A 57,011-nucleotide genomic window follows, 5' to 3' on the forward strand; every position below is an offset into this window, starting at 1 on the left:
AAAGACTCCCTCGAAGCTGAAGCCGTAGCGTGCTGCCGTCGTCTTGCTCGCCTCGTTGTTATTGTCGCATTTCCATTCGTAGCGGCGGTAGCCGAGCTCCTCGAACACATGCTTGGCCATCAGATAATGCACTTCGGTCGACAGCGGCGATCGCTTCATGTCGGCGCCATGCGCCACCCCGCCGATCTCGACGACGCCGTTTGCCGGATCGGCGCGCATATAGTTCGCCATGCCGACAATCTTGCCGGTGGCATTGTCGCGAAAGATATGGGTGAGCCAGCCGGACTTGGTGTAGACGGCCTCAAGCCAGTTGGCGAAATCCTCGATCCCGGAAAAATCGTCCTGCGCGAAATAGAGCAGCAGCGGGTTGATGGCCATGCCGCCAAGCCCGTCCCACAGCGCCTCGAGATGTTCGGCGCGCCGATAAGGTTCGACGGTGACGAAACGGCCCTTCAGCGTCACCGGCTTCGGCGCCGGGCAGCCCTTGAAATTTGCAAGATCGCGCATGTTCACACCTCTTTTCTGAGGAGTGGATAGGCCAGCCGCCCGACAAAGGCAACCGACCGAGATGTTACTGTGACCCAATCAGTGGGACAAGGTAACTTTGGCTGAGGACACCGTCGCCTCGATATGGTCGACCAGCTGGTCGGCAAGGCCGAGCCTGCCGGCGAGCAGATCGAGATAGCCGCGCTCGGCGCGCGAATCCGGCTCGATGGTAAGCCGCGAGGCGGTATAGAGTTCGACGCGCTGTTCTTCCGTCACCGCCGCAGCGACGAGCGCATCGATATCCGTCGGCGAAGCGAGTTCGCCCTCGATGAAGGCCGCAGCTTCTCCGCTGACATCGGCAGCCTTGACCTTGTCCATGATCAGGGCCCGTTCCGCATCGTCGATATGGCCGTCGGCCTTGGCGGCGGCGATCATCGCGCGGATCAGCACCAGCACGAATTCATTGCTGCCGGCAGGCGACGCCGGCCCGAAGCCGGATTCGACCGGCGGCGGCAGGAGAACCGGATTGTTTGCCGAGGGCGCATCTGAGGGAGCTGCGGGCGCTTGCCCCGCCTGGTAATTCTTGTAGGCTTGGTAGCCGAGGCCGGCGATGGCGGCCAGACCGCCGATCGCCAAGGCGTTGCCGGCAATACTCCGGCCGGTCTTGGTGCCGAGAAGCGCGGCTGCGATCGCACCGGTCTTCATCGGATTGTTCTTTGCCGTCTGCACGGCATCGCCCGCCCTGTCGCGGACCGAACCGCCGAGACCCGGCACCTGCGAACCCAAGAACTGGTCGAGAAGCTTCTTCGCGTCGAACATTCCTTGTCATCTCCCTGTTTGAATCTGGAGGAGTACATAGGTTTGCGACGGCTGGAATACAAACAGAGGAGAGGGAATTGTGCCGTGAGGCTCACCCCTCCCCCTGCCGAAACTCAGGCCTTCAGCGCCGCCGCTTCTGCCGCAAGCCGGGTAATTCCCGCCCAGTCGCCGGCTGCGACCAGTTCCTTCGGCGCCACCCAGGAGCCGCCGACGCAGATCACGTTCGGCAGCGACAGATAGTCATTGGCGTTCTTCAGCGAAATGCCGCCGGTCGGGCAGAACAGCGTACCGGCAAGCGGCGAGGAGAGCGCCTTGAGAAGAGCGGCGCCACCGGCCTGCTCTGCGGGGAAGAACTTCAGCACCTGGTAGCCTTCCTCGCGCAAAGCCATGACTTCGCTGGCGGTCGCAGCGCCGGGAAGCAGCGGCACATCGGAATCGGCGGCGGCATCGAGCAGTTCCTGCGTCGTACCCGGGCTGACGATGAACTTCGAACCGGCCTCGACGGCGGCTTCCCAATGGGCGGCATTGAGGATCGTGCCGGCGCCGACTTCGGCGCCCTCGACCTCGGCGGCGACGGCCCGCACGGCATCGAGTGCCGCCGGCGTGCGCATGGTGATCTCGATCGCCTTCAGGCCGCCGGCGACAAGCGCGCGGGCGAGCAGCACGGCCGACTTGGCATCGTCGACGATCAGCACCGGGACGACCGGCTGGAGTTTCAGGATGGAAAGGAGCTTCTCTGTTTTCTCGCCCATGGTCGCGCGACCTCCTTGAAACGATTGTTTGAAACGATTGAATTGGTCCCGAATAACGTCCCAGCGGAACCTTGTCGAGGCAAAACCAATTCACACGACAAGATGGGTAGGAAATCCATCGGAATTGGGCTACCGTGACCCGATCGTCACAAAAGGTTCACCGATATGGCGAAAGAGATCGAGCGGAAGTTTCTCGTACGCAGCGATGGATGGCGCTCCGCCGTCGAGACCAAGTCTGTCCTGAGACAGGGCTACATCGCCTCGATGGACGATCGTTCCGTCCGGGTACGCACTCTCGACGGCAGAAAAGCGAGACTGACGATCAAGATCGGCCGCAGCGCCATCACCCGCGACGAATTCGAATACGACATCCCTGTGGCCGATGCCGAGGAACTATTGCAGAACGCGATCGGCATCGTCATCGAGAAGACGCGCTACCGCGTTCCGCATGAAGGTTTCGTCTGGGAGGTCGACGTCTTTGCCGGCGAGCATCGCGGGTTGGTGATTGCCGAAGTCGAGATGATGGCGGAAACCGACAATCCTGCTCTGCCCGCCTGGCTCGGTCGCGAAGTGACCGGCGATTTCCGCTATTCCAACCAAGCCCTTGCCACCGAATACGGGCACGACAGGCATGGCCTATCGCATTCGGCCTGACGCCGATTTCACCAGGGAGTTCCGCAGCGTCGCGACCGAGCAACTGGAACGCGCCATCGCGGTTCTCGAGGAGCGGCCGGACGGCACGCACGAGGCGATCCATTCCTTCCGCAAGAATCTGAAGCGACTGCGCTCGCTTTACCGGCTCGTCGCCCGTGAGGTGCCGGATTTCCAGGACCGCGAAAATGCCAGGCTGCGCGATGCCGCACGCTCCCTTTCGGCGATCCGCGACGCCAACGCCCTGATCGGCACTGCGCAATATCTGCAGCAATCGGCCCGCGACCCGGAGGAGAGCGAGGCGCTCGGCCGCATTGTCGCCATTCTCGAAGGACGCCGTGATTGGATGGTGGACGCCGAAAGCGGCCTGGAACAGCGGCTGGCGGAAACCTCGGACGTTTTGAAGGAGGCGATCGCCGCCCTGGATGCCGTCTCGTTTAACGGCAGCCACCGCAAGAATGCCCGCAAGCTGGCGAAGAGCTGGCGCCGCACCGCACGAAGGGCTAAGGCAGCGCTTGCGGCCTGCCACGGCGAGGCATCGGCCGACGATTTCCACAATCTGCGCAAACGCACCTACGACTACCGGCTTTATCACGGCCTTTTAGAAGATATCTGGCCGGGCGCGATGAAGGCCAAACGCGATGCGGCCAAGGAACTGGTCGAGGATCTCGGCCATATCCACGATCTTGCCGTGCTCTCCGAACTGGTCGAGGCCGAGCCGCAGCTCTTCACCCGCAACGACGACCTGGCCCACCTGCTCGACGCCATCATCTTCCGCCAGCAGGAGGATCGGCGGCAAGCGCTTGTCAACGCCGAAACCGTCTTTGCCGATGATCCCGACGAGGAAGCGCAGCGCATCGAGCTTCTCTGGCTGACGGCCGGTAGTTGAGAGGCGGCGTAATCGTTCACCCGCCAAGGCCGCCATCGGCGAAGGCAATTGCGCGAGCCGTCGATTTTCTGTATTTCCGGCCCCATGACCGACAGCCTGACACACACCAGCCCGTTCCTCGTGGCCGCACTCTACCATTTCGTTTCCGTGCCGCGCTTTGCCAGCCTGCAAGGTCCGCTGCAGGCGCTTTGCGAGGAGAACGGCGTCAAGGGGACGCTGCTTCTGGCGCATGAGGGCATCAACGGCACGATCGCCGGCCCGGATGCCGGCATTGGCGCCGTACTCTCCTTTCTGCGCGCCCAGCCTGAATTTGTGGGGCTAGAGCATAAGGAAAGCCGCGCCTCGAAAATGCCCTTCCTGCGCATGAAGGTGAAGCTGAAAAAGGAAATCGTCACCATGGGCGTCGAGGATATCGACCCCAACAAGGTGGTCGGCACCTACGTGGCGCCTGAGGACTGGAACGCGCTGATCTCGGATCCAGATACGATCGTCATCGACACCCGCAACGATTACGAAACGGCGATCGGGACCTTCCGCGGCGCGCTCGACCCGAAGACGAAGACCTTCCGCGAATTTCCCGATTGGGTGCGCCAGAATTCCGGCCTGCACAACAAGCCGAAAATCGCCATGTACTGCACCGGCGGCATACGCTGCGAGAAGGCCACCGCCTTCATGAAGGCCGAGGGCTTCGACGAGGTCTATCATTTGAAGGGCGGCATCCTGAAATATCTCGAGGAGGTGCCGCAGCAGGAAAGCCTCTGGGACGGCGCCTGCTTCGTTTTCGACGAGCGCGTCTCCGTCGAGCACGGGCTGAAGGAAGGCGAACACAGGCTGTGCCATGCCTGCCGCAACCCGATCACTTCAGAGGAAATCACCTCGCCGCTCTACGAGGAAGGCGTTTCCTGCAGCCATTGCTACCACTCGCGCACGGAAGAGGATCGGCTGCGCTACCGTCAGCGGCAGCACCAGATCGCCCTCGCCCGGAAACGCGGCCAGCGGCATATCGGCAGCTGAGAGGATCCTTTCCGGATCGGCCGCATTTGCAAGAATGTGCCCGCGCCCGTCAGGCTGCGCCGAGACGGCGCCGGCCTGGCTCGGCTGCATGCCGCTCGTGCAGCATCTCGGTGATCCGATCGGCCGTCATCGGCTTTCCGAACAGATAGCCCTGCAGGCAATCGCAGCCGAAGAGGCGCATGGCGATTGCCTGCTCCTCGGTCTCGATGCCCTCGGCCGTCACCGGAATGTCGAGCGAGCGGGCGAGCGCCACGGTCGCCTGCAGCATCTCGCGCTGGCGCTTGTCCTCGCTGACCCCCATGACCAGCGAGCGGTCGATCTTGATCCGGTCGAAGCCGAACTGCCGGAGATAACCGATCGAGGAGAAGCCCGAGCCGAAATCATCGAGCGCTACCTTGACGCCCAGCGCCTTCAGCCGTTCGATCGACTGGCGGGTGCGCTGCGGATTCTGGATCATGTAACCTTCGGTGATCTCCAGCGTGATGCGGCCGGCGTCGATCTCCGTCTGCTTCAGTACGTAGCGGACATAATCGGCGAAGGCGGGATTGCGGAACTGGCCGGGCGAGACGTTGACAGAGACGTTGAGGTCCGGCCATTGCTTGGCCGTCTCGCAGGCCTTGCGCAGCACGAACAGCCCGAGCGATTCAATCAGGCCGCTGGTCTCGGCGATCGGGATGAACACCTCGGGTGAGACCGGCCCGTGACCCGGACGGTTCCAGCGTACGAGCGCCTCGACGCCGGTCGGCGCATACGAGGCCGCATCGATCAGCGGCTGGTAGGCGAGCGTCAGGTCGCCGCTTTCGATGGCAATCCTCAGATCGAGTTCCAGCGCATTGCGCTGCTCCCGATCGGCATCCATCGACGGATCGTAGAGTGTCATGCGCGCGCGGCCGGCTTCCTTCGCCTTGTACATGGCAAGGTCGGAGCGGCGCACCAGCTCCTCGCGCCCGATCGTGCCGGCAGGCGACATGGCGATGCCGATGCTGGCCCCGACGACAACGACGCGACGGCCGATCTCCAGCGGCTCGACGAGAAAATCGAGGATCTGCTCGGAAAGTTGCAGGGCTGCGGCATTCTCGCCGTCCGAGAGAAAGGCGATGGCAAATTCATCGCCGCCGATGCGGGCGAGAACCGCGCCTTGCGGGATGAGCACGTCGAGCCCGGCCGCAACCGCGCGGATCAACTGGTCGCCGGTGCCGTGGCCATAGCTGTCATTGACCTCCTTGAAGCCATCGAGATCGAGATAGAGGAGCAGCACGTTGCGCCTGGACTGGCGCGCCTCGACAACGAAGCGGTCGACGGCAAGCCCGAGACCGTCGCGATTGGATAGTCCGCTCAGCCGGTCACGCAGCGCCTCCTCGCGGGCGCTGTTTTCCTCGGCCTTCAAGCGGCGGCCAGCAAGCCAGCCTATGACCAGCAGCACCACGAAGAACAGCCCGACAAGGCCGAGCGCCTGGATGACCATCGGCCATACCTGGGCATAACTGATGTCGCCAGGCGAACGCGAGGTCCAGACGAGCTTGCCGAGTGTCGCGCCCACGGGATCTACGATCGGCACCAGATAATCAGCCTCGACGCTCGGCGGCGCCAGCTTCAACCCGTTGACGACATAGGTCTGGCCGAGCGCAGCCACCCTGTCATTGTCGAGGTGGCGGGCGAAAACGAGATAGCGGTGCCGGCCGGCGGGCACGTCGAGCGAACCGGATTTTGTCCGCACCAACGCCACGCCGACGGCGGCGATGCCCCTTTTTGTTGTGACGAAACCGACCGCCTGAGGACGATCGGCCGGGCCGGCCGCCTTCACCGTCTCGAGCAGGGTCCACAGCGACGGCGCGAAGTAGTCTTCGAGCGGCTCCTCCATCGGCTTGCCGTCGCGATAGGCCATGATCGGCTTCTTCGCGTCATCGATGACGATCGCCATGTCGAAAAGCGCGCTGTTGACCGACATCTCGCCGTAATTGCTCACCGTCCAGGCCATGCCATCGGGCGCATAGACATTGACGGCGGCGTCGTCCCAGGCGGCGTAGTCGTCGAGCGTTGCGCCAAGTTGGTCCTCGAAGGTCTGCAGCGCCCCGATCGTCGTCTCGCGCGAGCGCTCGTCATCGAGAAGATTGGCATTTTCGGCCACGCGTTCCAGCGCCGTCAGCACCATGAAGGTGGCCACCGCGACGATGACCGCGAAGGAAAAAAGCACACCGGTGACGGCGATGTGACGGCCTATTCCCAACCCCTTGCTCTGCGATTTTCCGACGTTCTGCATTACAGCTCCCTGACCGTCCGACTTTGGCAGCCAAGGGTTCAAAAACGTTTAAGCAACCGATTGTTGAAATTTCCGGCAATCTATTTTTGCGCTTGCCGTCAATGCAAAGTTAAAGGCCTGTCGTCCGGGCAGCAGTTCGGGCGACGGGCATTAAAACAAGGAGCGTGTCGATGCCCCGCTAACCCGCCTTGTGATTGCCCTTGGGGAATTGTGCCGCGAGTTCGCTATACCACTTGCCGCTCTTCTTCACCGTACGAACCTGGGTCTGATAATCGACATGGACGAGACCGAAACGCATGCGGTAGCCCTCCGCCCATTCGAAATTGTCCATCAGGCTCCAGGCGAAATAGCCGCGCATGGGATAGCCGTCCCTGATGAGATCGGCCACGACATCGAGATGGTCGCCGAGATAGTCGAGGCGCATCGTATCGTCGACCTCGCCGTCGACGACACCGGTGTTCTCGCAGGCGCCGTTCTCGGTGATGTAGCATTCCGGCAATTCGTACCGGCGGTAGAGGTTCTCGACGAGGAGCTTCAACCCCGGCGCATAGATTTCCCAGCCGATATCGGTTTTGACGTCGCTCGCCGGCGGCGCTTTCACCGTCCAGGGGAAATCGCCTTTGCGTTCGGCATCGTCGGCAACCCGCTCGGGCGTGTAGTAATTCAGGCCCCACCAATCGAGCTTCTGGCTGATCAGCGTCATGTCGCCGTCTTCGATAACCGGCATGCGGTCGCCGAGCGCCTCGACGAATTCTGTCGGATATTCGCCCTTGAAGGCGGGATCGAAGAAAGCGCCGTTGTGGAACTGATGCGCCCGCTCAGCGGCGGCAAGATCGGCCGGGCTGCCGGAGCCGGGGATGACCGAGGCGGCGTTGAGCACCAGCCCGACGGGCACAGCAGGCGCTTCGGAGCGGATCGCCTCGACTCCGAGACCGTGGGCAAGGTTCATATAATGCATGGCGTGAAGGGCAGCCTGCATATTGCGCTCACCCGGAGCATGGATACCGTAGAGGTGGCTGAGCCAGACGATGCACCACGGCTCGTTGAAGGTTGCGACAGCGTCGAGACGATCGCCGAGACGGTTCATCACCGTCTTGGCATAGCGCTGATAGGCGTAAGCGGTCGAGCGCGCCGTCCAGCCGCCGTCGCCGGCAAGCAGCAGCGGCAGGTCCCAGTGATAGAGTGTCGCGAAGGTCTTGATCCCGCGCGCCTTACAGCCGTCGACCAGCCGGTCGTAGAAATCGAGGCCGGCCTCGTTCACCGGACCGCTGCCGTCGGGGATGATGCGCGGCCAGGCAATCGAGAAGCGGTAGGCGTCGACACCCATCTCCTTGATGAGATCGAGGTCCTGCTCCAGCCGGTTATAGTGGTCGCAGGCGACGTCGCCATTGTCGCGATTATGGACGCGGCCGGGCATGTTGCAGAAGGCGTCCCAAATGGATGGCTTGCGGCCATCGGCTTTGCCGGCGCCTTCGATCTGGAAGGCGGCGGTGGCGACGCCGAAGGTGAAATCGCCGGGAAGGCGGCCTGCAAGCGTTTTCGCATCGATCATCTGTAAACCCCGTCTCAGCGTGAATGGAGCGTTTGAGTTCGGATTTAGCCAAGCCGAAAAGCAAAGTACAGGCCGGGAAGGAGAAAAACTGCAACGTTACAGGAGCGACGCGGAGCGGCGGTGATTGCGCCGTTCCATCACCCTGACTGGCGGCGTTTTCCGCTCTGACTGCCCTCATAACGCGAATGTCAGCAGTCGTGACTTGCCCTCGCACCGGTGATCGCGGACACGTCCGGGACATCGCAAACATGAAAGGAACCCAATGCTGCCTTCGATCCATCTGCTGCAGCCGCATCTGCTGAGCCTGCTGCGCATCGTTTCGTCACTTATGCTGTTCAGCTACGGAACGCAGAAGATCCTGCATTTTCCGGCGGCGGCCAGCGTGCCGCCCGCGGGCTCGCTCTCCTGGATTGCCGGGCTGATCGAACTCACCCTCGGCTTCCTGGTTCTGGTCGGATTCCAGACCCGGATCGCAGCCTTCGTGCTCTCCGGCCTGATGGCCTTCGCCTATTTCATCGGGCACGCCTCGAAGGGCATCTACCCCGCACAGAACGGCGGCGTCGCGGCCATCCTGTTCTGCTTCGTGTTTCTGTATCTGGTGGCGGCGGGTGCGGGACCGCTCAGCGTCGACAATCTGCTGAAGCGCGACCGCTCTGCTGCAGCCTGATCATCATAGATGGAAAACGCCGAGGCGACTTCGAGCCGCCTCGGCGTTTTTCATTGGGCAATGCCGATCGGTAAATTCAAACCTTGACCCAGGCGCCGTTCTTCTTGGAGGACGCGACGCACGCTTCGACGAAGGCCACGCCCTTCACGCCGTCATCAACGGTGGGGTAGACCACCGCCTTGTCGACGGCCTTGCCCTTCTTGCGGGCATTGATCGCATGCGCGGCTTCCGTGTAAATCGTCGCAAAGGCCTCGAGATAGCCCTCCGGATGTCCCGACGGCACGCGCGTGACGCGGCCGGCGGCCGCGCCCGAACCGGCGCCGCCCCGTGTAATCAGCCGCTTCGGCTCGCCGAATGGCGTGTACCAGAGATAGTTCGGATCCTTCTGGGTCCATTCCAGCCCGCCCTTGCTGCCGTAGACACGCACCATCAGGCCGTTTTCATGGCCGGGCGCCACCTGGCTGCACCAGAGCATGCCCTTAGCCGGCTTCTCCGAGCCCTTCGCCTTGAAGCGCAGCATCACATGCGCATTGTCATCCAGCCGTCGGCCGGGAACGAAACTGTCGAGATCGGCGGCCAGGCTGTCGAGTTCCAGTCCCGATATGAAGGCGGCGAGATTATAGGCATGCGTGCCGATATCGCCTGTGGAGCCGCCGACGCCGGATTGGGCCGGATCGGTGCGCCAGGCGGCCTGTTTCTGGCCGGTTTGTTCGACCGCCTCGGTCAGCCAGTCCTGCGGATATTCGGCCTGAACGACTCTTATGTCGCCGAGTTCGCCGTTGGCGATCATCTCACGCGCCTGGCGGACCATCGGATAACCGGTGTAATTATGCGTGAGCACGAAGAGCGCACCGCTCTCGTCGGCGATCTTCTTCAACTTCTTTGCATCGGCAAGGTTCGACGTCAGCGGCTTGTCGCAGATGACATGGATGCCGCGCTTCAGGAATTCCTTGGCCGCGTCGTAGTGCACATGGTTCGGCGTGACGATCGCTACCGCTTCTATACCGTTCTTCAGCTTCGCCTCGCGGATCGCCATTTCACGGTAGCTGGAATAGGTCCGCGATGGATCGAGGCCGAGGTCGCGGCCGGACTGAACCGCCTTGTCAGGCGTCGACGACAGCGCGCCGGCGATGAGATCGTATTGATCGTCGATGCGCGCCGCGATCCGGTGCACCGCGCCGATGAACGCGCCGGCGCCGCCGCCCACCATGCCGAGCCGGATGCGCGGCTCACGGGTCTGTTCGGATGATGCTTCGATTGCCATTGATTCCTCCTGAAATTTAGCCTGGTGCGGATGCGCGCCCCTCATCCGGCTGCCGCCACCTTCTCCCCGCAAGCGGGGCGAAGGGGATATGCCGCAGCGTCTTTTCCGCTCTCAACGTTTGGTCGGGCAAGTCCCCTCTCCCCGTTTACGGGGAGAGGGTTAGGGTGAGGGGCACCCACCAGATGCCCTGTTTAGGAAAGCCCCAGCATCCGCCGGTTCGCCGCCTGATCGGTGCCGCTGCCGGCGAAATCGTCGAAGGCTTTTTCGGTGACGCGGATGATGTGTGCAGCAACGAACTCGGCCCCTTCGCGGGCGCCGTCTTCCGGATGCTTCAGCGCGCATTCCCATTCGACCACGGCCCAGCCGTCGAAATTATTGGCGGTCATCTTCGAGAACACCGCGCCGAAATCCACCTGACCATCGCCGAGCGAGCGGAAGCGGCCGGCGCGTTCCACCCAGCCCTGATAGCCGCCATAGACGCCCTGGCGCCCACTCGGATTGAACTCCGCATCCTTGACGTGGAACATCTTGATGCGGTCCTTGTAGATGTCGATGTTGTCGAGATAATCGAGGCACTGCAGGACATAGTGCGAGGGATCGTAGAGCATGTTGGCGCGCGGATGGTTCTTCACCCGCTCCAGGAACATCTCGAAGGTGATGCCGTCATGCAGATCTTCACCCGGATGGATCTCGTAGCAGACGTCGATGCCGTTCTCGTCGGCATGGTTGAGAATCGGCGTCCAGCGGCGGGCAAGTTCGTCGAAGGCTGTTTCGACTAGGCCGGCGGGACGCTGCGGCCAGGGATAGATGAATGGCCAGGCGAGCGCGCCGGAAAAGGTCGCATGCGCCTTGAGACCAAGGTTCTTCGATGCCGTCAGCGCCATCTTGACCTGCTCGACCGCCCATTCCTGGCGGGCCTTCGGATTGCCGCGCACCTCGGGGGCGGCGAACCCGTCGAAGGCTTCGTCATAGGCCGGGTGAACGGCGACGAGCTGACCCTGCAGATGGGTGGAAAGTTCGGTGATCTCGATGCCGTTTTCGCGGGCCTTGCCGGCGAATTGGTCGCAATAATCCTTGGAGGTCGCAGCCTTCTTCAGATCGATCAACTGACTCGCCCAGGTCGGCACCTGGACACCCTTGTAGCCGATGTCGGCCGCCCATTTGGTGATCGCGTCCCAAGAATTGAAAGGCGCGGCGTCGCCCGCGAACTGGCCAAGGAAAAGGCCGGGACCCTTGATCGTCTTCATGTCAGATTCCTCCCTGAATATCGACCGTAAACGTTTCTGAAGAGTTGTAGCACGCAATTTGACGGGCGCAAGGCGCCTCCTCGCCCTTACCAGCGTTTTGGCGCAAGGCCGGGATGCGATGTGGCTGCGAGCTAATCATGATGGGCTTTGGCGGGCAAGAGGTACGTGTAGCATTTTCACCTGCACGCTGTATGGGAGCATAAAAATGCGCCCATCCTTTCGAATGGGCGCATGTCGTCAAACGATGGATCAGAACGGAGAATCCGGGAAGTAGAAGTCCTTGGCATTGTCCTTGGTGACGAGCGTCGCGTCGAGGATATAGCTGCCGTGAACCGGAACCTGATCGTAGAGGGCGGCGGCCGTCAGCTCCATGGCCGTGCCGACCATTGCCGGCGGGTAGAGAACGTCGACCGGGATCATCTTATCGCCGTCCATGACCTTCTTGACCATGTCCTTGGAGCCGGCGCCGGCGACAACATACTTGATGTCGGTGCGCTTGGCCTGCTCGATCGCCTGCAGAACGCCGACAGCCATGTCGTCGTCCTGGCACCAGACGACGTCGATCTTCTGGTACTTGGTCAGGTAGTCCTGCATGACCTTGAAGGCATCGTCGCGGTTCCAGTTGCCGTACTGGCGGTCGAGAACCTTGACCTTCGAGCCGGCAATGCCCTTGTCGAAGCCGTCCTGGCGCTGCTGGTCGATCGGAATCGGCAGACCGCGGATGATCACGACTTCGGCGTCCGGCGTGGTGTCCTTGATGTACTTGCCGGCGACTTCGCCGAGAGCCGGGTTGTTGCCGGCGACATAGAGGTCGCGCACGGAATTGTCGTTGCTCGATGGCGCGCGGTCGACGAGAGCGACGAACTTGCCCTTGCCCTTGACCTCCTTGATGGCGTTGACGAGCGGATCCGGATCCGACGGCAGGATGACCAGCGCGTCGATGCCCTGCGTGTCGAGATCCTGCACGGCATTTGCCTGGCTGGCGGCATCCGGCGAGGTCTTGACGATGACGTTGAGACCGGGATGTTCGGCCATCAGCAGCTTGGCGACGCGTTCGGCATGGAAGACCACACCCGACGTCCAGCCGTGGTCGGCGGCCGGAATGGACACGCCGATCGTGAATTTCTTATCCTGGGCGTGAGCGGCGCCGGCGAATGTCACCGCCGCAACCGCCAGGCCCAACATCAATTTACGCATGCTGTTTCCTCCCAATATTCAGGGACTTTTCCATATCGGGACCGGACGCCCTGTAAGCCCGATCAATTTCAAGCCCGATTAATTTCAAGCCGGGTCAAAAGCGGCCGGTCACTTCATGATTTGCGCACCAGCGAGCGCTGCACGAACATGGCGATGATGATGATCGCACCCTGGATGGCGCCGATCAGATACTCGCTGATGAAATTCGAAAGCAGCATGATGTTGCCGACGAGCTCGAGAATGAAGGCGCCGCAGATCGTGCCCCAGACCCTGCCGGCGCCGCCCTTCAGCGCCGTGCCACCAACGACGACCGCCGTGATCGCCTGCAACTCCCACAGGATGCCTGTCGTCGCCGAAGTCGAGCCGAGACGGGGAACATAGAGCAGCACGGCAATGGCGACGCACAGGCCCTGGATTACGAAGGCGATCGTCCGCACGCGATTGACCGCGATGCCGGAATAGCGGGCGACGTCGCTGTTTGATCCGACGGCGACGACGTGGCGCCCGTAGCGAGTGCGGTAGAGGATGAAGGCCGCAACCGCCGTCACCGCGAGAATCACCGCAATCGGCACCGGCACGCCGGCGATATTGCCGAAATAAGCCGGACGATAGAGCGTCTGGATATCGGCCGAGCGCAGCGTGATCGCGCCGCCCTGCGATAGCCATGTCGTCAGGCCGCGATAGATGCCCATCGTGCCGAGCGTGGCGATGAAGGGTTCGATCTTGCCCACCGTGGTGATCAGGCCATTCGCCAGGCCGCAAAGCGAGCCGGCGACCATGGTGAAGACGACGGCAACCGTCAGCATCAGCGCCGGGTTCTCGATGGCGCCCGAATTCATCAGCAGGATCATCAGGCTGGCGACGAAGGCCACCATCGAGCCCACCGACAGGTCGAGATCGCCGGCCGAGATCACGAAGGTCGCGCCGACCGCGATAATGGCGATGAAGGCGCTGCGCGTCGCGACATTGGCAAGGTTGGTGATGCCGATGAAATTGGGATTGACCAGGGCTCCGACGATCAGAAGCAGCGCCAGGGCGACGAAAGGCGCGACCGCGCGCAGATCGACATCCCGCCAGGACCGGCGCCGGATTTCCCTGGTCTCCTCGTTGACACTCATTTCCAAAACCAACCTCCCGCCCCATCTTTTTTGGGCATCTTATCTGTTCGCTTCGGCCCTCAGGCCGCCGCCTTCTTCTTCAGCCCGGCGGCGTAACGCATGATCTCCTGCTCGGAGATCTCATCCCCTTCGAGCACGCCGACGATATGGCCTTCGCGCATCACCACGACCCGCGTGCAGAGACCGATGACCTCCGGCATCTCCGAGGAGACGACAATGATCGACCGGCCGTCGCGGGCGAGCGCCGAGATGAAATGATAGATCTGTTGCTTGGTGCCGACATCGATGCCGCGCGTCGGCTCGTCGATGATGATGATGTCCGGCTCGGTCTCCATCACCTTGGCGAGCAACAGCTTCTGCTGGTTTCCGCCCGACATCCGGCCGGCGACGATGTTGCCGTCGCGAACCCGGATGTCGAACCGGCGCTTGGCCTTTGTCATGGCGGCCGCCTCGCTGCCGGGGCTGAGATAGCCTCGGCGAGAATGCCTTCCAAGCGACTGCAGCGTCAGATTGGTGATCATGCCCGAGCGCAGCAGCAGCCCCTTCGATTTGCGGTCTTTGGTCATATAGGCAAGCCCGCAGCGATTGGCGGCATGCACGTCGCCGGGAGGAACAGTTTCCCCCTTGATCACAACCTCACCCTCGAGACGCGTCCGCAACCCGGCAATCGCCTCCATCAGCTCGGTGCGGCCGGAGCCGATCATGCCTGAGAAACCGATGATCTCACCCTTGCGCACCTCGAAGCTCGCATCCCTCACATAGCCCGTCGACACCGAGGCGACGCGGAGCACGACCTCCTCGTCGACATCGGGCTCGACCTTGGCGGGATAGAGACTGGACAGTTCGCGGCCGACCATCAGCTGGGCGATCGATTCCCCATCGAGAATGGACGTCGGCGAGGTCTTGATCCACTGGCCGTCGCGCAGCACCGTCACCCGATCGGTCAGTTCCATCACTTCGTCGAGCTTGTGCGAGACGAAGACGAAGCTGGTGCCCTGATCGCGCAGCTTGCGAACCTGCCTGAAGAGCATATTGGTCTCTTCCCGCGACAAGACCGCGGTCGGCTCGTCCATGAATACCACCCGCGCGTCGCGGCTGATCGCCTTGGCGATTTCGACCATCTGTTTGTCGGCGATGGAAAGCGTGCTGATCAGCGCATTCTCATCGACATGCGAACCGAGCACGTCGAGAACCTTGCGGGTCTCCGAGCGCATATATTTGCGGTCGAGCACGCCGAAGCGCGTGACTTCGCGCCCGAGGAAGAGGCTCTCGGTCACCGTCAGATGTTCGGCAAGGTTGAATTCCTGGTGAATGATGACGATGCCGAGCGCCTCGGCAGCACCGTTGGGCGGCAGGACGACAGGCTGGCCGTCGAGTAGGATCTCGCCGGAAGTCGGCTGCTCGAAGCCGGACAATATCTTGACGAGCGTGGATTTGCCGGCGCCATTTTCCCCCATCAGCGCATGGATTTCGCCGGCACGGAGATCGAAGTTCACACTGAAGAGGACCTGCACCCCACTGAAGGATTTGCATATGCGCCTTGCGGACAGCACCACGGGTGCAGTGTCGGTAGCCTCCACGGTCATCAGATCCTCCCCAAGCGGTTCTCCGTCCGCTGAACACTTATGTAAACCTTTACATACATCGTGTAAAGGTTTACATCGTTGATTTACACAGATCAGTTGAAGCCCGCCTTTGACCTCTCGACAAGTCTGTGTAGTGTCGCGGCGAAGACAGCCCCAAGGCAGAACTCAGTGTCGAATTCCACGCCCGCTACAATCGAAGACGTCGCCCGGATCGCCGAGGTCTCCATCGCGACGGTGTCCCGGGCGATTCACATGCCGGAGAAGGTCGCCAACTCCACCCGGCTCAAGGTCAACCAGGCGATCGCCATCACCGGTTACACCACCAATGCCATGGCGCGCAGCCTGAGGCTCGGCCGCTCTAACATGATCCTCGTCGTCGCGCCCGATATCGGCGACCCCAATTTCTCCAACATTCTCGTCGGGCTGGAAAACGAGGCGCGCGCGCATGGCTACGGCATCCTGATCGGCCATACGCAGAACGACGCCCAGCGCGGCCTCGAATATCTGAAATTCCTGAATTCCAACCAGGCGGCCGGGTTGATCCTGTTCACCGGCATCCTGCCCTTCGGGCACCAGACGATGACGGCGCGGCTGCCGCCGAGTGTCGGCGTTTTCGAGCCGGTCTTCAATGGCGGTATTCCCTATGTCGGCGTTGACGATACCGAGGGCGCCAGGAAGGCGGTGGACCTGCTGCTGGCCGAAGGGCATCGCAAGATCGCCTTCATCGGCGATTCGCGCACCCGGCTTGCCTATACCAGACGCCGCATGGGTTATGATGCCGGCCTCGATGCTGCCGGCGTCCCGCCCGATTTGAGAATCGTGCTCGAAGGCGACGGCACGATCGAAAGCGGCCGGCATGCTGTGGAGCAGCTTTTCATGCGGGATACGCTTCCCACAGCCTTCATGTGCGTCAACGATCAGACGGCGATCGGCGTCATGGTCGGCCTCGGCGCGCGAGGTTATGACATTCCAAGGGATTTCTCGGTGACCGGTTTCGACGACGTGCCGCAGGCAGTCTTCATATCCCCGCCGCTGACGACGATCCGCCAGCCGCGAACGGCAATCGGCAAACAGGCGATGGCGCTGCTGCTGGAGCTCCTGTCCGATGGCCGGCCGACCGAAACCGAGATCCTGCTGAGGCCGGATCTGGTGGTTCGAAACTCCGTCTCCGCACCGTCGCGCGCCTGGTCGAAGCGCTGAGCCGATAGAGGCTGAGGACTTCCACCCCGGTCGGAAAGAGTTACGCCGGCGGCCGATGGCCGCCGGCGTATTTGATCAGACGTAACGGTTGACGACGTTTTCGAGCAGTTCCTGCTTGCCGGATCTCGGCTGCGGGTTGACGTCCTTGGTCTCGACCCAACTGGTGATCTCATCCAGCGAATACTCTCCGCGGAACAGCTTCTGCGCCTCGGCGGATTCCCAGCCGGCATAACGATCGGCGAGCGGCTGCGACAGGGCCTTGTCCTCGATCATCCTGGCAGCGGCCTTCAGGCCGCGGGCGCAGCAATCCATGCCGCCGATATGGCCGATCAGTAGATCCGCCGGGTCGAGAGACTGGCGGCGCAGCTTCGAGTCGAAGTTGGTGCCGCCGGTCTTGAAGCCGCCGCCTGCCAGAACGTGATAATAGGCGAGCGCCATTTCCGGAACATTGTTCGGGAACTGGTCGGTATCCCAGCCGGACTGGTAGTCGTTGCGGTTCATGTCGATCGAGCCGAAAATGCCGAGCGCATTGGCAAGCGCCAGCTCATGCTCGAAGGAGTGGCCGGCCAGGATCGCGTGGCCCTGCTCGATATTGAGCTTCACCTCGTTTTCAAGTCCGTGCTTCTTGAGGAAGCCGTAAACGGTCGCGACGTCGTAGTCGTACTGGTGCTTGGTCGGCTCCTGCGGCTTCGGCTCGATCAGGATCGTGCCCTTGTAGCCGATCTTGTGCTTGTATTCGACGACGAGGTTGAGGAAGCGGCCGAGCTGGTCGAGCTCACGGCCGATATCGGTGTTGAGCAGCGTCTCATAACCTTCGCGGCCGCCCCAGAGCACGTAGTTTTCGCCGCCGAGCTTCTGCGTGGCGTCGATGCAGGTCTTCACCGTCGCGGCGGCGAAAGCAAAGACATCGGGATCCGGGTTGGTCGCCGCACCCGACATATAGCGCCTGTTGGAGAAGAGGTTTGCCGTGCCCCAGAGCAGCTTGGTGCCGGTGGCGGCCTGCTTCTCGGCGAAGTAGTCGACGATCTCGTTGAGGTTTTTGGTGTTCTCGGCGAAATTTTTGCCCTCCGGACGCACGTCGGCGTCGTGGAAGCAGTAGTAAGGCGCGCCGAGCAGCGAGAAGAATTCGAAGGCGACGTCGGCCTTGAGCTTGGCGGCCTTCATCGTGTCCTCGAACCAGGGGCGCAGGAACGTCTGGCCGCCGAAGGGGTCGCCGCCCGGCCAGGTGAAAGTGTGCCAATAGGCCACCGCAAAGCGCAGATGGTCTTCCATGCGCTTGCCCATGACGATTTCATCAGGCTGGTAGTAGCGGAAGGCCAGCGGATTGGTGCTGTCGGGGCCTTCGTATTTTACTTTCTGGATATCGCCGAAAAATCCGGTGCTCATGTTGGTCTCCTTGGGGTTCGTAATTCAGTCTTATCGTTTGTGCCATCCGGCCCCCTCATCCGACCTTTCGGGCCACCTTCTCCCCCAGGGGAGAAGGGAACTGAGGCGCCGCCGCGAATCTCTTCTCCCCAGCGGGGGTCCGAAGGACGGGTCGAGACGCGTGGCTCGACCCCGGTCAGTGCCGGCAGGCGGATGAGGGGGCCGCCGGCTCCAGTTCTCAATGCGCCAGCGACTTGATCGCCGGATAGAGTGCGCGATAGCGCCTATAGGCATCCTCGTAAGCATCGCTCAGCGCCAACACCGGCTCAATCGTGCCTGAGGTCACCGGCGGCGTGCAGACGGCAATCGGATCGGCCCCCGTAGCGGCGATCAGGCCGAGGCGGGCGGCGCCGAAGGCCGCGCCGAAATCGCCGTCGGCCAGCAGGTCGACCGGAACGCCGAGGGCAGTGGCGATCGACGCCAGCCAGTAATGCGAGCGTGAACCGCCGCCGATCGCGGTGACGCGGGAGATGCCGGTGCCGGCCGAGCGCAGCGCTTCGAGATTGTCGCGGATGGCGAAGGCGACGCCTTCGAGCACCGCCTGGGTGAGCACAACGCGGCTGCTTTCATGTTCGAGGCCGATGAAAGCGCCGCGGATGACGGCATCATTGTGCGGCGTGCGCTCGCCGGAGAGATAAGGAAGGAAGGTGACGCCGGTCGGCGCCTTCAGCGTCTCGCCGAGCTCACCGGTGAGATCGGCGGCCGACTTGCCGGTGACGCCGGAATGCCAGTTGAGCGCGTCGGTGGCCGAGAGGATGACGCCCATCTGGTGCCAGGTGTTCGGCAGTGCGTGGCAGAAAGCATGCACGGCGCTTTCCGGCTTCGGCAGATAGGAGCCGTTGGCGGCAAAAAGCACGCCCGAGGTGCCGAGCGAGACGAAGGCGGCGCCATCGCTGACGGTCCCCATGCCGCAGGCCGAGGCCGCATTGTCCCCGGCGCCGCCGGCCACGACGACATCACCTGATATGCCCCATTGCGCCGCCAGTTCGGGCCGCAGCGTACCGGCCTGCTCGGTGCCTTCGACAAGCGCCGGCATCTGCTCCCTGGAAAGATGGGTGGCGGCAAGCAGATCGGACGACCAGGCGCGCTTGCCGGTGTCGAGCCAGGAGGTACCGGCCGAATCCGACATTTCCGAGATATAGTCGCCGGTCAGCCAAAGGCGCAGATAGTCCTTCGGCAAGAGCACCTTGGCGATCCTGGCGAAGACATCGGGCTCATGCTTCTCGACCCAGGCGAGTTTCGGCGCGGTGAAGCCCGGGAAGACGATATTGCCGGTCAGCGCACGGAAGCGCGGATCGGCGTCGAGGGCCGCAGCCTCGACGTGGCTGCGCGTGTCGTTCCAGAGGATGCAGGGGCGCAGCACCTTGTCCGCGGCATCGATCAGTGTCGCGCCGTGCATCTGGCCGGAAAGACCGATACCCTTGACCGCGGCAAGCTCCTTCGGGTGTTTCGCCTTCAGCCCGGCGACGGCCTCTTCGGTGGCACGTACCCAGTGGGACGGCTCCTGCTCCGACCAGCCGGAATGGGGGCGGGAAACGTCGAGCGAACCATTGGCCGAGCCGATGATCGTCTGATCGCCGTCGATCAGCATCGCCTTGACGCCGGAGGTTCCGAGATCGAGACCGAGATACATGGGGTCTTCTCCTTTGCCGTTACGGCAGATTGTCTTTCACGAATATGTCGAGGCGGATGCGCTCCTGCGCGTCGATGACGGCAAGCCCGTCCGCCTTGGCTTTCAATATGCGGATGGCGCTGCGCACTTCATGGCCGGCGTCCTGATTGAGGATCGCATCGATGGTGTTGTCGATGAGCGCCGCGCGCGTGTAGGCGGTCAGTTCGTGGGCAATCACCGTCAGCGTCCGATCGACGGCCTTCTCCTTCAGCGCCCGGATGAGACCGCGATTGCCGGCACCGAGGCTGTAGACGCCGACGATGCCGGCATTACCGAGCGCATCGACAACGAGCCTATGGGCGACTTCGGGGTCGTCGCGGCCTTCGAGAACCGGCAGGACGGCCAGATCGGGAAATTCCGCGGCCATGACAGAGGCAAAACCTTCCAGCCGCTCGCGATGGTCGCGCACCAGCATGGAGCCGGCAAGCACGGCGATCTCACCCTTTCGCGACCCGAGAAAGCGGCCGAGCAGACGCGCCGCCGTGCGGCCGGCCGCGATATTGTCGACACCGGCATAATGATGGCGCAGCGACCCGGTGAGATCGGAAACCAGGGTGACGATGGGAAAGCGCTCGCGCACCAGCTTGTCGACGACGGCGCGCACCTCAGGCGCATCGGTCGCGACCATCGCGATGCCGCAAGGTCTTTCCCGGGAAAGCCCCTCGAGCACGGCGACCAAGGCGGCCGGATCGAAGGCCGGCACCTCGATGATGCGAATATCGGTGCGCTCGGCCGGCGAGCGCAGCACCGCCTGCCGGATCTCGGCATTCAGCCCATGCATGAAGGAATTGTCGCTGGCCGGCAGGATGAAGACCAGCGGATAGGTGCGCCCCTTGGCAAGATTGGCGGCGGCAACGTCCCTGATATAACCGAGCTCGCGGATTGCGGTCTCGACCTTCGCCCGCGTGACATGGCGCACGCCCGGACGCTGGTTGAGAACCCGGTCGACAGTCGCAAGACTGACCCCGGCAGCGGCGGCGATATCGTGAACAGTTGGCCTCATCATTCCTCCTGACGAGACCCTTAGCGCCAAATTTGATGTACGTAAATCAAAAAATCGAAAAGGCCGATTGGCACACTGTTTTCCAACACGGCCAGCCCGCTTCGGACCGACGACCGAGGATTACACGCTGATGACATAACGGCCGGAAGGCAGCAAGCAAAAAGGCCCTCCGGAGAGGGCCTTTTCAAGGGGCGGCAGGCCGGAGGTCAGTGGCCGCCACCGCCTCCCCCGCCTTGCGGCGCAGGTTTCTTGATCATGGCGACGCCGAAGATCATCGCAACGAAAAGCCCGGTCAAGATCAGGAAGACGTCGCTGAAGGAGAGGATCACCGCCTGCTTGGTGGCAAGGCCGACCATCTGTTTGATCGCGACCGAAGCGCCATCCATGCCGTAGGTGTTGAAATTGGCGGTCATGTTGTTCATCTGGTCGATCGCCGCCGGATTACCCCAGTCCATATTCTCCCGCAGCCGCTCGTAATGCACGTCCTGGCGGTTGGTGAGCACGGTGTTGATGACCGCAAGGCCGACGGCGCCGCCGAGGTTTCTGGTCAGGTTGAACAGGCCGGACGCGCCGCGGATGCGTGAGGGCGGCATCGTGCCGAGCGCGATATTGTTGATCGGGACCATGCACATCATCAGCCCGAAACCGCGCAGGACCTGCGGAATGAACAGCTCGTAGAAATCCCAATCGGCCGTCAGGTGTATCATGATGTATGTGCCGGCGGCGAAGCTGGCGAAACCGATCACCATCATCAGGCGCAGGTCCATCTTGGTCGACAGCTTGCCGGCGATCGGCGCGGTAAAGAACATCGCCAGCCCGGAGACGAACATCGTCTCGCCGATCATCAGTGAATCATAGCCGCGGATGCGGCCGAGATAGACCGGATAGATATAGGTGAGGCCGTAAAGGCCGATGCCCATGACGAAGGAAAAGATCGAGCCGAAGGAGAAATTCCGGTTCGCAAAGGCCTTGAGATCGACGACGGGGAACTCCACCGTGAAGGCGCGATAGAAGAAGACGATGGCACCAACGAGGGAGGCGACAGCGGCAATGGCGATGGAGCTGTCGTTGAACCAGTCGTTCGAATTGCCCTCTTCGAGCACATATTCCATCGTGCCGAGGAAGACGCCCATCGAGATCAGTCCCCACCAGTCGAACTTCTTGAAGAGCGACAGTTCCGGCTTGTCGAAATCGATGAAGTTCCAGGTGACGATCGTAACGATGATGCCGGGAACGATGTTGACGAGGAACAGCCAGTGCCAGGAGAAGGCGTGGCTGAGATAGCCGCCGACGGTCGGGCCGATGGTCGGCGCCAGCGTCGCGATCAGGCCGATGATCGGCGAAACGATGCTGCGCTTCGACGCCGGGAAGATGGTGAAGGCGGCCGCGAACACCGACGGGATCATGCCGCCGCCGATAAAACCCTGAATGGCGCGGTAGACGATCATCTGGTCGATATTCGTCGCCGTCGCGGCAAGCGCGCTCGCCATAGTGAAACCGGCCGCCGAGATCGCGAAGAGATAACGCGTCGAGATGATGCGCGCCAGCGTGCCCGAAAGCGGGATCATGATCACTTCGGCGATCAGATAGGCCGTCTGCACCCAGCCGACTTCGTCGCTGCCTGCCGAAAGGCCGGCCTGGATTTCGGCGAGCGAGGCCGAAACGATCTGGATGTCGAGGATCGACATGAACATGCCGAGCACCATCGCGAAGAAGGCGATGAGTTTCCTCGGATCCATGCGCTCATCGGCGTGGGCAGGTACCGCCGGAATCGTCCCCGCTGTTGCTGTCGCGCTTCCGGCCATCGGAGAACCTCCGCCCTGTCTAAAGGCTTACTTGCCCGGCGCCGTACGGGTATCGACGTCGACGACGACGCTGAGACCGGCGCGCAGGCGCCCGCTGTCGAGCGCATCCTGCGGCAGCGCGATGCGCACCGGCACGCGCTGGATCACCTTGGTGAAATTGCCCGTCGCATTTTCTGGCGGCAGCAGCGAGAAGACCGAACCGGACGCCGGCGAGAGCGATTCGACGGTGCCGACGACGGGATGGTCGCTATAGGCGTCGACATGGACGTTGACCTTCGAGCCGGCAACCAGATGCTGGATCTGCGTTTCCTTGAAGTTGGCGTCGATATAGAGCTCATGCACCGGCACGAGCGCCATCAGCCGCTGGCCGGGTGAAACGAGATCGCCTTCCTGGACCGAGCGATTGCCGACGATGCCGTCATAAGGTGCCTTGAGCACGGTGAAGGACAGATCGCGGGCGGCCTTGTCGCGCGAGATTTCCAGCGCCCGCACCGAGCCTTCGGCCTCCTTGCGCTGAGCCTGCAGAATGGTGATGTTGGCCTGCGCGGCAGTGATGTTGGCGTCGCCGCCGGCAAGATTGGCCTTGGCCTGGTCGAGCGCGATATTGGCATTGTCGAGATCGGCAGCCGTGCCGACCGACTTCGCCTGCAACTCGCTCTGGCGCTTCTGGGTGATCTCGGCACCGCGAACGGCCGCTTCGAGTGCCACCTTCTGCGCCTGCGCCTGCGCAAGGCTGGCATCGGCGCCTTCGATCTGCGCGTCGATGCGCTGCAGCGAAAGCTGTTCGGTGGCGATCTGGGCCTGCGCCTGATCGAGGGCGTTCTGATAGTCGCCGTTATCAAGCGTGGCGAGCACGTCGCCGGCTTTGACTTCCTGGTTGGCGACCACATTCACCCTAGCGACGTAGCCCGTGACCTTCGGCGAAATCGTTGCGATATCGCCCTCGATGTAGGCGTCGTCTGTCGACACCATGAAGCGGCCGTTCGTCCACCATTCGTAACCATACCAGCCGCCGCCCGCGAGAATGGCGAGCACGACGATCGGCAGCACCGGGCTGCGGCGCTTCTTGGCAGCCGTGGGTGCGGCGACCGAAGCCGGCACCGATTGCGCAGGCGCAGATGGCTTCTCGCGGACTTCCGCCGTCGGAGCTTCTGCAACGCTTGCGGCTTCAGCCTTTGCCTCTTCGGCTCCGGTATTTTCGCTGACGATCCGCGCGACGTTGCTTTTCTGGTTGCTCGACATGACCACTTTACCGATCTTGGAGTAAATAATCGAACTGAACGGTTCGGTTCAGTTGACTTAAACCTGTTTTACCGTCATATCAAGGTGTATAGAACCAATCGGTTCGATTTCTTTAAAGAAAATACGAAACCGTGAACACGGTTAAGGAAAAATGACGCTGAAACCCGACCATGCCGCCGTCTTCAGCCCTCCCGTTGGCGGAGGCCGGTTTGCTGCGGGCGAAGATCCGGCCAAGCGCCAGCAGATCCTCGCCGGTGCCAAACGCGTCTTTATGAAGATGGGTTTCGACGCCGCCAGCATGAACGACGTGACGCGTGAGGCCGGTGTCTCCAAGGGCACGCTCTACGTCTATTTCACCAACAAGGAAGAATTGTTTTCGGCGATGATCGAGGACGAGCGCGCCGCCTTCGTGGCCGCCGTGCGCACCGCCCTTGCCGAACATGACGATCCTGAAGCCGGCCTATACGAATTCGGGATAAGCTTCGTCACCCATATGACCGATGAAAAGGTCATCAATGCGATGCGCACCGTTCTCGGCGTGCGCGACCGCATGCCGGTGCTCTGTCAGCGCTTCTTCAAGGGTCCGGTAAACCTGCGCACCATCATGCGCGACTTCCTCGAACGGCATGTCGCCGAAGGCGCGCTTGAGATCGACGACATCGATCTGGCCGCCGGCCAGTTCCTCGATCTCGCCAGCGGCAGTTTCTTCAAGCTCCGTCTGTTCGGAAGCATGGAAGAACCGCCGTCCCGCGAGGAAATCGACCGCGTCATCCGCGGCGCCATCCGCGTCTTCATGGCCGCTTACGGCGCGCGCCGGCACGAGACCGCCTGACCGCATCCTTGACTGCCGCTTCCCGTCGGCTGAAACTCCGCAACAACGATCAAACCCGGCTGCCGGCTTTTCTCTAGAGAAGAAGAGCAACCAGGGGAGTAGGGATGAACGCCATCGCACGGGCTATATGGTTCATAGAGAGCCATTCCGAAAGCGATCTGTCGCTGGAAGAGATATCGGAAGCGGCCGGATTGTCGCGCTATCATCTGTCGCGCGTCTTCGGACTCGTCACCGGCCACTCGATCAGCGGTTATCTGAGAGGGCGGCGCCTCAGCCGCGCCGTGCCTGCATTGGTCGGCGGTTCATCCACCATTCTCGAGGTTGCGCTTTGTGCCGGCTACGGCTCGCACGAGGCTTTCACCCGTGCCTTCCGCGACCAGTTCGGCATGACGCCGGATGCAGTGCGCCGGCAGGGACACGCCCGTAACCTTGTCTTGCTGGAGCCGATCAGAATGGACCCCGCCCACCTCAACGACCTCGAACCGCCCCGTTTCGAAATCCTGCCGCCGATGCTCTTGGCCGGCCTTCAGGAGATCTATCCCTATGGCGGCAATGCCGCCATTCCCTCTCTCTGGCAGAAGTTCAATGCCCATTTCGGCCATATATCAGGCCAGAAAGGCAACGTCGCCTATGGCGTCTGCACGCATATCGACGGCGAAGCGGAGAAATTCCGCTATATGGCCGCGGCCGAAATTTCCGATGCCGGCGATCTGCCGGCGGATTTTACGACACTCAAGCTGCCGGGCCAGCGCTACGTCGTCTTTGCCCATCGCGGCCATGTCTCCGGCATTTCCGCGACGATGAACCGGATTTTCGGCACATGGTGGCCGACCTCCGGCCTGGAGCACGGCGCCATGCCCGACATGTTCGAACGCTATGACGAGCGCTTCGACCCCTATACCGGCATGGGCGTCACCGAAATCTGGCTGCCTATTAAGGAATAAAAGTCACATCAATTTCGTATACCCCCTTGCGGCGCTTGCGTAGCAGGCTGCCGACACTACATTGCGCGCGTCATTCACGCATGTGACGCAAGAGGGATATACGCTGATGCAGGAAATCATGACGCTCATTCAGGATCCGGCCGCCTGGGTGGCGCTCATCACGCTGGTGGTGATGGAAGTCGTTCTCGGGATCGACAACCTGATCTTCATTTCCATTCTCACCAACAAACTGCCGCCCGAGCACCGGGAGAGGGCCCGCAAGATCGGCATCGGTCTGGCGCTGGTCATGCGCCTGGGACTGCTCGGCACCGTCGCCTGGATCGTGCAGCTGACCGAACCGCTGTTTGAGGCCTTCGGCCACGGCTTCTCCTGGAAGGATCTGATCCTGATCGCCGGCGGCCTGTTCCTCGTCTGGAAAGCCACCAAGGAAATTCACCACACCGTCGATCCCCTAGACCATCAGGAGGATTTCATTGCGAAATCCACCACGACCGGCTTCGCATCGGCAATTGGTCAGATCCTGCTTCTCGATCTCGTCTTCTCCGTCGACAGCATCATCACCGCCGTCGGCATGACGCCGCATCTGCCGATCATGGTGATCGCCGTCATCGCCGCCGTCACCGTCATGCTGGTGGCCGCAAACCCGCTTGCCAACTTCATCGAGCGGAACCCGACGATCGTCATGCTGGCGCTCGCCTTCCTGCTGATGATCGGCACGACGCTGATCGCCGAAGGCATGGGCTTCCACGTGCCGAAGGGCTACATCTACGCCGCCATGGCCTTCTCGGCGTTGGTCGAGGTGCTGAACATGTTCGCACGCAATGCCCGCAAGCGGAAACGCGAGGGCGCCCACTGAGACTGAAGCGGGACGGCGCGTCGCAACCGGCGCGCCGTCCTCACTGCCCCGGGCCTTTGCAGACGTGGTTTTTCTTGACGCGCCCGGTTGAATATGGCCTAAGGCCAGCCGAACGGACGATCGGCGGATAGTGCGGGCGCATGCCCTTTTTCGGCCGGTTTGCCGATGAAGATATCTGCATCCTTCGGCCGAACGTCGCTTTTTCTAGAAAGCCGTCCGGCGTTCATTGACGGGCCATACCAATGACAACTTCCGGCGTCCGCGTCCGCATCGCTCCCTCGCCGACCGGCGAGCCGCATGTCGGCACCGCTTACATCGCTCTCTTCAACTATCTTTTCGCCAAGAAGCATGGCGGCGAGTTCATCCTACGCATCGAAGATACCGATGCCACGCGCTCGACCCCGGAATTCGAGACCAAGGTATTGGACGCGCTGAAATGGTGCGGGCTGGAATGGAAGGAAGGCCCCGATATCGGCGGCCCTTACGGCCCCTATCGCCAGTCCGACCGCAAGCCGATGTACCAGCCTTACGCCGAGGAGCTGCTGGAGAAGGGGCATGCCTTCCGCTGTTTCTGCACGCCCGCGCGCCTCGAACAGATGCGTGAGGCACAGCGCGCCGCCGGCAAGCCGCCGAAATATGACGGTCTCTGCCTCAGCCTGACGGCCGAGGAAGTGACCTCGCGCATGGCAGCCGGCGAGACGACCGTCATCCGCATGAAGATCCCGACTGAGGGCTCCTGCGACTTCACCGACGGCGTCTACGGCGATGTCTCCATCCCGTGGGATTCCGTCGACATGCAGGTGCTGATCAAGGCTGACGGCATGCCGACCTATCACATGGCCAACGTCATCGACGACCATCTGATGAAGATCACCCATGTGGCGCGCGGCGAGGAATGGCTGGCTTCGGTGCCGAAGCACATTCTGCTCTATCGCTATTTCGGCTGGGACCAGCCGGTCTTCATGCATCTGTCGCTAATGCGCAATGCCGACAAGTCGAAACTGTCGAAGCGCAAGAACCCGACCTCGATCTCCTATTATTCGGCGCTCGGCTATATCCCCGAAGCGCTGATGAACTTCCTCGGCCTGTTCTTCATTCAGATCGCCGAAGGCGAGGAATTGCTGACGATCGAGGAGCTCTCCGAAAAGTTCGACCCCGAAAACCTCTCCAAGGCCGGCGCGATCTTCGATATCCAGAAGCTCGATTGGCTGAACGGCCGCTGGATCCGCGAGAAACTGTCGGAAGAGGAATTCCAGGCGCGGGTGCTGACCTGGGCCATGGAAAACGACCGCCTGAAGGCGGGCCTGCGCCTGTCGCAGACGCGCATCTCCAAGCTCGGCGAGCTGCCCGACCTCGCCGGCTTCCTGCTAAAGTCCGATCTCGGCCTGCAGCCGTCGGACTTCGCCAAGATCAAGTCGCCGCCGGAAGAGATTCTGGAGATCCTCAACACCGTTCAGCCGGATCTGGAAAAGATCCTGGAATGGAATGTCGAGACGATCGAGGCGGAGCTGCGCGCGATCTCCGACCGCATGGGCAAGAAGCTGAAGGTCGTGGTCTCGCCGCTCTTCGTCGCCGTCTCCGGCTCATCGCGCTCGCTGCCGCTCTTCGATTCCATGGCGATCCTCGGCCGCTCCGTCGTGCGCCAGCGCCTGAAGCTGGCCGCGCAGGCGGTCGCCGCCCTAGTCGGCTCGAAATGACGCGGAAGCCCCTCCCCCTCCTGGGGAGGGGTTGGGGAGGGGCCTTTTTCCAGAAAACCCCTCCCCTCCGCTTCGCTCCGACCCTCCCCACAAGGGGGAGGGTTAGCGTCGAGCCAGTCGCCACGCTTCGGGTAAAACGAACGTTGGTTTAGAATTCATGCCGCATCGATGAGGCAAAAAACATGAACAACAAGACCGAAAACACCCTTTCCTCCGACGCGACTGAGGTGCGCGCCCAGAAGCTGAAGCTGCTGCGCGAACAGATCGGCGACGTCTATCCGGCGCATTTCCACCGGACGATGACCAATGCCGAGCTCGGCGCCAAGTACGAATCGCTGGAACCGGATGTCGAGACGCAGGATGTCGTCACCGTCGCCGGCCGCGTTTATTCCTCGCGCAACTCCGGCATGTTCATGGACATCCACGACGCCGGCGGCAAGATCCAGATCTTCAGCCATAAGGATACGACGCCGGAAGAGGCCCGCGCTCTGCTGCCGATGATCGACATCGGCGACATCATCGGCATCACCGGCATCGTGCGCCGCACCAAGCGCGGCGAGCTGACGATCAACGCCCAGAAGATCGAGATGCTGACCAAGTCGCTGCTGCCGATGCCCGAGAAGTGGCATGGCCTCTCCGACATCGAGCTGCGCTATCGCAAGCGCCATCTCGACATCCTGACCAATGAGGATTCGAAGCTGCGCTTCCAGCAGCGCTCGAAGATCGTCTCCGGCATCCGCCGCTTCATGGAAAATGACGGCTTCATGGAAGTCGAGACGCCGATGCTGCAATCGATCTATGGCGGTGCCACCGCCGAGCCTTTCAAGACGCATCACAACACGCTGAAGCTCGACATGTATCTGCGCATCGCGCCGGAACTGTTCCTCAAGCGCACGCTGGTCTCGGGCCTCACCGACAAGGTCTTCGAGGTCAACCGGAACTTCCGCAACGAAGGCGTCTCCACCCGGCACAACCCCGAATTCACCATGATGGAGTGCTACTGGGCCTATGCCGATTACGAGGACATGATGGACCTCGTCGAGCGCCTGTTCGAGACCCTGGCGCTCTCCATTCACGGCACCGCCGAATTCGACTTCGGCGACAAGCGCCTGTCCTTCAAGGGGCCGTTCAAGCGCGTGCCGATGCCCGACGCCGTCGAGGAAGCCACTGGCATCGATTTCCTGGCGATCAAGACCGACGAGGAAGCACGCACCGCCGCCAAGGCTGCCGGCTTCGCGGTAGAGAAGGATTGGACCTGGGGCGAGTGCCTTGCCTTCATCTTCGAGGAAAAGGTTGAATCGACGCTGATCCAGCCGTCTCACGTCACGCATTTCCCGAAGGACATCTCACCCTTCGCCAAGGAAGTGCCGGGCGAGCCGCGGCTGGTCGAGCGCTTCGAGACCTATTGCAACGCCTGGGAACTCGGCAACGCCTTCTCGGAGCTTAACGATCCCGAAGAGCAGCGCCGCCGCATGGTCGAGCAGCTCGAACAGGCGCATGCCCGCGGCGAAAAGGAAAAGCAGCTGGACGAGGAATTCCTCGATGCGATCGACCAGGGCATGCCACCCGCAGGCGGCCTCGGCATCGGCGTCGACCGTCTGATCATGCTGCTGACCAACGCGCCGTCCATCCGCGACGTCATCCTCTTCCCGGCCCGCCGCAACAAGGCCGACTGAGGGGAAGAGACGCAGGAAAACGAAAGCGGAGTGCCCGGCGCTCCGCTTTTTTTATGCTATCTGGTCAATGTGTCTTGGTGGGCGCAGTTTCCAGCGGCTCTTCGGCCGGCGATTCGGCCACGACATCGGCGCCGGCGCTCTCGGCGGCGGGCGCGGGCTCACCTTCAGCCGCCGGCGCTGCGCCATGGGCGCCGCCGGCGGGCTTCTTTTCCTTGCCCTTTGCCGCGTTTGTCGTCGAGCCGACCGCGACCGGGTCGACGCAATCCTCTGGATCCTCGAAACCGGCGCTGATCATGGCGATCTCGTCCACCGGCAGATCGATCCGCTCGCCGAAGAACAGCCCGTTTTCGCTGGCCTTGCCGTCATAGTAGCGCGCCGTGTAGGACTTGTCGTCGAGGCCGGGAACGGTCTTGTCGGGATGCGGGATATAGACGACATCGGCGCCGATCGCCCGGCCGCGAAGGTCGGCGCGCAATGTCGGGCCGTTCTCGTCGAGCACCACCACCTGAACCAGATCCGGCTTCTGCGCGGCATAAACGGCCTGGGCGACACGAAGCGCGGTCCTGACGCGCGTCATCCCGTCGGTCGGTTCGGTCTTGATGTATTTGCGCACCCAGATGTGGTTCTGCTTGCGGATCGTCACCAGATTAACATCGCTGCATTCGAGCCCGGAACCGCCACCGGCGGCACCCATCAGCCTGTCCTTGCCGACATAAACGGCCGCGCCGCCGGAAACGCCCGCCAGAAGAGCGACTCCACCGATGATGATTGCCAATTTCCGGGAAGGCCGGAACATGCGCAGTAAGGCCTTCACGCCAACTGCTCCGCCATCTGAAACTCCAACGCAGGACAAGTGCTGATAATGCTAAGGAAATGACGTTTCTGAAAGTTTAAGTGGGCGTGCGAAGCCTGCACCATTTTGAAAAAACACCAAAAAAGGTCCGCATTTTCCGAGCGCTTGCCACGGCCTGTTCCGCCATGCTCTAAACGCTGATGGCCTTCACGCTTCGCCAGGTTCAATATTTTGTCGCCGTCGCCGAACAAGGATCGGTAACGCGCGCTGCACAGAACCTGTCGATCTCGCAATCCTCGGTGACGGAAGCGCTGAAAGAGCTCGAAACCGACCTCGGCGTTGCGCTCTTCGAGCGCCATCCGCGCGGCCTGAGCATCACTCACAATGGCCATCAATTCCTTCGTCACGCGACGAAGATCCTCGCCTCCGTCTCCGATGCGCGCACCAGCTTCTCCGGCCAGCAAAGCGCGCTTTCCGGCACACTCAACATCGGCGTCACCTCGCTCGTCGCCGGCTACGTGCTCTCCGATCTCCTGGCGCGATACCGGCGCGCCTGCCCTGGAATCGAGGTCAGCGCCATCGAGGACAATGGCGGTTATCTCGAGCATCTTCTGGTCGGCGGCGAACTCGACGTCGCTGTCATGGTAATCTCGAACCTGCGCGACCGCATGGCGCTGCAGGCCGAGATCCTTGAAACCTCGCCCTATCGGCTCTGGCTGCCGATGGGCCATCCGCTGGTGTCGGCCGACATCATCTCGGTCGCCGACATCGCCCGCGAGCCGCTGATCATGCTGACGGTCGACGAAATCGAGGAGAATACCGGCAAACTGCTCTCGGCGCTCGGCGCCCGCCCGCATGTCGCCTTCCGCACCCGCTCGGTGGAAGCGGTGCGCAGCCTGGTGGCGACAGGCGCTGGCGTGGCGCTGCTGCCCGATCTCGTCTACCGCCCGTGGTCGCTGGAAGGCGACCGCATCGAGAGCCGCGACGTTTCCGGCTCACTGCCGGTCGTCCAGGTCGGCATGGTCTGGCGCAAGGGCTCCAGCCTGCCGCAGGCGGCCCGCGATTTCGTCGGCATCGCCGAAAGTCTGCGCTCCGGCCGCATCCGCTGATATCGGAATTTCCGATAACGCCTTTCTGATAAATGAATTTGCGAAAGCGGGCTTTTCGCGTCACCTTTTCATCCGGGAACAAACCGCCACGGAAAGTGGCAAGACCGGGAGACGGATGATGACGCATCTCTTGAAATCCTGCACGGCAGGACTCGCCTGCCTGAGCTTCGCGACACAGGTGATCGCCGCCGAACCGCTGAAGGCGCTCGGCAAGGGCGAAGGAGCGGTCAGCATCGTCGCCTGGGCCGGCTATATCGAACGCGGCGAAACCGACAAGAATTACGACTGGGTTACCGGCTTCGAAAAGGAGACCGGCTGCAAGGTTTCCGTCAAGACCGCCGCCACCTCGGATGAAATGGTCTCGCTGATGAACGAGGGCGGCTTCGATCTCGTCACGGCATCGGGCGACGCCTCGCTTCGCCTCATCGCCGGCAAGCGTGTCCAGCCGATCAACACCGATCTGATCCCGAGCTTCAAGACGGTCGACGAGCGGCTGCAGAAAGGCCCGTGGTATACGGTCGGCGACGTGCATTACGGCGTGCCCTACCTCTGGGGGCCGAATGTACTGATGTACAACACCGACGCCTTCAAGGACAAGGCGCCGACCAGTTGGAACGTCGTCTTCGAGGAGCAGACGCTGCCCGACGGCAAGTCGAACAAGGGCCGCGTTCAGGCCTATGACGGCGCGATCTATATCGCCGACGCCGCCCTCTATCTGATGGCCCACAAGCCGGATCTCGGCATCAAGGATCCCTACGAGCTGACCGAGGACCAGTACAAAGCCGCCCTCAACCTGTTGCGCGGCCAGCGCAAGCTCGTCTCGCGCTATTGGCACGACGCGATGATCCAGATCGACGACTTCAAGAACGAGGGCGTTGTCGCCTCCGGCTCCTGGCCGTTCCAGGTCAATCTGCTGCAGGCCGACAAGCAGAAGATCGCCTCCACCTTCCCGGAGGAGGGCGTCACCGGCTGGGCCGACACCACCATGCTGCACGCCGACAGCCAACATCCGAACTGCGCCTATATGTGGATGGAACATTCGCTGCAGGCCAAGGTCCAGGGCGACGCCGCCGCCTGGTTCGGCGCCGTGCCCTCCGTTCCCGCCGCCTGCAAGGGCAACGCACTCATGGGTGATGCCGGCTGCGCCACCAACGGCTTCGATCACTTCGACAAGATCAAGTTCTGGAAGACCCCGGTCGCCAAATGCACAACGCAGAGCGAATGCGTGCCATACCATCGCTGGGTGTCGGACTATATCGGCGTGATCGGCGGGCGGTAATTGCAAGTCGGCTTGTGTGGTTGAAGACCCCTCCCCAACCCCTCCCCACAAGGGGGAGGGGCTATAGGTGCACCGCCTCACTCCTCTCTGAAAGCCGAATTCTTCGCGAGGGTGCGGCAAGTTAAGCCCCTCCCCCTTGTGGGGAGGGGTTTGGGGCGGGGTCTTTTTAAGCCCGGACCAAAGCCCTCTCTAAACATGCAAGACCCGGAGTCCTCCATGACCTCAGCCGTCCGTTTCCAGCAGGTATCGCGCCATTTCGGCCAGGTTCGCGCCGTCGACGGCGTCGACCTCGAGATCGCGCCTGGCGAATTCTTCGCCATGCTCGGTCCGTCCGGCTCCGGCAAGACGACGTGCCTGAGATTGATCGCCGGCTTCGAACAGCCGAGCGCCGGCCATATCCAGATCTTCGGCGAGACGGCCGACGGCATCCCGCCCTATCGCCGCAACGTCAACACCGTGTTCCAGGACTACGCGCTCTTCCCGCATCTCAACATCCTCGACAATGTCGCCTACGGGCTGATGGTCAAGGGCGTCGGCAAGGCGGAACGGATGAAGGCGGCCGGCGATGCGCTCGATCTCGTCAAGCTGCCGGGCTACGGCGCCCGCCGCCCCGGTCAACTGTCCGGCGGCCAGCGGCAGCGTGTGGCGCTCGCCCGCGCCCTCGTCAACAAGCCGAAAGTGTTGCTGCTCGACGAGCCGCTCGGCGCGCTGGACCTGAAGCTGCGCGAGCAGATGCAGGAGGAATTGAAGAGCCTGCAGCGCGCGCTCGGCATCACCTTCGTCTTCGTCACGCATGATCAGGGCGAGGCGCTGTCCATGGCCGATCGTGTCGCCGTCTTCAACAATGGCAACATCGTCCAGGAAGGCACACCGCAGGATATTTACCGCCGCCCGAAGACCCGTTTCGTCGCCGATTTCGTCGGCTCCTCGAATGTGATCGCGCCTGAACTGATGGCCGCGCTCGGCGGCGAGAAACGCTGGGCGAGCCTGCGCCCCGAAGCGATCCGCCTGGCAAGCGACGGCGTCGAAGCGACGATCGAAAATGCAAGCTTCCTCGGCGCCGCCACCCGTCTCAGCGTCGATCTCAAGGGCAGCCGGCTGCATGTCATGCTGCCAGCCGGCGCGCCGGTGCCTGACCTCGGTGCCGGTATCCGCCTCGCCTGGCAGCCGGCCGATATCCACTACATGGACGATGCGGCATGACGGCGCTCACCCTGTCCAGCGGCAAGACATCGATCCGTCCGGGACGCGGCGGGTTCTTCGGCCGGCTGTCGGATACGTTCTGGCGGCATCCGAAGCTCTTGCTCTTCCTGATGCTGACGCCGCCGCTGCTCTGGCTCGGCATCATCTATATCGGCTCGCTGATCGCCCTGCTGCTGCAGAGCTTCTTCTCGATCGACGATTTTTCCGGGCTGGTGAATTACGAATTCACCCTTGCGACCTACGCCCAGCTGCTGAGCCCGACGAATTTCGACATCATCATCCGCACCGTCGTCATGGCCGCGCTGGTCACGGTGGCTTCCGCGCTGATCGCCTTTCCGATCGCCTATTACGCGGCGCGTTATGCACAGGGCAAATGGAAGGCGCTCTTCTACCTCGGCGTCATGCTGCCGCTGTGGTCGAGCTATCTCGTCAAGATCTACGCCTGGAAGCTGATCCTCTCCAAGGAAGGCATCCTGACCTGGATCCTCGAGAAGCTCCATCTCGCCTGGCTGCTCGACGGCATCCTCAATCTGCCCGTCGTCGGCGGCAATTCGCTGTCGGTGAGCTATCTCGGCACCTTCATCGTCTTCGTCTATATCTGGCTGCCCTATATGATCCTGCCGACCCAGGCGGCCCTCGAGCGGGTGCCCGGCAATTTGATCGAGGCCTCGGCCGATCTCGGCGCCACGCCGCGCCAGACCTTCCGCACTGTGCTTCTGCCCTTGGCGCTGCCCGGCATCGTTGCCGGTTCGATCTTCACCTTCTCGCTGACATTGGGCGATTACATCATCCCGCAGATCATCGGCTCGTCGAGGCTCTTCATTGGCCAGGCGGTCTATGCCCAGCAGGGAACCGCCGGCAACGTGCCGCTGGCGGCGGCCTTTTCCGTCGTGCCGATCGTCATCATGGCGCTTTATCTGTCGCTCGCCAAAAAGCTGGGAGCCTTCGATGCGCTCTGACCTCAAGAGATCGCCGCTGCCCTTAAAGATCGCCGCCGCTGGCGGGCTGCTCTTCCTGCACCTGCCGATCCTGCTGATCTTCATCTATGCCTTCACGACCGAGGAAAAGAGCTATCAATGGCCGCCGCCCGGCCTGACGCTACAATGGTTCGCCGTCGCCTGGGACCGGCCGGATGTCTGGTCGGCGCTCGGTCTTTCCGTGCAGGTCGCCGTCATTGCCACGGCGATCGCGCTGGTGCTCGGCACACTCTGCGCGGCGGCCGTCAGCCAGACGAAATTCTTTGGTCGTGAGGCGATCTCGCTGCTGGTCATCCTGCCGATCGCCCTTCCCGGCATCATCACCGGCATTGCGCTGCGCTCTGCCTTCAGCCTGTTCGACGTCCCGTTTTCGGTCTGGACCATCGTGCTCGGCCACGCCACCTTCTGCGTGGTCGTCGTCTACAACAATGCGGTCGCCCGCTTCCGCCGCACCTCCGGCTCGCTGATCGAGGCGTCGATGGACCTCGGCGCCGATGGCTTCCAGACCTTCCGCCATATCATCCTGCCGAATATCGGCACCGCGCTGCTCGCCGGCGGCATGCTGGCCTTCGCGCTGTCCTTCGACGAGGTCATCGTCACCACCTTCACCGGCGGCCAGCAATCGACCTTGCCGATCTGGATGCTCGAAGAACTCATCCGCCCACGCCAGCGCCCGGTCACCAATGTGGTCGCCATGGTGGTGGTGCTCGTCACTTTCCTGCCGATCCTGGCAGCCTATTACCTCACCCGCGACGGCGACCAGATTGCCGGCGCCGGCAAATAACAGGGAGAACATCATGGATACCCAGATGCTGATCGGTTCGCGTTTCGAAAAGGGCACGGAGACGGAAGAGCACATCCTGAACCCGAAGACCGGCGAGACGGTGATCGACCTTCCCGAAGCCTCGCTGTCCCAGATCGACGCCGCCGTCGATGCCGCCGAAAAAGCCTTCGCAGGCTGGTCGCAGACGACGCCGGGCGAACGTTCCGGCTACCTGCTGAAGATCGCCGATGCCATCGAGAAGGATGCCGCCGGCTTCGCCACGCTCGAGGCTTTGAATTGCGGCAAGCCGATCAATGCTGTGCTGAACGACGAGATCCCGGCGATTGTCGATTGTTATCGCTTCTTCGCCGGCGCCGTGCGCAACCTGCACGCACCGGCCGCCGGCGAATATCTGCCCGGCCACACCTCGATGATCCGCCGCGATCCGATCGGCATCGTCGGCTCGATCGCGCCGTGGAACTATCCGCTGATGATGATGGCCTGGAAGCTGGCGCCGGCAATCGCCGGCGGCAATACCGTCGTCTTCAAGCCGTCGGAGCAGACGCCGCTGACGGCGCTGAAGATGGCGAAGCTGCTTTCCGACATCCTGCCCGAAGGCGTCGTCAACGTCATCCTCGGCCGCGGCGAAAGCGTCGGCAACGCGCTGATCAATCATGCCAAGATTAGCATGATCTCGATCACCGGCGATGTCGCCACCGGCAAGAAGGTGCTGCAGGCCGCCGCCAAGACGGTCAAGCGCACCCATCTGGAACTCGGCGGCAAGGCCCCGGTCATCGTCTTCGACGACGCCGATGTCGACGCCGTCGTCTCAGGCATCCGCACCTTCGGCTATTACAATGCCGGCCAGGACTGCACCGCCGCCTGCCGGATCTACGCCGACGCCAGGGTCTACGACAATTTCGTCGCCGATCTCTCCTCGGCCGTCGCAAGCATCCGCTTCAACCAGGCCGACGACACCGAAAACGAGATCGGCCCGCTGATCTCCAGGCGTCAGCGCGACCGCGTCGAGAGCTTCGTCGCCCGCGCCTCGGAACACAAGCACATGGAGATCACCACCGGCGGCAAGGTCTCCGGCGACAAGGGCTTCTTCTTCACGCCGACCGTCATAGCAGGCGCGTTGCAGGACGATGAGATCGTCCGCCGCGAGGTCTTCGGGCCGGTCGTCTCGGTCACCCGCTTTTCCCAAGCCGACGATGCCGTCGCCTGGGCAAACGACAGCGACTACGGCCTCGCCTCCTCCGTCTGGACCAAGGATATCGGCCGCGGCATGAAGACCGCCGCGCGGCTGCAATATGGCTGCACCTGGATCAACACGCATTTCATGCTGGCCAACGAGATGCCGCATGGCGGCCTCAAACAATCGGGCTACGGCAAGGACATGTCGGCCTATGCGCTCGAGGATTACACCGCGGTGCGCCACGTGATGATCAATCACGGCTGAGCGGCGAGAAAGAAGGATCCGGAGAGGCGCCGTCGGGGAGACCGTATGCAAGGGGAATTGACCACCGCCGCTCCGGATCATTAGCCTCGTTGGCAGAGCCCGCAATGCCGTCTCATCCGAAGCCATCCGGAACAATTTCCCGGCTGCCGCGTCTTCAAGGCAAAAGCAAAGGATGATGCCATGCTGAAATGGGCTCTGATATTTTTCGTCATTTCGATCGTCGCCGGCTTCTTCGGTTTTTCCGGTGTCTCCGCGGCCACCGCGACCATCGCCCGCGTTCTCTTCGGCATCGCGCTGGTGATCTTCCTGATCTTCCTCGTCCTTGCGCTGATGGCCGGACAGGCGATCCTATGAGCAGCTGCTTCTAACAGAAGGTGAGATCGGCGGAAGCGCTATAGCCGCAATCGGCCGGATATCCTGGCTTTTCAGGAGAGCACCGCCCGCAGCCAGGGATGCAGTCTGTTTGTTCGCTTTCGCAGCAGATTGTCGATCGATATCGATCCGGCGCCGGACGCCGCCAGCACGAACATGCCCCCGGCAATCGCCAGGTCTTTCTCGAAATGCAGGAGTTCGTTCTGGCTGGCAAAATTCGTGTGAAAGAGCAAGGCGGTCGCCAGGCAGAAGAGCGCCAATGCGAATGCGCCGAGCCGGCTGAGGAAACCCGTCGCGAGCGAAAGGCCGGCGCCGATCTGAAGGGCAATGGTAGCAACTGCAACCGGCACCGAAAGCCCCAGTTCTGCGAAAGTGTCGATGGTCGCGGTGATATTCATCGCAAGTGACCAACCCTCATGCAGGAAGATCAGCGACAGCAGAAGCCTGCCCAGGAGAAGAATGACATCGGCCGGCCCGGGCCGGCTTGAGGCGCTTTCCATCATACCCTCCTGTACTCAGCTATTCGACCTTGCCGCCTTCGCATGTGATGGCTCTCTGGCTCGGATCCTCACGGCTGCGGCGATAGGGCGCATTATAGCAGGCTCGCCCCGACATTGATCGCCAGCGCCAGGATCGTCGTATTGAACAGGAACGACAGCACGGCATGCAGCAGTGTCAGCTTGCGCATGCTGGTCGAACTGACCGCGACATCCGCCGTCTGCGCGGCAACGCCGATGGTAAAGGAGAAATAGAGGAAATCCCAGTAACCGGGCTCTTCGATCCCGTCAGGAAACTTGAGGCCGCCCTCCTCGTCGGCACCACCATAAAAATAGTGGGCGTAATGGATGGTGAAGAGCGTGTGCAGAAAGATCCAGGAGATCAGGATCGTCAGCACCGCGGCGCCCGCGCGCGCCAGCGCGACGTCAGGTGTTGCTTCCTTGATCGAATGAAGCTCAATGCCGATACCGGCGATGCTCGCAAGTGCTGCACCGATCGAAAGCGCCAAAAGGACGGTGTCGGAGAAATCGAGGTCCGCGGAGCGTTTCCGGATGCTTTCAACCGTCGCCCGCAGCATCTTGCGCCAGCTGAGCGCGACAAAAACGCCGGCGCTGATATTCCAGCCGAACAAGATGTTGCCGGCACTGACGTCGCGCGAGGTCACAGCCAAGAAGACCACTAGTCCGGCAAGGACCGATATGATGAAGCTCGCATGCTTGTAGGCAAATGCCGCAAGGGAATTTGCCTGTTCCTCATCCACCATACCAGTCTCCGACAGCATATGCCCTTGATAACAGCACGAAAAAGGCGCGCCTGCCAGCGGCAGCCGCGCCTTCGATTGCATGCCGTGCTCTATCAGGCGGCGGCGAGCTGCAGTTCCTTCTGCACCATGGTGCGCAATGTTCCGAGATCCTTGGCGAAAGCGCGAATGCCTTCGGCGAGTTTTTCCGTCGCCATCGCGTCTTCGTTCATCAGCCAGCGGAAGGTCTTCTCGTCGACAGAGACCTTCGGATCCGGCTTGCGGCTCTCCGGCGAGAGCTTGCGCTCTAGCTTGCCTTCATCCTTGGCGAGCTCGTCGAGCAGGTTCGGGCTGATGGTCAGGCGGTCGCAGCCGGCAAGGGCTTCGATTTCGCCGGCACTGCGGAAGGAGGCGCCCATGACGATCGTCTTGATATCGTTCGCCTTGTAATAGTTGTAGATTTCACGGACGGAGATGACGCCCGGATCTTCCTCGGCCGTGTAGTCCTTACCGGTTGATTTCTTGTACCAGTCGAGAATGCGGCCGACGAAGGGCGAGATCAGGAACACTTTCGCGTCGGCGCAGGCGATCGCCTGGGCCTTGCTGAAGAGAAGCGTCAGGTTGCAGTCGATGCCTTCCTTCTGCAGCACTTCGGCGGCGCGGATGCCTTCCCAGGTGGAGGCGAGCTTGATGAGGATGCGGTCCTGATCGATGCCGCGGTCCTTGTAGGCGGCGATGATCGACCGAGCCTTGGCAAGCGAAGCCTCGGTGTCGAAGGACAGATCGGCGTCGACCTCCGTCGAAACACGGCCCGGCACGAGCTTCACCAGCGCGGCGCCGACCGAGATGGCGAGTCGGTCGGCGACGGCCGAAGACACGGCTTCGGAATTGCCGCCCTTTTTCTTGCCCCAGGCGACGGCTTCCTTGATGGCGTCGGCAAACATCGGCGTTCCCAGCGCCTTCAGCACGATGCTCGGGTTCGTCGTGCAATCCACGGGCTTCAGGCGGGCGACGGCCTCGATGTCGCCGGTATCGGCGACGACGGTGGTAATCTCGCGGAGTTGGTCAAGCTTGGATGTCATGGTCAATAATCCTTGTTGAACTTGGGCTGCGACCGGCGCGAGTTCCGCCCGGCAAAGGTGATCTACCGACAGGCTGTCTGCATGCTGCAGGCGAAAAGGCGCGCATCCGTCACGGATGATTCATAAACGTGAAGGACAGTGGCCGTGTTCCCGCAGGCAAACCGCACGCTGAACGCCGGCGATGCCGCCTGCGGCTGGAAGGCCGGTCGTGACTTTCGGCATGCCCGCACTATGTCCTCCTCGGACGGACAGAACGATTTCGTGTCGCCAGGACTATCACCGTTCGCCCGCGGAAAAGTCAAGGACATTTGTGCATTTCAATTGACATAAGTGTCACACCCGTCATTATCCCCCCAACAACGCGCCGTGGCAGCCGTTCATCCCCTGAGGGATCTAGGGCAAAAATTCGGCTGGAGGAGATGTGGTCAAGCTCAAACGCGGCACACACACGGCCTATTCCGAAGCGTCTTCGCTGCGGCTGAGGGCGGCATGGCTCTACTATAATGAAGGCCTGACCCAGAAGGACGTCGCCGAACAGCTCGGCATCAGCCGCACCACCGTCATCCGCCTGCTCGACGAGGCGATGAAGCGCAGCGAAGTCCAGATCTGGATCAACGATTCGATTGGCGACTGCGTCGAGCTTTCGGTGAGACTGGAGCGCGCCTACGGCCTCGACGAAGCGATTGTCGTTCCGGCACCGGTCAATGGCGACGTCGACGCGCTGGCCAGGAATGTCGGCCTGGCGCTCGGCCAGTTCCTGTCCGAAGCCATCCCCGACGATTACACCATCGGCGTCGGCTGGGGCCGCACGATGACCGCTTCGCTGTCGAGCTTCCGGCCGCCGCGCCGCGCCAATTGCAAGGTCGTCTCGCTGCTCGGCGGCATCGTCGCCGTGCACCAGACGAACCCGATCGATTACACATGGCGGCTGGCCAACCAGCTCGGTGCCGAATGTTATATGTTCCTGGCGCCGCTCCTCGTCGATTCCGTCGAGACCAAGCGCAATCTGATCGAGAAATGCGGGCTCGACACGATCTACCGTCTGGCCGAGAGCCTCGATCTGGCGATCGTCAGCTGCGGCGATATCGGCCCGCATTCGACCTCGCTGTCGGAGGGCTGGATCTCGAAGGCCGAGCTGCAGGAACTGATCGATGCCGGCTGCGTCTGCGACACGATGTTCAACTTCCTCGATGAGGACGGCAATTCGGTCGACCACTCGATCAATCGTCGCGTCATGTCCGTCGATCTCGACACACTGAAGGAGGCCAAACATATCGTGCTCTCCTCCGGCGGCGCCCACCGCGCCGTCGCCATCCGTGCGACCATCAAACGCATCGGGTGCAACACGCTGATCACCGATGAAAGTGCTGCGCGCGCACTGCTGGAATTGGCCGACACATCTCCGGCTGCCTCTTCTCCCCAGCGGGGAGAAGTGCCGGAGCGATAGCGAGGCGATGAGGGGGTGAGCGACGCTAGGAGCGAACGGTCGGAGCGACAAGCGACGACCGACCTCCCACTCCGCCTATCAGGCGTGCGCCGACTCCCAGCCAAGCATCGCCCGCTTGCGGGTCAAACCCCAATGGTAGCCGGTCAGCGCGCCGTTCTTGCCGACTGCCCGGTGGCATGGCACCACGAAGGAGATCGGGTTGGCCCCGACCGCCGCCCCCACGGCGCGCTGCGCCGTCGGCCGGCCGATATCCTTGGCGATATCGGAATAGGTGACCGCCTTGCCGAACGGGATTTTCATCAGGCTTTGCCAGACGCTGACCTGGAAATCCGTGCCGATCAGCACGACCCGCAGCGGCTGTTCCGAGGACCATTTGCCGGGCTCGAAGATGCGGGCGGCATAGGGAACCGTCGCCTGCAGGTCCTCGACATATTGGGCATTCGGCCAGCGGCAGGTCATATCCTCGAGGCAGGCCTTCTCGTCGCCGGAATCGCTGAAGGCAAGGCCGGCAAGGCCTCGGTCGGTCACCATGATAAGCGCAACGCCGAAGGGGCAGATGTGGAAGCCGTAGCGGATGGTGAGACCGCCGCCCTTCGCCTTCCATTCGCCAGGCGACATCGCCTCATGGGTTACGAAGAGATCGTGAAGCCGGCTCGGGCCGGAGAGGCCGACCTCGATCGAGGTCTCCAGCAGCGGCATGTCTTCCTGGCGCAGCAGCCGCTTGGCGTGATCGAGCGTCACCGCCTGCAGGAAGCCCTTGGGCGACAGGCCGGCCCAGCGGGTGAAGGTCTTCTGCAACTGCGTCGGCGACTGGTTGAGCCGCGCCGCGATCGCCTCCAGCGAAGGCTGGTCGCGATAATCCTCGGTGATGAGTTCGATCACCCGGCGGACAATGTCGTAATCCGGGCCGTCAGGTGTGATGTCTGTTTGCAGGTTCGCAATCATATTCATCGTCTTTCTCCTTGTCACAAGGAGATAATCAATAGGGTGTTTGCAAACCACCCGTTTCTTGCGCACCCGGCGGATAGGCTCAAATACGCTGTTTAACCGTAGCGAGCGCCCCCTTGAAGGCCTTGGCAAAACTTTCGCGATCGTCGGGATTGAGGAAGGAACCGATATCGGTGCGCCGGCCCTCTCCGAAGATCTGCATGGAAAGGATGCCGATCTCCTGGTGTCGGCGAACGAGAAAGCGCGCCCAGAACGGGTTGAAGTGATGCTCGACCATCCGTCCCGATGGTGCGAACTTGCGCACCGAAACGTCGGTACGCGACACCGTCACCTCCTCACGCGCCCTGCCGGAGCGGTAGCTCAGCCAGAAGGCGCCGTAGAGCAGGGCGAAATCCAGCCCGAAGAAGAAGCCGATCGGCCAGGCGCCGGTGGCGACGAAGAACATGCCGTAGAGGAAGCAGATGGCACCGGACAGGATAAGCAGCACCCTGAAGCCCCGGCGGCCGAGCGACCGGTGGGGGAAGAGCTCGGCGGCGAAAACAGGCTGCTCGCTGGAGCTGTCGGCGTTGCTTTCCATCATAGCTGGTGAGTATAGATTCCCTATGGCGAATCCGAAACTTAAATCCGCAACCAAACCATCGCAAAACTTGAATGTGATCGCCCGCCGCAAGCCGGCGGCGGCGGTGAAGACCGCTTATTCGCTGGCCGAGCGCGAGGAGGTCTTCCGCCGCTTCTCGGTGCAGCGGCCGGAACCGAGGGGCGAGCTCGAGCACAGCAATCCTTTTACCCTCGTCGTCGCCGTCGCCCTGTCGGCGCAGGCGACCGATGTCGGTGTCAACAAGGCGACGCGCGCGCTTTTCAAGGTGGCCGATACGCCGGAAAAGATGCTCGATCTCGGAGAGGAGCGGCTGCGCGATTACATCAAGACGATCGGCCTCTATCGCAACAAGGCGAAAAACGTCATCGCACTCTCGCAGATGCTGGTCGATGATTTCGCCGGCAAGGTGCCGGAGACACGCGACGAACTGGTGAAATTGCCGGGGGTCGGCCGCAAGACCGCCAATGTCGTACTCTCAATGGCCTTCGGCCAGGCAACGATGGCCGTCGACACGCATATCTTCCGCATCGCCAATCGCATCCGGCTTGCCCCGGGCAAGACGCCTGACGAGGTCGAGACGCGGCTGATGAAGGTGATCCCGCAACATTACCTCTATCACGCCCATCACTGGCTGATCCTGCACGGGCGCTATACCTGCAAGGCGCGCCGCCCCGAATGCGAGCGCTGTGTTATCGCCGATCTCTGCAAGTCGCCGGAGAAAAGTTGGGATGTGCCGGCCCCACTCGTCGAGCTACCGCCGCAGGTGATTGGCGAGGCCGTCGAGTAAGGCTGCAATCGCCTGCTCGTAATCCTGCCTCTTCCCGCCCGCTTCGATCGCGATCGCCGCACGGTCGAATGCGGCCGACAGCAGCGATGTCAGCGGCTCGAGCAGGCTTCCTGCCGCGGGCATCAGTGCTGCAAGTCCTCTACGCAAACTCGCCTCCGCATTCTCGGCATCCAGTGCCGCAGTCGCCGGCAAGCCGAGCACGGCGGGCGCTTCCATCAGCAGCAGCCGCGTTCGCCCGGGCTGTGCCATTGCGGTGAAATAGGCCGAAGCGCCGACAATCAGCGCGTCGCGCGGCCCATCCTCCGACGCTGAAGACGCCTCGATTGTCTTGGCTACCTCTTGCATTTCGGCCGCGATCACCGCGCGGAAGAGCGCCCTCTTGTCCTCGAAATGATGGTAAAGCGCCCCACGCGTCACCCCTGCGGCGGTGACGATCTCCGGCGTCGCCGTGTCGGCATAACCCCTCTCGACAAAGAGACGCCGGCCGGCATCGATCAGCGCCTGCCTCGTCTGTTCGGTTCTCTCGCGATTGCTCCGGCTCATGGGTCTATTTACATACAAACTGATTGTATGTTAATGGCTAAAAACATACAGACTGCATGTAAAATAGAAAGGGAGCGAGACATGAAATCGACCAGCTATTATCCGGTCATCATGACCGGCGACGTCACCGGCACCGCCAGCTTCTACTGCACGCATTTCGGCTTCAACGCGCTGTTCGAAAGCGATTGGTACGTTCATCTGCAATCGGCCGAGGCAGAGCACATAGCGCTCGCCGTCCTTGACGGCAGCCACGAGACTATCCCGGCCGTGGCCCGCGGCAGGATCTCCGGCCTGCTGCTCAATTTCGAGGTCGAGGATGTCGACCGTGTCTACGAAACCTGCCGGAGCGCCGGCCTGCCAATTCTGCGAGAGCTCCGCGATGAGGATTTCGGCCAGCGGCATTTCATCACGGCCGATCCGAACGGGGTGCTGATCGATATCATCACGCCGATTCCGCCGAGCGCCGAATTCGCAGCGATGTACGCCGCCGCGGCCCTGCCCGGCTGAACTCACCCCCGAAAGCCGGCATTGCGTGCGGAAATCATCTTGTGCAGATGCACCATCATGCCGGCGGCAAAGAGCGGCGTCAGAAGATTGACGAAGGGGATCGCCAGAAACAGCGCGATCACCAGCCCGCCAAGAAAGACGGTGGAGGCATGTTCGGCGCGGAAGAGCCGCGCCTCCTCGGGCGAACGGAAGCGCATGGCGGCGAATTCGAAAAACTCCCGTCCGAGCAGATAGCCGTTGACCAGAAAGAAGGCGATCAGATTGACGCCGGGGATGAACAGCAGCAGCAGCGCAACGATATTGCCAAGGATCACCACGCCGAGGAACTTGACCGAGCTTGAGATCGCCGGGCCGAGCGGCATGGCGGTGCCCGCCGCATCCCTGGGATAATCGCGTTTTTCGATGACGTCGGCGACATCGTCGAGAAACAGGCCGGCGATCAGCGCCGTGACCGGCGAAAGCAGCAACGCCAGCATCAGCGCAAGGCCGATACCGGCAAGGACTGCAAAAACCAGGGCGAGCCATCCCGCCCAATCCGGCAGATCGGGAAAGAAGCTGGTGAGCCAGGGAAAGAGGAAAGCCATGAAGGCCCCGCGCAACGCGAACCAGAGTCCGGCCAGCACGAGAATCGTCAGGCCGAGCACTTTCCAGAAGACCGAGCGTGTTTCCGGCGCGAACAAATTGGTCAACGACAGTCGAGCGGCGTCAAGGATCATGTCTCAGGCGTCTCCGGTTGCGCGGAAGATGTAGGAAAGATTGATGCCACCGACAAGAGAGAATAAAATTGCATGCGGTAATAGAAAACTTGTCGAAAATTAAATGCTAATATAGTATTGTCGCCTATCAATATGCATGGGCCTGAGAAGCAGCTTCCGAAATAGTTGCAAAGACAAGGGGTCGCAACAGCGCATCCACGGAACGCCTCTGAGGTAAAACGGGGGAGGCTGATGTGGAAGACTTTGTCCAAAAACTCAGGCAATACGCAAAAACCGGCACACCGGCCGAACGCCGTATCGCGAAATATTTCACCGAACACCTGAACGACCTGCCGTTCGAGACGGCTGCCTCAGTCGCCGACAGGCTGGATCTGTCGCCGATGACCGTCGGGCGCTTCCTGCGCGCGCTCGGCTATCAGGGATTGGACAGCGTCAAAGTGGAAATTCGCGAGACCGTGACGACATCGCCTGCGCAATTGCAGAGCGCCATGAGCGAGTTGCATCAGGACGCCGCCGAGGGCAAACCGCTCGCCGTGCTGGTTGCCGAACAGATCCAGGCTCTCCACCATATCTATCATCTGACGGCGCAGCCGCACTGGTCCGAAGCCGTCAATCTGATCAGCACCGCCCGCGAAGTGTCGATCGCCACGCATGCCCGGCTCGCGAGCCTTGCCCATCATTTCTGCCAGCGGCTGACACAAGCCCGCGACGGCGTCCGCACACTCGACGGCGCCGACAACCGTTTTGCCGAACTCTTCGCCAGGCTGGCGGTCGACGACGCGCTGCTCGTCATCATCGATTGTCGCCGCTTCGCCAAGGCCCGGCTGCTTGCCCGGACCGCGCGGCGCTACGGCTATAAGGTCGTGCTCATTTCACCGCAGCAGGCGGACTGGATGGCGGACCAGTCGAACGTCATGCTGCCCTTGCCGCCCGCCCGCGCGCCCGATCTCGACAATCTGCCGCCGCTGATCGCGCTGCTCGATTGTCTGTCGGAATCGGTCATCCTCGAAGTCGGAGAAGAGGCCGCTCTTCGCCGCCGCCGCATGATGGAATTCGCCACCGTCCTCGGCGAGGCGGCGAACCACTGAACCGTTACTGCATTGTCTCAAGCTCGGCGCGGTGCCGGTGCATGGCGAGTAGACGGCGGTAGTCGCGGTCGTAGAGCGCCTGTTTTGCCTTGTCGGGAAGCCGTTCATCGCCGCCCGGATACATCGCTTCGCCGGCCGCCCCCAGATCGCCGTGCAAGCCGCAGGCGACGGATGCGGCGATCGCCGTGCCGAGTAGCACCGCCTCGTTCATCTTCGGCACCACGACCTTGCAGCCGGTGGCATCGCTGTAGAGCTCCATCAGCACCGGGTTCTTCACATGCCCGCCGGCAATATGCAGCGTATCGGGCACGTAGCCGTATTCCTTCATCATTTCCAGTATATGGCGGATGCCGAGCGCAATCGCCACGGCAGTGCGCCAGTAGAGCGTGCAGAGACCATCGAAGGATGTATCGAGGCTCAGCCCGCTGATGACGCCGACGGCGTGCGGATCGGCGAGCGGCGAGCGGTTGCCATGGAAATCCGGCAGCACGAAAATCCGCGCCCCGAAGGCATCGCCCTCTTCGGCCCGCAATTCGGCGATGCGCGCGACGATCCTCTGATGCAGCGCCGCCGTCGGCTCGCCGCCGGCGGCATGCATGCGCACGATATGGTCGAGCAGTGCGCCGGTCGCCGATTGCCCGGCCTCCACCAGCCAGGATTGCGGGAAGACCGCTTCGTAATAGGGGCCCCACATGCCATGGCTCGGCTTGCGCTGCCTGGAGAAGGTGACGATACAGCTCGACGTGCCGGCGATCAGCGCCAGTTGGTGCTCGCGCTTCGCTGGATCGGCGGCATAACCCCCGAGTGCGCCGAGCGCGCCGGCATAGGCGTCGATCATCCCGGCCGAGACATGGCAGTCCGTGGTCAGCCCCAGCGCCTCCGCCGCAGCGGGCGTCAGCCGGCCGACGCTGCCGCCGACCGGCACCGTCTCGTCCGGCAGCTGGCCGCGCGCCTGAAGGTCCTCGAGGCCGATGCGCTCCAGGAACTCCTGCTGCCAGCCCTTTTCGAGATGGGCGAGATAATTCCATTTCGCGGTCAGCGTGCAGCGAGAGCGGGCAGCCGATCCGGTTGATTTCCACGTCATGAAATCGGCGAGATCGAAGAAGTAACCGGCTCTTTCCCATGTGGAGGGCAGCTTCTTCTTCAGCCACATCAGCTTCGGCATCTCCATTTCAGGCGACATGACATGCCCGGAATGTTCGAGCACCGCGTGCTCCGTCGCCGTGCAGAAATCGGCTTCCTTCAGCGCCCGGTGATCGAGCCAGACGATCGTGTCGAAACGCCTTTCGCCGCCGATGGAAACGCTGAGCTGCCGGCCTTCGACGTCACGCACGACAAGCGAGCAGGTGGCGTCGAAGCCGATCGCGCCGACCGAGGCGGCGGCAATGCCGGACTGCTGCATCGCCCTCTTCACCGCCGTGCAGGCGGCGGACCAGATATCCTCGGAATCGTGTTCGGCATGGTTCTCGCGCGGCCGGTTCATCACGATCGGATGTTCGGCCTTGGCGAGCAGGCGGCCACGGGCATCGAAGACGCCGGCGCGCGCACTGCCGGTGCCGACATCCACCGCAACCACATGATCCCGCATCAAATCTTGATCCCGTCCAGCTTATGGTTGCGGACAAGGTGGATCAATTCAGGCATGGCGTCAAACACCACTTCCGGCGAAAGCCGGTCGAGTTCGGCACGGTATCCGGCGAAGTTGGCATGCGAGCCGCCGGTGAAGGCGAAGACCGCCATACCTGCCGCCTTGGCGGCTGCAACGCCGGCCGGGCTGTCCTCGACGACAATGCAATGCGCAGGCTCCACCTGCATTTCGCGCGCCGCATGCAGGAAAAGATCGGGCGCCGGTTTGCCGCGCTTGACCATCGTCGCGCTGAAGATGTCGGGCAGTCTGTCGAGAAGTCCGGTGACGGACAGCGACAGCCGAATCCGCTCCATCTGGCTTGAGGAGGCGACGCAGCAGCGAACGCCGAGCCCATCGATCGTCGCGGCAATACCTTCGATCGGTTGCAGTTCGGTGCGAAACCGGCTGTAGAGATCGGTGCGGATGCGCTCGAGGAATTCTTCCCCGGCATGGACGTTGAATTCGGTTTCCAGCGTATCGATGAGGGTCGACAGGCTGCGGCCGAGAAAACGCTCATAGGCCTGGTCCTCGGTGATCGCGACGCCGAGATCGTTCATCGCCGCGACCAGCACGCTGATCGAGATCGGCTCGCTGTCGACGAGCACGCCGTCGCAATCGAAGATGATCAGCCGTGGTTCAGAATCAGCCATGGAGGACCCAACCTGAGTTCAATTTCGCACACCCGACCGTCCCGCTTCCCCGCAAGGCCGGATGGACGGCGGCAACGAGCCGCCATCCGGATTTCCTACACTGCGAGCTTGCCGTCGAGATAGAGCTGCAGCGTCTCCCGCGTGCCCTTTTCCCACAGGGTTTTGAGAGCATGGGCGAAACGCTTGCGGAAAAGTTCGGATTTCGCCACCTCGCCGAAGATGTCATCGAAGACGAGGAAGGCTGACGGATCGTCCTTGGCCTTCACAGCCGCCGCATGCAGGCGCTCGGCGCTGGCATCGTTGAAGACGATATCCTTGCCGCTGTCGGTCTTGCCGGCGAAATAACGGCACCAGAGCGCCGAGACCAGTGCCAGGCCGACGACATCCCGGCCCTGGCGGAGATTGTCGAGCGTCGACGGCAGGATGAATTTCGGCTGGCGGTTCGATCCGTCCTGGGCCAGGCGCGGAATGGTGTCGGCAATCTTCGGATTGAGAAGCCGATGTTCGATCAACGCAAAGTAATCGGTCAGCGAGGTGTTCGGCACCGGCGGCACGATCGGAATGATCTCGTCGTTCTCGAGCTTCGCCAGGAAGGCACGGATGAGCGGATCCTCCATGGAATCGTGCACGAAATGAATGTCCATCAGCGCCGCCGGATAGGCGATCGCCGCATGCCCGCCGTTGAGGATGCGGATCTTCATATGCTCATAGGGCGTGACGTCGGGAACGAAGGTGACGCCGACCTTTTCCAGCGCCGGCCGGCCGGCGGTGAACTTGTCCTCCAACACCCATTGCTTGAATTCCTCGCAATAGACCGGCCAATTGTCCTCGATCTCGAAATTGTCCCGGAGGAAATCGATCTCCCGCTGGCCGGTCGCCGGCGTGATGCGGTCGACCATCGCATTCGGGAAGGCGACATTCGCCCGGATCCACTCGGCAAAGCCGGGGTCGGAAAGGGCCGCCGTGCCGACCACAGCATTGGCGGTGACGGTGCCGTTATGGGGAATGTTGTCGCAGGACATGACGGTGAAGGGACCGATGCCCTTTTCCCGACGCGCCTTCAGGCCGGCGACGATCAGGCCGAAGACCGTCTTCGGCGCGTTGGGATTGTTTCCGTCGGCGGCAATCGCCCGATGGGCCGGATTGAAGGTGCCCGATGCATCGATGAAATAACCGCCCTCGGTGATCGTCAGCGAGACGATGCGGATTTCGGGGTCGGCAAGCCTGGCGATGATGGCGGCGGGGTCGCCGACCGGCAGGATGTCGATCATCGGCGCAGTGACCCGCGCCGCGGTCTTGTTGTTGTCCTGCTCGACCACCGTCGTCAGGAAATCCTGGGCCGCGAGCTTCTCGCGCATGGCGGCATCGGACGGCAGCACGCCGGCGCCGACGATCGCCCAGTCGTGATCCCCGCCCTGATTGAAGAGATCGTCGAGATAGATCGCCTGGTGGGCGCGGTGGAAATTGCCGACGCCGAAGTGCACGATGCCGGCTTTCAGCGACGCCCTGTCATATCCGGGGATGGCGGCGGTGCGAGCCGCGTCCGAAAGCGTTGCCAGCGATAGTTTGCACGTCATGTTCCAGTCCTCTTGAAGGTCTTGCCGAGACGGCCGGACGCCATCGCCCGGCTCGCATGCCTGCCCTCAGCCGGCCGCCCGCCTCAGATGGCAAGGCCGCCCTCGTTGAATTTGTGGATGCGCGAACGGTCCGGCGTCAGGTAGACGGTATCGCCCGCCTTGGCGGCAAAATCGCCGCTGCCGCGCGCCGTCACCATGCCGATCTCCTCGGCATCGATATGCAGGAAGGTGTCGGAGCCGAGGTGTTCGGCGACCACGACCCGGCCCTTCCAGTCACCGCTCTCCATCGACAACAGCACATGCTCGGGACGGATGCCGATCGTATGGGCGCCGAGCTGGGCGGCGTTCTGGCCCTTGATGAAATTCATCTTCGGCGAGCCGATGAAGCCGGCGACGAAAAGGTTGCGCGGGCGGCTGTAGAGTTCCAGCGGCGAGCCGACCTGCTCGATATTGCCCCGGTTCAGGACGACGATCTTGTCGGCCATGGTCATGGCCTCGACCTGGTCGTGAGTGACGTAGACCATCGTCGTCTTCAGCTGCTGGTGCAGCTCGCTGATTTCAAGGCGCATGTTGACGCGCAGCGCCGCGTCGAGGTTCGACAGCGGCTCGTCGAACAGAAAGGCCGAAGGCTGGCGGACGATGGCGCGGCCGATCGCGACGCGCTGGCGCTGGCCGCCGGAAAGCTGGCGCGGCTTGCGTTCGAGATAATCGGTCAGGTTCAGCACGCGGGCCGCATCCGTCACTTTGCGGTCGATCTCCGCCTTGTCGACGCCCGCCATCTTCAGCGGGAAGGCGATGTTGTTGCGCACGCTCATATGCGGATAGAGCGCATAGGACTGGAACACCATGGCAAGGCCGCGTTCCGACGGCGCCTTTTCGGTGGCGTCCCGGCCGTCGATGACGATCTTGCCGCCGGAGACATCCTCGAGCCCGGCAATCAGTCGCAGCAGCGTGGACTTGCCGCAGCCCGACGGGCCGACGAAGACAACGAATTCGCCGTCCCTGATATCGAGATCGATCGAAGGGATGACCTTGGCTTCGCCGAAGACCTTGGAAACCTTCTGAAGGGTAATGCTGCCCATGTTTGTCTCCCTTTATCTTTATTTCACAGCGCCGAAGGTCAGGCCGCGGACGAGTTGTTTCTGGCTGAACCAGCCGAGGATCAGGATCGGCGCGATCGCCATGGTCGAGGCCGCCGAGAGCTTGGCGTAGAACAGGCCCTCCGGGCTGGAATAGGAAGCAATGAAGGCCGTCAGCGGCGCCGCCTTCGAGGCGGTGAGATTGAGGGTCCAGAAAGCCTCGTTCCAGGCAAGGATGATGTTCAAAAGCAGCGTCGAGGCGATGCCGGGCACCGCCATGGGCGTCAGCACGTAGACGATCTCCTTCATCAGCGACGCCCCGTCCATGCGGGCCGCCTCGAGGATCTCGCCGGGAATTTCCTTGAAATAGGTGTAAAGCATCCAGACGATGATCGGCAGGTTGATCAGCGTCAGCACAATGACGAGCCCGGTGCGCGTGTCGAGCAGGCCGGAATTGCGGAACAGCAGATAGATCGGAATCAGCGCGCCCACAGGCGGCATCATCTTGGTCGACAGCATCCACATCAGCACGTCCTTGGTCCGCTTGGTCGGCGAAAACGCCATCGCCCAGGCGGCCGGGATGGCGATGATCAGGCCGATCAGCGTCGAGCCGAAGGAAATGATCACCGAGTTCATGAAGTGGCTGAGATAGTTCGACCGGCTTTGCACCTCCGCATAGTTCTCCGTCGTCCAGTGGAAGAACAGGAACTGCGGCGGCGAGGCGATGGCGTCGGCTTCCGACTTGAAGCTGGTGAGGAACGTCCACAGGATCGGGAAGAAGATCAGGATGCCGAGCGTCCAGGCAATCGCGGTGACGATGACCTTGCGTCGGGTTGTGACTTTTCTGGCCATATCAAGCCTCCAGATTCTTGCCGACGAGGCGCACGAGGAAGATCGCAACGATATTGGCCAGCACAACCGCGACGATACCGCCCGCCGATGCGCCGCCGATGTCGAACTGCAGCAGCGCCTGCGCATAGACGAGATAGGTGAGGTTGGTGCTGTCGGTGCCCGGCCCGCCATTGGTGGTGACGAGGATTTCGGCAAAGACCGAAAGCAGGAAGATCGTCTGGATCAGGATCACCACGGTGATGGCGCGGGCCATGTGCGGCAGGATGATGTAGATGAATTTCGAGATCGCCCCGGCCCCGTCCATTTCGGCCGCTTCCTTCTGCTCCTCGTCGAGCGACTGCAGCGCGGTCAGCATGATGAGGGTGGCGAAGGGCAGCCATTGCCAGGCGACGATGAGGATGACGGAAAACAGCGGCGCATTCGCCAGCCAGTCGATCGGCTGCAGGCCGAGCGCCTTGGCAAGATGGGCGAAGAGGCCGTTCACCGGGTTCATGAACATGTTCTTCCACACCAGCGCCGCCACCGTCGGCATGACGAAGAACGGCGCAATGACCAGGATGCGCACGATGCCCTGGCCATACATCGGCTGATCGAGCAGCAGCGCAAAGGCAATGCCGCCGATGACGGTGATCAGCAACACGCCGGCGACGAGCAGCAGCGTATTGACCAATGCGGCAAAGAAGGCCGGATCGGACAGGAAATATTCGTAATTCAGAAAGCCGACGAAGCTTTCCATGCCGGGATTGAGTAGATTGTAGTTCAGCGTCGAGAAATAGATCGTCATCGCCAGCGGGACGATCATCCATGCAAAGAGGAGCAGCACGGAGGGCGCAATCATCAGGCGCGCTGCGGAGCGGGTATGCAAGGTTGCCATGGCAATCACCGATCTGATCTGAAGCGGGGAGCGGCCGCAGGAAAGCTTTATCTGAAAAAGCGGCCGCCGATGCAGTTCGGGCATCGGCGGCCCAGAGGGGCGGATTGTCAAGGATCCGCCTCTTGCTCAGGAGGAGTTATTTAATGTAGCCGGCCTTGGTCATTTCACGCGTTGCCAGCTGCTGTGCGCTCTGCAAGGCCTGCTCGACCGAAATCTGGCCGGCAAGCGCTGCCGAGAACTGCTGCCCCACCGCCGTACCGATGCCCTGGAATTCCGGGATCGCCACGAACTGAACGCCGACATAGGGGACCGGCTTGACGGTCGGCTTGGTCGGATCGGCCGAGTTGATCGAGTCGAGCGTCATCTTGGCGAACGAAGCCGCCTTCTGGTAGTCCGCATTCGCATAGAGCGACTTGCGGGTGCCCGGAGGTGCGTTCAACCAGCCTTCCTTCTCGGCGACGAGATTGCTGTAGTCCTTGCTCGTCGCCCAGGCGACGAACTTCTCGGCAGCTTCCGCCTTCTGCGTCCCTGCCGGGACGGCGAGGCTCCAGGCCCAGAGCCAGTTGCCGCGCTTGCCGAGGCCCTTGTCCGGGGCGAGCGCAAAGCCGACCTTGTCGGCGACCTGCGACTGCTTCGGATCGGCAACGAAGGAAGCGGCAACCGTTGCGTCGATCCACATGCCGCACTTGCCGGTCTGGAAGAGTGCCAGGTTCTCGTTGAAGCCGTTGGAGGAAGCGCCCGGAGGGCCGGCATCCTTCATCAGCTTGACGTAGAAATCGAGCGTGTCCTTCCACTCCGGCTGATCGAACTGCGGCTTCCACTTCTCGTCGAACCAGCGCGCGCCGAAGGAGTTGGACATGGCCGTCAGGAAGGCCATATTCTCACCCCAGCCGGCCTTTCCACGCAGGCAGATGCCGTAGATTTCCTTGTCCTTGTTGGTGACCTTGCGGGCTGCGTCCGCGATGAAATCCCAGGTCGGGGCGTCGGGCATCTTCAGCCCGGCGGCGTCGAACAGGTCCTTGCGGTACATCACCATCGAACTTTCGCCGTAGAATGGCGCAGCATAGAGCTTGCCGTCCACGGTCAGGCCGCTGCGGATCGCCGGCAGCAGGTCGTCGACGTCATAATTGGCGCCGAGATTGTCGAGCGGCAGCAGCCAGCCCTGCTTTGCCCAGATCGGAACCTCATAGGTACCGATCGTCAGAACGTCGTACTGGCCGCCCTTGGTGGCGATGTCGGTCGTGACCTTCTGGCGCAGCACGTTCTCTTCGAGGGTAACCCATTCGAGGTCGATACCGGGATTCTTCGCCTTGAAATCATCCGTCAGCTTCTGCATCCGGATCATGTCACCGTTGTTCACGGTCGCGATTGTCAGCGTCTCGGCCGAAGCCATGCCGGCAAACGCCAGTGCTGAGCAGGCGCCCAGCAGAAAAGTTCTCAATGTCATATCTTCCTCCCAGAAGACGGGTGTGTGAGCATTCGCTTCGCTCATGGGCAATTACTCAATAAACGATACAGAATGTCAATCGGCAATCGTTGCTGCGGTGCCGAAGAAGTTAGTTATCGCATTGATTTAACTATTGTATTTTTTGCTCAATTCCTGAGCAAAAACTCAGCCGTCTCTTCGTCGGTGATCAGGGCATTGATCTGATGACCGACAACCGCAGCCCGGATCGCCTTGAACTTGCGCTTGCCCTTGGCCAGCCCGATGACCATCGAGGCATCGCGGGAGGGGATCGGCGCCGAGGCGACGCGCTCGTTGATCGGGTTGTCGAGCAAGCTGCCGTCGGCATCGAAGATCCAGCCGCATATCTCGCCGACCGCGCCGCCGCGCATCAGCTCCATCATCTCGTCCTTCTCGAGGAAACCGTCGACACAGAGCGGCCCGTCGATGCCGAGTTCGCCGATGCCGACGAAGGTGACATCGGCCTGCGCGCTCATGTCGAGCGTCGAGCGCACCAGTTGCTGGCCGTGCAGCAGTTCCCGCTCCTCCGCCGAGGTGACAAGCACCGGTAGCGGCATCGGAAAATGCCGTGCCTTCACCGCATCCGCCATGCTGAAGATGACGTTGTAATAGGCAGCCGATCCGTCCGGGGCGATATTGCCGGTCAGTGAAACGATGCGGTGATTGGGACATTCAATCGCCGGAAGCTGGTCGACGGCCGCCTTCAGCGTGCGGCCGGTCCCAACGGCAAGCACGATCGGCTCGGCCCGCTTCAGCCAGCGCTCGATTTCCGCCGCCGCCGCCTCGGCGATGCCGATGGTCGTCGACGAGGAACCGGGATCGCTCGGCACCACTTCCACATGTTTCAGCCCGAATTTCCGCCGCAGCTGACTGCCGAGTTCAAGGCAGGCGGCGATCGGATGATCGAGCCGCACCTTGATCAGACGCTCGGCGACCGCCAGCGATACCAGCCGCTGCGCCGACTGGCGCGAGATCCCCATCGAGGCGGCGATTTCATCCTGCGTGCGCCCGGCGACGTAATAGAGCCAGCCGGCACGCGCCGCATCGTCGAGCCGTGCAGGGGTCTCGGATCTTTTTGCCATCTACTGCCTACCACGCAAAGTGAGCCGGCTTGCCGGTGCCGGACATGAATCTGTATCGCGCCAGATCAAAACAAAATTCCGGCAAATGTCGAGCCTGTTGAAAAGAGCTCCGCCAAATAACCAACGTCGCGCTGGCAAACCCACTCAGGCGAACCCCATTCAGGCGAACCATTGCACAACAAGATAGACCGCCGTCTTCACCAGACCGTAGATCACGCCGCCGGCAACAACCAGCGACACGGCCGTCATGATAAAGCCGATCAGCGCGAAGAGCCCGTCGCGGCCCAATATGCCGAAAGCGAAGACCGAGATCGTGATCGCCGGCAGCATATTGCCGAGCGGGACCGGCAGCAGCAGCACGATCGACAGCAGCAGGCAGGCGGCCCCGGCGAGATATTCCGCCGGCGGCTCGGCGAAGATCGCCAGCCTCGGCTTCAGCATCCGCTCCGCCCAGGCGAGCCAGCGGTGGATGCGGCCGACAATGGATTCGAAATCCTCCCGCCGCATCGAGCGGTCGGCAATCAATCGCGGCAGCCAGGGCTTCAGCCCGAAGGTCAGCTGCGCCGCCAAAAAGACCAGTGGCGCGCCGAGCACGGCCGAGGTCCCGGGCGGTGTCGGAAACGCGTTCGGCAGCGCGAAGATCAGCATCAGCGCGCTGATCGCCCTGTCGCCCATCGTCTGGAACAGATCGCCGATCGAAATCCGCTCCCGGCTCCGGTCGGCGGCCAGTTGCCGCAGGATGGATGAGAGGCGGCGACCTTTGGGACGGGGCGGACGAGGTCTTCTGCGTCTAGGGGAATCGGCGTTTTCGATGGTCATGATACCAGTGGGTAATGGAAGTGCAGACGGATTTTGGCCGCGCAATATGCCAATTGAATGACTTGCGGAACCGAATGGCGATTGAGGCCGCAACCGCATGGCAGGCCGGCGAATGAAGGCTTGTAATTGCCCGCCAACAGTGCGAGCAGACAGCAAAGACCAGAGAAACGGCAGGGTGGCAATGATCATTTCATTCGACATCGGCGGCTCCGCCATCAAGG

The 57,011-nt window shown here is 62.2% G+C and carries 54 protein-coding genes (2 of these 54 cut by a window edge); 22 read left to right on the forward strand and 32 right to left on the reverse strand.

Annotated features, from left to right (window positions below):
* The 3 genes from AMK05_RS19585 to AMK05_RS19595 all read right to left on the reverse strand — a co-directional run.
* Positions 1–507 carry the 5' portion of a GNAT family N-acetyltransferase gene (locus AMK05_RS19585; RefSeq protein WP_064840756.1) on the reverse strand. 189 nt of this gene lie to the left of the window's left edge, so only the first 507 of its 696 coding nucleotides appear in the window; its start codon is at positions 505–507; its stop codon lies beyond the left edge, outside the window.
* Between the two features lie 78 nt (positions 508–585).
* Positions 586–1,305 (reverse strand): tellurite resistance TerB family protein, encoded by a 720-nt coding sequence (locus AMK05_RS19590; protein WP_064840757.1) that lies wholly within the window; start codon positions 1,303–1,305, stop codon positions 586–588.
* A 113-nt stretch (positions 1,306–1,418) separates the two neighbouring features.
* Entirely contained in the window at positions 1,419–2,057 is a 639-nt protein-coding gene (locus AMK05_RS19595; RefSeq protein ID WP_054184188.1) for a 2-dehydro-3-deoxy-phosphogluconate aldolase, read from the reverse strand.
* 165 nt (positions 2,058–2,222) lie between these two features.
* Between AMK05_RS19595 and AMK05_RS19600 the strand changes: the two genes are divergently transcribed.
* The 3 genes from AMK05_RS19600 (at position 2,223) to trhO (ending at position 4,611) form a co-directional block, all read left to right on the forward strand.
* Complete coding sequence (locus tag AMK05_RS19600; protein ID WP_064840758.1) at positions 2,223–2,711, forward strand: CYTH domain-containing protein; 489 nt, start codon at positions 2,223–2,225, stop codon at positions 2,709–2,711.
* Positions 2,689–3,597 (forward strand): CHAD domain-containing protein, encoded by a 909-nt coding sequence (locus AMK05_RS19605; protein WP_064840759.1) that lies wholly within the window; start codon positions 2,689–2,691, stop codon positions 3,595–3,597. The genes AMK05_RS19600 and AMK05_RS19605 overlap by 23 nt, the downstream gene beginning before the upstream one ends.
* Before the next feature lie 84 nt (positions 3,598–3,681).
* Positions 3,682–4,611, forward strand: a complete 930-nt coding sequence (gene trhO, locus AMK05_RS19610) for an oxygen-dependent tRNA uridine(34) hydroxylase TrhO (RefSeq protein WP_064841455.1) — start codon at positions 3,682–3,684, stop codon at positions 4,609–4,611.
* A gap of 49 nt (positions 4,612–4,660) precedes the next feature.
* On the opposite strand, the gene AMK05_RS19615 is transcribed toward trhO, so the two are convergent.
* Positions 4,661–6,871: a putative bifunctional diguanylate cyclase/phosphodiesterase gene (locus AMK05_RS19615; protein WP_064840760.1), complete on the reverse strand. Its 2,211-nt coding sequence runs from the start codon at positions 6,869–6,871 to the stop codon at positions 4,661–4,663.
* A gap of 178 nt (positions 6,872–7,049) precedes the next feature.
* Positions 7,050–8,423: a GH1 family beta-glucosidase gene (locus AMK05_RS19620; protein WP_064840761.1), complete on the reverse strand. Its 1,374-nt coding sequence runs from the start codon at positions 8,421–8,423 to the stop codon at positions 7,050–7,052.
* A 262-nt stretch (positions 8,424–8,685) separates the two neighbouring features.
* Between AMK05_RS19620 and AMK05_RS19625 the strand changes: the two genes are divergently transcribed.
* Positions 8,686–9,090: a DoxX family protein gene (locus tag AMK05_RS19625; RefSeq protein ID WP_064840762.1), complete on the forward strand. Its 405-nt coding sequence runs from the start codon at positions 8,686–8,688 to the stop codon at positions 9,088–9,090.
* A 76-nt stretch (positions 9,091–9,166) separates the two neighbouring features.
* Here the strand turns inward: AMK05_RS19625 and AMK05_RS19630 are convergent, their stop codons facing one another.
* The 5 genes from AMK05_RS19630 to AMK05_RS19650 all read right to left on the reverse strand — a co-directional run bounded on the left by AMK05_RS19630 (position 9,167) and on the right by AMK05_RS19650 (position 15,502).
* The gene (locus AMK05_RS19630; protein ID WP_064840763.1) at positions 9,167–10,354 is read right to left on the reverse strand and encodes a Gfo/Idh/MocA family protein; all 1,188 of its coding nucleotides are present in this window, start codon (positions 10,352–10,354) and stop codon (positions 9,167–9,169) included.
* Positions 10,355–10,545: 191 nt separating this feature from the next.
* Entirely contained in the window at positions 10,546–11,601 is a 1,056-nt protein-coding gene (locus AMK05_RS19635) for a sugar phosphate isomerase/epimerase family protein (protein ID WP_064840764.1), read from the reverse strand.
* Between the two features lie 249 nt (positions 11,602–11,850).
* Positions 11,851–12,798 carry a substrate-binding domain-containing protein gene (locus AMK05_RS19640; RefSeq protein ID WP_064840765.1) on the reverse strand — a complete coding sequence of 316 codons (948 nt, stop codon included), beginning with the start codon at positions 12,796–12,798 and terminating at the stop codon, positions 11,851–11,853.
* A gap of 113 nt (positions 12,799–12,911) precedes the next feature.
* Positions 12,912–13,916, reverse strand: coding sequence for an ABC transporter permease (locus AMK05_RS19645; protein WP_064840766.1), 1,005 nt, complete (start codon positions 13,914–13,916; stop codon positions 12,912–12,914).
* 59 nt (positions 13,917–13,975) lie between these two features.
* The gene (locus tag AMK05_RS19650; protein ID WP_064840767.1) at positions 13,976–15,502 is read right to left on the reverse strand and encodes a sugar ABC transporter ATP-binding protein; all 1,527 of its coding nucleotides are present in this window, start codon (positions 15,500–15,502) and stop codon (positions 13,976–13,978) included.
* Positions 15,503–15,670: 168 nt separating this feature from the next.
* On the opposite strand from AMK05_RS19650, the gene AMK05_RS19655 reads away from it, so the two are divergent.
* On the forward strand, positions 15,671–16,702 hold the full coding sequence (locus AMK05_RS19655; RefSeq protein WP_064840768.1) for a LacI family DNA-binding transcriptional regulator: 1,032 nt from the start codon (positions 15,671–15,673) through the stop codon (positions 16,700–16,702).
* A gap of 75 nt (positions 16,703–16,777) precedes the next feature.
* Here the strand turns inward: AMK05_RS19655 and xylA are convergent, their stop codons facing one another.
* The 5 genes from xylA to AMK05_RS19680 form a co-directional block, all read right to left on the reverse strand.
* Complete coding sequence (gene xylA / locus AMK05_RS19660; protein WP_064840769.1) at positions 16,778–18,088, reverse strand: xylose isomerase; 1,311 nt, start codon at positions 18,086–18,088, stop codon at positions 16,778–16,780.
* Between the two features lie 217 nt (positions 18,089–18,305).
* Entirely contained in the window at positions 18,306–19,760 is a 1,455-nt protein-coding gene (gene xylB / locus AMK05_RS19665) for a xylulokinase (protein WP_064840770.1), read from the reverse strand.
* Between the two features lie 19 nt (positions 19,761–19,779).
* Positions 19,780–20,802 carry a LacI family DNA-binding transcriptional regulator gene (locus AMK05_RS19670; protein WP_064840771.1) on the reverse strand — a complete coding sequence of 341 codons (1,023 nt, stop codon included), beginning with the start codon at positions 20,800–20,802 and terminating at the stop codon, positions 19,780–19,782.
* A 206-nt stretch (positions 20,803–21,008) separates the two neighbouring features.
* A complete protein-coding gene (locus AMK05_RS19675; protein ID WP_064840772.1) occupies positions 21,009–22,607 on the reverse strand; it encodes a DHA2 family efflux MFS transporter permease subunit in 1,599 nt (532 codons plus the stop codon).
* A 27-nt stretch (positions 22,608–22,634) separates the two neighbouring features.
* A complete protein-coding gene (locus AMK05_RS19680) occupies positions 22,635–23,849 on the reverse strand; it encodes an HlyD family secretion protein (RefSeq protein WP_064840773.1) in 1,215 nt (404 codons plus the stop codon).
* A 151-nt stretch (positions 23,850–24,000) separates the two neighbouring features.
* Between AMK05_RS19680 and AMK05_RS19685 the strand changes: the two genes are divergently transcribed.
* The 5 genes from AMK05_RS19685 (at position 24,001) to lysS (ending at position 29,854) form a co-directional block, all read left to right on the forward strand.
* Positions 24,001–24,681, forward strand: a complete 681-nt coding sequence (locus tag AMK05_RS19685; protein ID WP_064840774.1) for a TetR/AcrR family transcriptional regulator — start codon at positions 24,001–24,003, stop codon at positions 24,679–24,681.
* A 104-nt stretch (positions 24,682–24,785) separates the two neighbouring features.
* The gene (locus AMK05_RS19690) at positions 24,786–25,625 is read left to right on the forward strand and encodes an AraC family transcriptional regulator (RefSeq protein ID WP_064840775.1); all 840 of its coding nucleotides are present in this window, start codon (positions 24,786–24,788) and stop codon (positions 25,623–25,625) included.
* A 106-nt stretch (positions 25,626–25,731) separates the two neighbouring features.
* Entirely contained in the window at positions 25,732–26,481 is a 750-nt protein-coding gene (locus AMK05_RS19695) for a TerC family protein (RefSeq protein WP_064840776.1), read from the forward strand.
* Positions 26,482–26,723: 242 nt separating this feature from the next.
* The gene (gene gltX, locus AMK05_RS19700) at positions 26,724–28,178 is read left to right on the forward strand and encodes a glutamate--tRNA ligase (protein WP_064840777.1); all 1,455 of its coding nucleotides are present in this window, start codon (positions 26,724–26,726) and stop codon (positions 28,176–28,178) included.
* A gap of 182 nt (positions 28,179–28,360) precedes the next feature.
* Positions 28,361–29,854, forward strand: coding sequence for a lysine--tRNA ligase (gene lysS / locus AMK05_RS19705; protein WP_064840778.1), 1,494 nt, complete (start codon positions 28,361–28,363; stop codon positions 29,852–29,854).
* Positions 29,855–29,918: 64 nt separating this feature from the next.
* Here the strand turns inward: lysS and AMK05_RS19710 are convergent, their stop codons facing one another.
* Complete coding sequence (locus tag AMK05_RS19710) at positions 29,919–30,668, reverse strand: hypothetical protein (RefSeq protein WP_064840779.1); 750 nt, start codon at positions 30,666–30,668, stop codon at positions 29,919–29,921.
* Positions 30,669–30,847: 179 nt separating this feature from the next.
* Here AMK05_RS19710 and AMK05_RS19715 point away from each other — a divergent pair, with 179 nt between their 5' ends.
* From AMK05_RS19715 to AMK05_RS19745, 7 genes are all read left to right on the forward strand, one after another.
* Entirely contained in the window at positions 30,848–31,756 is a 909-nt protein-coding gene (locus AMK05_RS19715) for a LysR family transcriptional regulator (RefSeq protein WP_064840780.1), read from the forward strand.
* Positions 31,757–31,874: 118 nt separating this feature from the next.
* Positions 31,875–33,035, forward strand: coding sequence for an ABC transporter substrate-binding protein (locus tag AMK05_RS19720; protein WP_064841456.1), 1,161 nt, complete (start codon positions 31,875–31,877; stop codon positions 33,033–33,035).
* A gap of 216 nt (positions 33,036–33,251) precedes the next feature.
* A complete protein-coding gene (locus tag AMK05_RS19725) occupies positions 33,252–34,238 on the forward strand; it encodes an ABC transporter ATP-binding protein (protein WP_064840781.1) in 987 nt (328 codons plus the stop codon).
* The gene (locus AMK05_RS19730; protein ID WP_064840782.1) at positions 34,235–35,197 is read left to right on the forward strand and encodes an ABC transporter permease; all 963 of its coding nucleotides are present in this window, start codon (positions 34,235–34,237) and stop codon (positions 35,195–35,197) included. Before AMK05_RS19725 ends, AMK05_RS19730 begins: the two co-directional genes overlap by 4 nt.
* Positions 35,187–35,999 (forward strand): ABC transporter permease, encoded by an 813-nt coding sequence (locus AMK05_RS19735; RefSeq protein WP_064840783.1) that lies wholly within the window; start codon positions 35,187–35,189, stop codon positions 35,997–35,999. Before AMK05_RS19730 ends, AMK05_RS19735 begins: the two co-directional genes overlap by 11 nt.
* 13 nt (positions 36,000–36,012) lie before the next feature.
* Positions 36,013–37,440: a gamma-aminobutyraldehyde dehydrogenase gene (locus AMK05_RS19740; protein ID WP_064840784.1), complete on the forward strand. Its 1,428-nt coding sequence runs from the start codon at positions 36,013–36,015 to the stop codon at positions 37,438–37,440.
* 180 nt (positions 37,441–37,620) lie between these two features.
* Complete coding sequence (locus AMK05_RS19745; protein ID WP_003566688.1) at positions 37,621–37,794, forward strand: DUF1328 domain-containing protein; 174 nt, start codon at positions 37,621–37,623, stop codon at positions 37,792–37,794.
* Between the two features lie 71 nt (positions 37,795–37,865).
* On the opposite strand, the gene AMK05_RS19750 is transcribed toward AMK05_RS19745, so the two are convergent.
* The 3 genes from AMK05_RS19750 to tal form a co-directional block, all read right to left on the reverse strand.
* A complete protein-coding gene (locus tag AMK05_RS19750; protein ID WP_064840785.1) occupies positions 37,866–38,315 on the reverse strand; it encodes a DoxX family protein in 450 nt (149 codons plus the stop codon).
* Positions 38,316–38,404: 89 nt separating this feature from the next.
* Entirely contained in the window at positions 38,405–39,073 is a 669-nt protein-coding gene (locus AMK05_RS19755) for a DUF1345 domain-containing protein (protein ID WP_064840786.1), read from the reverse strand.
* 92 nt (positions 39,074–39,165) lie between these two features.
* The gene (tal, locus tag AMK05_RS19760) at positions 39,166–40,131 is read right to left on the reverse strand and encodes a transaldolase (RefSeq protein ID WP_064840787.1); all 966 of its coding nucleotides are present in this window, start codon (positions 40,129–40,131) and stop codon (positions 39,166–39,168) included.
* A gap of 421 nt (positions 40,132–40,552) precedes the next feature.
* Between tal and AMK05_RS19765 the strand changes: the two genes are divergently transcribed.
* A complete protein-coding gene (locus tag AMK05_RS19765; RefSeq protein ID WP_064840788.1) occupies positions 40,553–41,578 on the forward strand; it encodes a sugar-binding transcriptional regulator in 1,026 nt (341 codons plus the stop codon).
* Positions 41,579–41,656: 78 nt separating this feature from the next.
* On the opposite strand, the gene AMK05_RS19770 is transcribed toward AMK05_RS19765, so the two are convergent.
* The gene (locus AMK05_RS19770; RefSeq protein WP_064840789.1) at positions 41,657–42,529 is read right to left on the reverse strand and encodes a methylated-DNA--[protein]-cysteine S-methyltransferase; all 873 of its coding nucleotides are present in this window, start codon (positions 42,527–42,529) and stop codon (positions 41,657–41,659) included.
* Between the two features lie 79 nt (positions 42,530–42,608).
* Positions 42,609–43,106, reverse strand: a complete 498-nt coding sequence (locus tag AMK05_RS19775) for a DUF2244 domain-containing protein (protein ID WP_064840790.1) — start codon at positions 43,104–43,106, stop codon at positions 42,609–42,611.
* Between the two features lie 22 nt (positions 43,107–43,128).
* Here AMK05_RS19775 and nth point away from each other — a divergent pair, with 22 nt between their 5' ends.
* Positions 43,129–43,911 (forward strand): endonuclease III, encoded by a 783-nt coding sequence (gene nth / locus AMK05_RS19780; RefSeq protein ID WP_064840791.1) that lies wholly within the window; start codon positions 43,129–43,131, stop codon positions 43,909–43,911.
* Here nth and AMK05_RS19785 read toward each other — a convergent pair.
* Positions 43,876–44,454 carry a TetR/AcrR family transcriptional regulator gene (locus tag AMK05_RS19785; RefSeq protein ID WP_064840792.1) on the reverse strand — a complete coding sequence of 193 codons (579 nt, stop codon included), beginning with the start codon at positions 44,452–44,454 and terminating at the stop codon, positions 43,876–43,878. The two genes, nth and AMK05_RS19785, sit on opposite strands and share 36 nt — an antisense overlap.
* A gap of 81 nt (positions 44,455–44,535) precedes the next feature.
* On the opposite strand from AMK05_RS19785, the gene AMK05_RS19790 reads away from it, so the two are divergent.
* Positions 44,536–44,961, forward strand: coding sequence for a VOC family protein (locus AMK05_RS19790; protein ID WP_064840793.1), 426 nt, complete (start codon positions 44,536–44,538; stop codon positions 44,959–44,961).
* Between the two features lie 2 nt (positions 44,962–44,963).
* Here the strand turns inward: AMK05_RS19790 and AMK05_RS19795 are convergent, their stop codons facing one another.
* Positions 44,964–45,677, reverse strand: a complete 714-nt coding sequence (locus AMK05_RS19795; protein WP_064840794.1) for a sulfate transporter family protein — start codon at positions 45,675–45,677, stop codon at positions 44,964–44,966.
* 233 nt (positions 45,678–45,910) lie between these two features.
* Between AMK05_RS19795 and AMK05_RS19800 the strand changes: the two genes are divergently transcribed.
* On the forward strand, positions 45,911–46,765 hold the full coding sequence (locus AMK05_RS19800) for a MurR/RpiR family transcriptional regulator (protein ID WP_064840795.1): 855 nt from the start codon (positions 45,911–45,913) through the stop codon (positions 46,763–46,765).
* Between the two features lie 4 nt (positions 46,766–46,769).
* Here AMK05_RS19800 and AMK05_RS19805 read toward each other — a convergent pair whose 3' ends face one another.
* From AMK05_RS19805 to AMK05_RS19845, 9 genes are all read right to left on the reverse strand, one after another.
* Positions 46,770–48,353 carry an FGGY-family carbohydrate kinase gene (locus AMK05_RS19805; RefSeq protein WP_064840796.1) on the reverse strand — a complete coding sequence of 528 codons (1,584 nt, stop codon included), beginning with the start codon at positions 48,351–48,353 and terminating at the stop codon, positions 46,770–46,772.
* On the reverse strand, positions 48,353–49,042 hold the full coding sequence (locus AMK05_RS19810; protein WP_064840797.1) for an HAD family hydrolase: 690 nt from the start codon (positions 49,040–49,042) through the stop codon (positions 48,353–48,355). The genes AMK05_RS19805 and AMK05_RS19810 overlap by 1 nt, the downstream gene beginning before the upstream one ends.
* Positions 49,043–49,137: 95 nt before the next feature.
* A complete protein-coding gene (locus AMK05_RS19815) occupies positions 49,138–50,619 on the reverse strand; it encodes a mannitol dehydrogenase family protein (protein ID WP_064840798.1) in 1,482 nt (493 codons plus the stop codon).
* An 83-nt stretch (positions 50,620–50,702) separates the two neighbouring features.
* On the reverse strand, positions 50,703–51,701 hold the full coding sequence (locus tag AMK05_RS19820) for an ABC transporter ATP-binding protein (protein WP_064840799.1): 999 nt from the start codon (positions 51,699–51,701) through the stop codon (positions 50,703–50,705).
* An 18-nt stretch (positions 51,702–51,719) separates the two neighbouring features.
* Positions 51,720–52,550, reverse strand: coding sequence for a carbohydrate ABC transporter permease (locus tag AMK05_RS19825; RefSeq protein ID WP_003590144.1), 831 nt, complete (start codon positions 52,548–52,550; stop codon positions 51,720–51,722).
* Between the two features lies 1 nt (position 52,551).
* On the reverse strand, positions 52,552–53,424 hold the full coding sequence (locus AMK05_RS19830) for a carbohydrate ABC transporter permease (RefSeq protein ID WP_064841457.1): 873 nt from the start codon (positions 53,422–53,424) through the stop codon (positions 52,552–52,554).
* A gap of 136 nt (positions 53,425–53,560) precedes the next feature.
* Positions 53,561–54,871 carry an ABC transporter substrate-binding protein gene (locus AMK05_RS19835; protein WP_064840800.1) on the reverse strand — a complete coding sequence of 437 codons (1,311 nt, stop codon included), beginning with the start codon at positions 54,869–54,871 and terminating at the stop codon, positions 53,561–53,563.
* A gap of 146 nt (positions 54,872–55,017) precedes the next feature.
* Positions 55,018–55,971: a sugar-binding transcriptional regulator gene (locus AMK05_RS19840; protein ID WP_064819038.1), complete on the reverse strand. Its 954-nt coding sequence runs from the start codon at positions 55,969–55,971 to the stop codon at positions 55,018–55,020.
* Positions 55,972–56,130: 159 nt separating this feature from the next.
* Entirely contained in the window at positions 56,131–56,709 is a 579-nt protein-coding gene (locus AMK05_RS19845) for an exopolysaccharide biosynthesis protein (RefSeq protein ID WP_171899835.1), read from the reverse strand.
* A gap of 262 nt (positions 56,710–56,971) precedes the next feature.
* On the opposite strand from AMK05_RS19845, the gene AMK05_RS19850 reads away from it, so the two are divergent.
* Positions 56,972–57,011, forward strand: the start of a protein-coding gene (locus tag AMK05_RS19850) for an ROK family protein (protein WP_064840802.1). It continues 878 nt past the right edge of the window; 40 of the gene's 918 nt are visible here — the first part of the coding sequence; its start codon is at positions 56,972–56,974; its stop codon lies off the right edge, out of view.

The sequence above is a fragment of the Rhizobium sp. N324 genome (assembly GCF_001664485.1).
In the GTDB taxonomy this organism is placed as follows: domain Bacteria; phylum Pseudomonadota; class Alphaproteobacteria; order Rhizobiales; family Rhizobiaceae; genus Rhizobium.

Bases quoted from the DNA above. Each gene is read 5' to 3' on its own strand.
- AMK05_RS19590 (WP_064840757.1), bottom strand. From the start codon at position 1,305: ATGTTCGACGCGAAGAAGCTTCTCGACCAGTTCTTGGGTTCGCAGGTG.
- AMK05_RS19595 (WP_054184188.1), bottom strand. From the start codon at position 2,057: ATGGGCGAGAAAACAGAGAAGCTCCTTTCCATCCTGAAACTCCAGCCG.
- AMK05_RS19600 (WP_064840758.1), top strand. From the start codon at position 2,223: ATGGCGAAAGAGATCGAGCGGAAGTTTCTCGTACGCAGCGATGGATGG.
- AMK05_RS19605 (WP_064840759.1), top strand. From the start codon at position 2,689: ATGGCCTATCGCATTCGGCCTGACGCCGATTTCACCAGGGAGTTCCGC.
- trhO (WP_064841455.1), top strand. From the start codon at position 3,682: ATGACCGACAGCCTGACACACACCAGCCCGTTCCTCGTGGCCGCACTC.
- AMK05_RS19615 (WP_064840760.1), bottom strand. From the start codon at position 6,871: ATGCAGAACGTCGGAAAATCGCAGAGCAAGGGGTTGGGAATAGGCCGT.
- AMK05_RS19620 (WP_064840761.1), bottom strand. From the start codon at position 8,423: ATGATCGATGCGAAAACGCTTGCAGGCCGCCTTCCCGGCGATTTCACC.
- AMK05_RS19625 (WP_064840762.1), top strand. From the start codon at position 8,686: ATGCTGCCTTCGATCCATCTGCTGCAGCCGCATCTGCTGAGCCTGCTG.
- AMK05_RS19630 (WP_064840763.1), bottom strand. From the start codon at position 10,354: ATGGCAATCGAAGCATCATCCGAACAGACCCGTGAGCCGCGCATCCGG.
- AMK05_RS19635 (WP_064840764.1), bottom strand. From the start codon at position 11,601: ATGAAGACGATCAAGGGTCCCGGCCTTTTCCTTGGCCAGTTCGCGGGC.
- AMK05_RS19640 (WP_064840765.1), bottom strand. From the start codon at position 12,798: ATGCGTAAATTGATGTTGGGCCTGGCGGTTGCGGCGGTGACATTCGCC.
- AMK05_RS19645 (WP_064840766.1), bottom strand. From the start codon at position 13,916: ATGAGTGTCAACGAGGAGACCAGGGAAATCCGGCGCCGGTCCTGGCGG.
- AMK05_RS19650 (WP_064840767.1), bottom strand. From the start codon at position 15,502: ATGACCGTGGAGGCTACCGACACTGCACCCGTGGTGCTGTCCGCAAGG.
- xylA (WP_064840769.1), bottom strand. From the start codon at position 18,088: ATGAGCACCGGATTTTTCGGCGATATCCAGAAAGTAAAATACGAAGGC.
- xylB (WP_064840770.1), bottom strand. From the start codon at position 19,760: ATGTATCTCGGTCTCGATCTCGGAACCTCCGGCGTCAAGGCGATGCTG.
- AMK05_RS19670 (WP_064840771.1), bottom strand. From the start codon at position 20,802: ATGAGGCCAACTGTTCACGATATCGCCGCCGCTGCCGGGGTCAGTCTT.
- AMK05_RS19675 (WP_064840772.1), bottom strand. From the start codon at position 22,607: ATGGCCGGAAGCGCGACAGCAACAGCGGGGACGATTCCGGCGGTACCT.
- AMK05_RS19680 (WP_064840773.1), bottom strand. From the start codon at position 23,849: ATGTCGAGCAACCAGAAAAGCAACGTCGCGCGGATCGTCAGCGAAAAT.
- AMK05_RS19685 (WP_064840774.1), top strand. From the start codon at position 24,001: ATGACGCTGAAACCCGACCATGCCGCCGTCTTCAGCCCTCCCGTTGGC.
- AMK05_RS19690 (WP_064840775.1), top strand. From the start codon at position 24,786: ATGAACGCCATCGCACGGGCTATATGGTTCATAGAGAGCCATTCCGAA.
- AMK05_RS19695 (WP_064840776.1), top strand. From the start codon at position 25,732: ATGCAGGAAATCATGACGCTCATTCAGGATCCGGCCGCCTGGGTGGCG.
- gltX (WP_064840777.1), top strand. From the start codon at position 26,724: ATGACAACTTCCGGCGTCCGCGTCCGCATCGCTCCCTCGCCGACCGGC.
- lysS (WP_064840778.1), top strand. From the start codon at position 28,361: ATGAACAACAAGACCGAAAACACCCTTTCCTCCGACGCGACTGAGGTG.
- AMK05_RS19715 (WP_064840780.1), top strand. From the start codon at position 30,848: ATGGCCTTCACGCTTCGCCAGGTTCAATATTTTGTCGCCGTCGCCGAA.
- AMK05_RS19720 (WP_064841456.1), top strand. From the start codon at position 31,875: ATGACGCATCTCTTGAAATCCTGCACGGCAGGACTCGCCTGCCTGAGC.
- AMK05_RS19725 (WP_064840781.1), top strand. From the start codon at position 33,252: ATGACCTCAGCCGTCCGTTTCCAGCAGGTATCGCGCCATTTCGGCCAG.
- AMK05_RS19730 (WP_064840782.1), top strand. From the start codon at position 34,235: ATGACGGCGCTCACCCTGTCCAGCGGCAAGACATCGATCCGTCCGGGA.
- AMK05_RS19735 (WP_064840783.1), top strand. From the start codon at position 35,187: ATGCGCTCTGACCTCAAGAGATCGCCGCTGCCCTTAAAGATCGCCGCC.
- AMK05_RS19740 (WP_064840784.1), top strand. From the start codon at position 36,013: ATGGATACCCAGATGCTGATCGGTTCGCGTTTCGAAAAGGGCACGGAG.
- AMK05_RS19745 (WP_003566688.1), top strand. From the start codon at position 37,621: ATGCTGAAATGGGCTCTGATATTTTTCGTCATTTCGATCGTCGCCGGC.
- AMK05_RS19750 (WP_064840785.1), bottom strand. From the start codon at position 38,315: ATGATGGAAAGCGCCTCAAGCCGGCCCGGGCCGGCCGATGTCATTCTT.
- AMK05_RS19755 (WP_064840786.1), bottom strand. From the start codon at position 39,073: ATGGTGGATGAGGAACAGGCAAATTCCCTTGCGGCATTTGCCTACAAG.
- tal (WP_064840787.1), bottom strand. From the start codon at position 40,131: ATGACATCCAAGCTTGACCAACTCCGCGAGATTACCACCGTCGTCGCC.
- AMK05_RS19770 (WP_064840789.1), bottom strand. From the start codon at position 42,529: ATGAATATGATTGCGAACCTGCAAACAGACATCACACCTGACGGCCCG.
- AMK05_RS19775 (WP_064840790.1), bottom strand. From the start codon at position 43,106: ATGATGGAAAGCAACGCCGACAGCTCCAGCGAGCAGCCTGTTTTCGCC.
- nth (WP_064840791.1), top strand. From the start codon at position 43,129: ATGGCGAATCCGAAACTTAAATCCGCAACCAAACCATCGCAAAACTTG.
- AMK05_RS19785 (WP_064840792.1), bottom strand. From the start codon at position 44,454: ATGAGCCGGAGCAATCGCGAGAGAACCGAACAGACGAGGCAGGCGCTG.
- AMK05_RS19790 (WP_064840793.1), top strand. From the start codon at position 44,536: ATGAAATCGACCAGCTATTATCCGGTCATCATGACCGGCGACGTCACC.
- AMK05_RS19795 (WP_064840794.1), bottom strand. From the start codon at position 45,677: ATGATCCTTGACGCCGCTCGACTGTCGTTGACCAATTTGTTCGCGCCG.
- AMK05_RS19805 (WP_064840796.1), bottom strand. From the start codon at position 48,353: ATGCGGGATCATGTGGTTGCGGTGGATGTCGGCACCGGCAGTGCGCGC.
- AMK05_RS19810 (WP_064840797.1), bottom strand. From the start codon at position 49,042: ATGGCTGATTCTGAACCACGGCTGATCATCTTCGATTGCGACGGCGTG.
- AMK05_RS19815 (WP_064840798.1), bottom strand. From the start codon at position 50,619: ATGACGTGCAAACTATCGCTGGCAACGCTTTCGGACGCGGCTCGCACC.
- AMK05_RS19820 (WP_064840799.1), bottom strand. From the start codon at position 51,701: ATGGGCAGCATTACCCTTCAGAAGGTTTCCAAGGTCTTCGGCGAAGCC.
- AMK05_RS19825 (WP_003590144.1), bottom strand. From the start codon at position 52,550: ATGGCCAGAAAAGTCACAACCCGACGCAAGGTCATCGTCACCGCGATT.
- AMK05_RS19830 (WP_064841457.1), bottom strand. From the start codon at position 53,424: ATGGCAACCTTGCATACCCGCTCCGCAGCGCGCCTGATGATTGCGCCC.
- AMK05_RS19835 (WP_064840800.1), bottom strand. From the start codon at position 54,871: ATGACATTGAGAACTTTTCTGCTGGGCGCCTGCTCAGCACTGGCGTTT.
- AMK05_RS19840 (WP_064819038.1), bottom strand. From the start codon at position 55,971: ATGGCAAAAAGATCCGAGACCCCTGCACGGCTCGACGATGCGGCGCGT.